This window comes from Sinorhizobium terangae (assembly GCF_029714365.1).
GTDB classification, from domain to species: Bacteria; Pseudomonadota; Alphaproteobacteria; order Rhizobiales; family Rhizobiaceae; genus Sinorhizobium; species Sinorhizobium terangae.
Genome location: NZ_CP121659.1, coordinates 514,924 through 572,068, shown reverse-complemented (window position 1 = coordinate 572,068; position 57,145 = coordinate 514,924). Strand labels below are relative to the sequence as shown.

Genomic DNA, 57,145 nt, shown 5'->3' with positions numbered 1-57,145 from the left:
GAGCGGAATTGCCCCCTCACCCTCTCCCCGCATGCGGGGCGAGGGAACTTGAGAGGGCGCCGCTGATCTCCTTCGCCCCGCTTGCGGGGAGAAGGTGCCGGCAGGCGGATAAGGGGCTGATACGGGCCGCGCGGGCCTGTTTCATTTCACCGCATCGGCGCGGCGCGATTTCTTGAATGGTTCCATACCCTTGCGCGCGAGTTCGTCGGCACGCTCGTTCTCGGGGTGGCCGGCATGGCCCTTGACCCAGTGCCAGGTCACGTTGTGGCGCCCCCTCGCCTCATCGAGCGCCTGCCAAAGCTCGCCGTTCTTCACCGGCTTCTTGTCTCCGGTCCTCCAGCCGTTGCGCTTCCAGCCGTGAATCCACTTTGAGATGCCGTCCATGACGTATTTGCTGTCGGTATGAAGATCGACCTCGCAAGGCTGTTTCAGCGCATTCAAAGCCGAAATCGCGGCAAGCAGTTCCATGCGGTTGTTGGTGGTCTCCGCCTCTCCACCGGACATTTCCTTCTCGACATCGCCATAGCGTAGCACTGCGCCCCAGCCCCCTGGGCCGGGATTTCCCGAACAGGCGCCATCCGTAAAGATGTCGACGTGCTTCATGCCGATGCCTCTTGACGTGTGAGACCGTATTCGGCGCTCGACAGGATAGCGCGATGAAAGCGGATCTTCGTCAGGTATTCGAGCGGATCTTTCTTCACGACGAGCGCGCCGGGCGGCGTCATCAGCCAGTCATAGAGCCGGGTTAGGAAGAAGCGCAGGGCCGAGCCCCGTGCAAGCAACGGCAGGGCCGCCACTTCTTCCGCCGTCAGCCTTCGCACACTCTGGTAACCCGACAGCAGCGCCATGCCTTTGGTGATGTTGTAGGAGCCGTTCTTCTCGAAGCACCAGGAATTCAGGCAGACCGCGATATCATAGGCGAGGAAATCGTTGCAGGCGAAATAGAAATCGATGAGCCCCGACAGGCGATCGCCAAGGAAGAAGACGTTGTCGGGGAAGAGATCCGCGTGAATGACACCTTCGGGCAGGTTCTTCGGCCAACGTGCCTCCAGATAGCTCAGCTCCGCCGCGATCTCATCCTTCAAGCCGGCCTGCACCTCATCGGCGCGGGCCTCCGAGTTCTGCCAGAGCGGACGCCAGCCGGAAACCGAGAGCGCGTTGGCGCGCTTCAAGGGAAAGTCCTGGCCGGCGACATGCATGGCCGCGAGTGCGCAACCGACCTCGCGGCAATGCTGCGCCTCGGGCTTTCTCAGCCACATGCCTTCGAGGAAGGAGATCACGGCGGCCGGACGGCCGGACAGTTCTCCGAGAAGCTTGCCGTCCGCGCGCGGCAGCGGCAGCGGGCACGACAGCCCCCGTTCGGCCAGATGGTGCATCAGGCCAAGGAAGAACGGCAGATCGTCCGCGTTTACACGCTTTTCGTAAAGCGTGAGGATGTAGGAGCCTTTGGTCGTGTGGAGAAGGAAGTTCGAATTTTCGACCCCTTCCGCAATGCCCTTGTAGGAGGTCAGGGCACCCACGTCATAAGCTGCCAGAAAACGGATCAGATCGTCTTCCGTAATGTCGGTATAAACTGCCAAGGTTCGCCACTTTCAGAAATGCAAGTCGAGTAGTCGGAGCAGGCCGGGGGCGGAAGACCGCACCTTGATTATTCGCCGTTGACGAAGGCCATGTCGGCAGCGGTCAATTCGACGTGGCGGAGCTCCCGGTTGACAAGGAAGTTCTCATTTTCCTCGACCGTATCGGCAAGCTCCACCGCCGCATCGTAACGTTCGCGGAACGCCTCGATGATTTCGTTGACGATGACTTCCGGCGCAGATGCGCCGGCCGACAGGCCGACCGTAGAGATGTCCCCGATCGCGTCCCAGTCGATTTCCGACGCGCGCTGGACCAGAACCGATTTCTTTGCGCCGGCTCTCAGCGCCACTTCGACGAGGCGCTTGGAATTGGATGAATTCGGCGCGCCGACGATCAGGAACAGGTCGCAGCCGGGCGCCGCCTGCTTTACCGCTTCCTGGCGGTTCGTGGTCGCGTAGCAGATCGAATCGGCCGCCGGCGCCGTCAGATTCGGGAAGCGCTCGTGCAGCCTCTTGATGACGCCGGCGGTGTCGTCGACCGACAGCGTCGTCTGGGTCACGAATCCGAGATTGTCGGGGTCCGGCGGGACGTAGACGTCCGCGTCTTCGACGGTTTCGACAAGCGACACGGCGCCTTCGGGCAGTTGCCCCATCGTGCCGATGACCTCCGGGTGCCCGGCATGGCCGATGAGCACGACATGGCGTCCCAGCCGATGATGGCGCATCGCCTGCTTGTGCACTTTCGACACAAGCGGGCAGGTCGCATCGAGATAGAAGAGATTGCGCGCGTCCGCGTCCGCCGGCACGGACTTCGGCACGCCATGGGCCGAAAAGACCACCGGCTGCTTACGATGCTCCGGCGGGATCTCGTCCAATTCCTCGACGAAGATCGCGCCCTTGGCTTCGAGGCCCTCGACAACATAGCGGTTGTGCACGATTTCATGGCGAACGTAGACCGGGGCGCCAAACTCTTTCAACGCCAGAACGACGATCTGGATCGCCCGATCGACGCCGGCGCAGAAGCCGCGCGGGCCGCAGAGGCGAATGGTAACCGGAGATTTTGCTGCCGCGGATGAGGCCATGAGTCACAAAACGGTAGAACAAACAGGGGCGAACATAGCCGGGCTACCCCGGCCATGCGCCATATATAGCGGCAACGGCAACGCACACAAGAAAGAACACCTCAACCGGGCAAATGCGGTGTCGGGGATCGCCTGACCGGATCGCATGCGCCTCATCTCCGGATCAGACCTCCGAGGCCGGATTTTCCTGGTCGGGCTGCCGCCTGCGGCGATAGAAGTAGACGCCACTCACCACCACCAGCGCCGCCGCAAGACCGTACCACGTAAGAGCATATTGCAGATGGTTGTTCGGGAGGTCGAATTGCGTGACGCCGCCGATCGGCAGTCCGCCGGGGTTCGCGGTGGCATCGGCGTCCACGAAGAAAGAAACCACCCGATCGGCCGGAAGGCTGGCCGCGCCAGCCATCGCATCGAGGTCCTTCCAGTAGAAGATGTTCTTGGCGATGTCGTTATCGGGAACGAGAGAGGAAGGCTTTTCCGAAAGTCTCGGACGGGCAAGGCCGTTCACCGTTACCGTTCCGGCAACCTGCCCTTCGGGACGAGTCGATTCATCCTTCTTCTCGAACGGCACGAAGCCGCGGTTGACGAAAAGGGCGCGGCCATCATCGAGCATCAGCGGGGTGAAGACATAGTAGCCGGTGCGGCCTTCGTGGGTGGCGAAGAAATGGCGCTCCTTGCCGTGATCGTAGGTGCCCGACACGCTAACGGTGCGGTAATCGATGTCGTCGCCCGCGGCAGCCATCGCCTCGATCTCCTTGAGCGAGACCGGGGGCGCCGTGCGCCGCTCTGCGATTGCAGCCAGCAGCCCTTCCTTCCACTGAAGCCGCTGCACCTGCCAAGTGCCGAGCGACACGAGCACGCCAAAAGCCGCAACGACCAGGATGAGGCCGGCAATCCTGCCGAGGCGGCCACGCCCCGCCGGCTTGCGCTCTTCAACCACGATCGATCTCACCCGGACGCGCGCTGTTGCGGTATTGCAGATTGATCAGCACGCCCTTCAGCATCCGCGTCAGAGCGAGGCTAAGGATCGTCGCGAGCGGTATCCAGAGCAGGAAGTGCAGCCACAGCGGCGGATTGACGTTGACCTCCATCCACAGCGCCGCGCCGACGACGATGAAGCCGACGATCAGAATGACGAAGACAACAGGTCCGTCGCCGGAATCGGCGAAGCGACAGTCGAGTTCGCAATTGCTGCAAGCCGGGCGCAGCTTCAGAAACCCCTCGAAGAGTTGACCCTGGCCGCAACGCGGGCAGTGCCCCCTGATGCCGGTCAAGATCGGGTCGACTGGCGGATAGAGCCCCTTGTCGTCAGTCATTGCTCAACCTCCAAATGCGAGGGGCGGCCGCGTTTCCGCAGGCCGCCCCGAATTCAGTACACCGTCGCCGGCCTCTTAGCCGTGGGCGACCGGCGCACCCCAGCTGCCCCAGATGTAGATGGAGAAGAAGAGGAACAGCCAGACCACGTCAACGAAGTGCCAGTACCAGGCAGCCGCCTCGAGGCCGAAATGGTGCTTCGGCGTGAAGTCACCACGAATTGCGCGCAACAGGCAGACCAGCAGGAAGATCGTGCCGATCAGAACGTGGAAACCGTGGAAGCCCGTCGCCATGAAGAAGGTTGCACCATAGATCGAGTCCCTGAAGGCGAACGGCGCGTGCGCATATTCGTAGGCCTGTACGCTCGAGAACAGGACGCCGAGCAGGACCGTCAGCGTCAGGCCGGAAACCAGACCCTTGCGGTCATTGTGCAGCAGGGCATGGTGCGCCCAGGTAACGGTCGTGCCGGACAGCAGCAGGATGACGGTGTTGTAGAGCGGCAGGTGCCAGGGATCGAGGACCTCGATGCCCTTCGGCGGCCAGACGCCGCCAGTGTAGGTCGCGCGCGCGGCTTGGATCGCTTCGCCTGGAAAGAGGCTCGCGTCGAAGAAGGCCCAGAACCAGGCCACGAAGAACATCACCTCCGAGGCGATGAACATGATCATGCCGTAGCGCAGGTGCAGCGACACGACGCGGGTGTGATGCCCCTCATGCGCTTCCTTGATCGTGTCCGACCACCAACCGAACATGGTGTAGAGTACGACCGCCAGGCCGATGAAGAAAACCCAGGGGGTGGCAAGCTCTGCACCGAACAGCTTGAACGAACCACCGGCGACAAAGCGCATGAAGCCAACGCCGCCCAAAGCCATGACGAAGGCGCCGATGGAGGCGAGCAGCGGCCATGGGCTCGGGTCTATGATGTGGTAGTCGTGATTCTTCTGATGCGCATCGGCCATGTCAGTAATCCCCGATAGGTCTTTCTCGTGTCGCCCGCCCGACATAGCCGAAACGGGCCCTGTGTCAAAGTTTGTTCTGAGCTTCCCCTGCCTTAGCCTTCACTTCGGCGAGCGGCTTGGACGGCTCGCGCGGGTAGAAGGTGTAGGACAGCGTAAGTGTCTTGATACCCTTGGTCTCGACCGCCTTGACGATCTCCGGATCGACGAAGAAGACGACCGGCATCTCCAGCTCTTCGCCCGGCTGAAGGGTCGTTTCCGTGAAGCAGAAGCATTGCACCTTATTGAAATAGGCGCCTGCTGCCATTGGCGTTACGTTGAAGGTTGCCTGGCCGGTCGTCGGTTTCGATGACAGGTTCTTCGCCCGGTAGCTGACCTGTACCGTCTCCCCGATCCTGACGTCGATGTCGCGCTGCACAGGCTTGAATTCCCACGGCAGGCCCGACGTATTGGCGTCGAAGGTAACCTTGACCTTCTCGTCGAGGATGACGTCCGAGGCCTGCTCGACCCGCTGCGTCGTGCCGTTATAGCCCGTCACCCGGCAGAACATGTCGTAGAGCGGCACGGCGGCATAGGCCATGCCCACCATGCCTACCACGAAGGCAATGCACGCGCCGACGATCACGCCATTTGCGCGCTCTTTCCGGCTCGATTGCGATTGCGGAGTGTTGGTCATGCGCGGCATTCTCAATGGACCATGCCGTTGCCGAATTTAATCAGCGTGACGACGTAGAAAAGTGCCACAAGGCCGGCGAGTACGAGACCAAGAGCGATGTTGCGGCTGCGCCGTGACTTACGCTGCGCCTCGCTGAGTTTAACGGTTTCCATCAGGCGATACCTCCGGCGTTGAGCCAGATCTGCGCGATCACGTAGTCGACCACCAGGGCCGAGAAGATCGCGAAAAGATAGGCAATCGAAAAGGCGAAGAGTTTCTTGGCCGGAACCATTTTCTCGTCTCCCTCCGGCATGCGCAGGACACCGATCGAATACCAGACGAAGCCCAGGCCCATGACGGTCGCGAACGCCCCATAGCCGAGGCTCGCGAAGCCGAGCAAGGTGGGACAGATGCCGATGAGAGCGGTCAGGATGGCGTAGATGACGATCTGCTTCTTCGTCGTCGCCTCGCCGCAGACATTGGGCATCATCGGCACGCCGACGGCACCATAGTCCCGCATCTTGAACAGGGCGAGCGCCCAGAAATGGGCCGGCGTCCAGAGGAAGGTGATGAGAAAGAGCACGATACTTTCGATCGACACACCGCCGGTCACACAGGCCCAGCCGATCATCGGCGGGAAGGCCCCTGCAGCACCGCCGATAACGATGTTCTGCGGCGTCGAGCGCTTCAGCCACATGGTGTAGATCACGGCGTAGAAGAAAATCGTGAAGGCGAGCAACCCGGCTGCGAGCCAATTGACGGCGAGCCCGAGGATGATCACGGAAAAGGCTGACAGCGTCAGGCCGAAGGCGAGCGCCTCCTCAGGCAGGATCTTGCCAGCGGGAATCGGACGCTTGGCGGTACGGCTCATCACCGCATCGATATCGGCGTCGTACCACATGTTCAGCGCGCCGGAGGCTCCGGCACCGACGGCGATGCACAGGATGGCGATGAAGCCGATAAACGGATTGATTTGTCCTGGCGCAAGGACGAGCCCGGCAAAGGCGGTAAAGACGACAAGCGACATGACGCGCGGCTTCAAGAGCTCGAAATAATCGCGCGCAGAGGCCTCGGACAGGCGCGGTGCGCCTTCCATGCCGACTGCTTCGTGATTGTCGATGAGCGTCATGTCTGGTCCTTGAAATTGCTGCGGCCATGGCAGCCGCATTCTGCCGGCAGGCCGGCGGGGTGAAGTCGCCGGAACCGGCGGCTTCTGTTCGTTCCCCGTCACTTGATCCGCGGGAGCTGTTCCCACTGGTGGAACGGCGGCGGCGACGAGAGCTGCCATTCGAGCGTGTTCGCACCCTCACCCCACGGGTTGTCGCCGGCAACGCGCTTGCGCGCAAAGGCTTCAGCGACGCCGAAGAGGAAGATGAGCACGCCGACTGCGGCGATGTAGGAGCCGTAGGACGACACCATGTTCCAGCCGGCATAGGCATCCGGATAGTCGATGTAGCGGCGCGGCATGCCAGCGAGGCCGAGGAAGTGCTGCGGGAAGAAGATCAGGTTCACGCCGATGAACATGACCCAGAAATGCAGCTTGCCGATGAATTCCGAGTACATGTAGCCGGTCATCTTCGGGAACCAGTAGTACCAGGCAGCGAAGATCGCGAAGACGGCGCCGAGCGACAGCACGTAGTGGAAGTGCGCAACCACGTAGTAGGTGTCGTGCAGCGCGCGATCGAGACCGGCATTGGCGAGCTGAACGCCCGTAACGCCGCCGACCGTGAAGAGGAAGATGAAGCCGATCGCCCAGACCATCGGGGTCGTGAAGCGGATCGAGCCGCCCCACATCGTCGCGATCCAGGAGAAGATCTTCACGCCGGTCGGAACCGCAATGACCATCGTCGCGAAGACGAAGTAACGCTGCGTGTCGAGCGACATGCCGACCGTGTACATGTGGTGCGCCCACACGATGAAGCCGACCGCGCCGATCGCGACCATGGCGTAGGCCATGCCGAGATAACCGAAGATCGGCTTGCGCGAGAAGGTCGAGACGATGTGGCTGATGATGCCGAAGCCCGGCAGAATAAGGATGTACACTTCCGGATGACCGAAGAACCAGAACAGGTGCTGGAACAGGATCGGATCACCGCCGCCTTCCGGCGCGAAGAAGGCCGTGCCGAAGTTGCGGTCGGTGAGCAGCATGGTGATGCCGCCTGCGAGCACCGGCAGCGAGAGCAGGAGCAGGAAGGCGGTGATCAGCACCGACCAGGCAAAGAGCGGCATCTTGTGCAGCGTCATGCCCGGAGCGCGCATGTTGAGGATCGTCGTGATGAAGTTGATCGCACCGAGGATCGACGACGCGCCGGCGATATGAAGGCCAAGAATCGCGAGGTCCATCGCCGGCCCGGGCATGCCGGCGGTCGAGAACGGCGGATAGATCGTCCAGCCGCCGCCAGCACCATAGGCACCCGCCGGACCCTCGACAAACATCGAAAGGAAGACGAGCAGGAACGCCGGCACGAGCAGCCAGAAAGAGATGTTGTTCATGCGCGGGAAAGCCATGTCCGGTGCGCCGATCATGATCGGCACCATCCAGTTGGCAAAACCGCCGATGAGCGCCGGCATGACCATGAAGAAGATCATGATCAGGGCGTGCGCGGTCGTGAACACGTTGAACATGTGCTTGCCGCCGTCGATGGCAGCATCGCCCTCGAAGCCGTAGACCATCTGGGCCAGACCATGGAAGATCTGGATGCCCGGCTCCTGCAGCTCGGCGCGCATGAAGACAGACAGGGTGCCGCCGATGAGGCCCGCGCAGATCGCGAACAGCAGGTAGAGCGTACCGATGTCCTTGTGGTTGGTCGACAGGAACCAGCGCTGGAAGAAGCTCAACGGCTTGTGCGCATGGTCCGCATGGGCATGATCGGAATGATCATGCCGGTGATCGTGATGAACGGCTGTTCCAGCCATGGGTCAAGCTCCCCTTCCGATTACTTTGCGGCGTTGGCAGCGACGTCAACGGCCTTGGCCGCGCCGTCGATGGACGCCATGAGCGCCTTGTTCGCTTCGCCGATATTGGTTGCGGCGGCAGCGAGCCAGGCGTCGTATTTATCCTGCGCGACTACGCGAATGGCGATCGGCATAAAGGCGTGATCCTTGCCGCAGAGCTCGGAACACTGGCCATAATAGAGCCCTTCACGGTCCGCCTTGAACCAGGTTTCGTTGAGGCGGCCCGGGACGGCGTCGATCTTTACACCGAAAGCCGGCATGGCGAAGGCATGGATAACGTCCGCAGCCGTCACGAGCATGCGCACGGTCTTGCCGACGGGCACGACCACTTCGTTGTCGACGGCGAGAAGACGCGGATACTGGGTCTTGTCTTCCTTGCCGAGGCTTGCGCGATCCTCTTCCTTCATCAGCAGGCTGTCGAACGAAAGCGGGTTTTCCCCAACCTCATACTCGTAGGACCAATACCACTGGTTGCCAGTCGCCTTGACGGTCAGGTCAGGGTTCTGCGGCGGCGTCAGCTGCGCCGTCAGAAGCTGGAACGACGGGATGGCAAGGAAAAGCAGAACGATAACCGGACCGACGGTCCAGATGACTTCGATCAGAGTGTTGTGGCTGGTCCTGGACGGAATCGGGTTGGCACCCTCGCGGAACCTGACCACGATGACAATCAGCAGGAGGAGAACCAGGAGTGTGATCGGAATGATGAACCACAGGGTATATTGTTCAAACCACGTGATTTCTTCCATGATGCCCGTAGCGGCCGATTGAAGACGCGTCTGCCATTCGACAGGCTTGTCAGCAAAGGCGCTCGAAGCAAAAAGCAGACAGGCAAGCGCTGCCAGAACTGCATAAGCCTTGTTTTTCACAATGTGTCTCCCCAATGCGCTTTGATCAGGATCAAACCGAAATCGCAGAATCCCTGCGATACTGCAGCGCTTCAAACCACAGTTTGACCAGCGCCGCAACATCTGTCCAATCGACGCCGTGCGGCATTTTTGCACAAAGGCCGCTTTTCGCACAGGCGACCCTCGCCCCGGTCCGCGAATTGGGTTAGGCCTGTCGCGGCCCGGGCGACGGACAGTCTCGGATTTGCATTCCAGAGCTTCCCGAGGGGCCCAATTTCCGCCATATGGCGCTGGAATGTAGCCCGCAGGGCTTTTCATTTATCTTCGCGCGCATCAAGAATAGCCCTGATGATTCGACGTTTTGAGGTTTACATGGGCCTGTCCCTCTTCTCCCGGCTGCCGGTTCTGGCCGCGCTCGGAATTGCCACCCTCGCCTTCCCCACCGCAAGCATGGCCCAGCAATCCGGCGGCACGCCCGGAACGGTGAAGTCAAACCACGGTGCCTGGTCGATCGTCTGCGATCAGCCGGCGGGTGCGTCGGCTGAGCAATGCGCGCTGATGCAGAACGTCATCGCCGAGGACAGGCCGGAAGTCGGGCTTTCGGTCGTCGTTCTGAAGACCGCCGATCGCAAGGCAAAGATCCTTCGCGTTCTGGCGCCGCTCGGCGTGCTCCTGCCGAACGGCCTTGGTCTCAATGTCGACGGCAAAGATATTGGTCGCGCCTATTTCGTGCGCTGCTTCTCTGACGGATGCTATGCTGAAGTGGTGCTCGAAGACGAGCTCCTGAAGACGTTCCGCGCTGGGGCGACCGCGACCTTCATCGTCTTCCAGTCGCCGGAAGAAGGTATCGGCATCCCGGTCGACCTCAAGGGTTTCGGCGAGGGCTACGACGCCCTCCCCTGATTTGGGAAGTGATGCTGCATTAGAGCGTTTCAGGTTTTGACAGAAGCATATCCGGCGTTGGCGAAGTAGTTGCTGCATTCGTCGGGCTGGAGTGAGGGGACAAGGCTGCCGAGGTATTTCCATGTCTCCTCGACGGTTCGCTTCTGAGCCGCCCGCATCCAGTGTTTGATTTTGGCGAAGGCCTGCTCGATCGGATTGAGATCGGGCGAGTATGGCGGGAGATACCAGAGCCGCGCGCCGGCGGCTCGGATCATCTGCCGGATGGCCGCCGACTTGTGCGAGCCGAGATTGTCCATGATGACGATGTCGCCGGGTTCGAGCACGGGCACGAGCTGTTGTTCGACATAGGCGCGGAAACACCGACCGTTGATCGGTCCGTCGAAGACGCAAGGCGCTGCCAGCCGGTCGTGGCGCAAAGCGCCGACAAAGGTCAGCGTGCGCCAGTGGCCGTGCGGGGCAAAGCCGCGCAGGCGCTTGCCTCGTGGCCCCCAGCCATAGAGCGGCGCCATGTTGGTCTTGATCCAGGTTTCGTCAATGAACACCAGCCGTCTCGGATCGAGACCGGACTGCCAGGAGCGCCAGCGTTGCCGCCGGCGGGCAATATCGGCACGGGCCTGCTCAAGGGCGAACAGCGTTTTTTTTAAACCGCAACCCCTCGCGGCGCAGGAACCGCCAGACCGTATCGTGCGACACCTTCACCCCACGCGCCGCCAGCTCTTCCTTCAGCCTGTGCAGCGACAAATGCGGCGTCTGGTTGATCCGCTCCGCGATGAACGCACGGTGCGGCTCCAGCACATGCTTGCGGTGGCCGCCCATCTTGCCGGGCGCCACGGACCCGTTCGAACGATAGCGCTGAGACCACTTCACCGCCGACGATACGGCAATGCCGAAACGAGCCGCCACCGATCGGCAGCTTTCCCCCGCCGAAATGGCGCCAACAACACGTTCACGAAGATCGTTCGAAAGAGGTCGCGTCATCGGATGCTGGCCTCCGCTCCAGCCAGCATCTTGAATCACAAAACGGACTAAAACGGAATCCCCTCCGATTCAGTCAAAACCGGAACCGCTCTAGAGGCGCTGATATCAAAAAGCCGCTCAGAGCGCGGCTTTTTCTTGCGGTGCGCAAAGACAGGTCCCTACAGGATCTCGGTCGCTGCAATCTTGATGCCGAAACCTTCAAGGCCGACATAGTGGCGCTCGCGCGAGGAAATGAGGCGGATCGAGGAGATGCCGAGGTCTTTCAGGATCTGTGCTCCGAGACCGATTTCCAGCCATTCGCTTTCGCGCGCCTGGGCTTCCGAATGGACCTCGCGGTCATGCTTGCCCTTGCGCGCCGTTTGCGAAACGCCGACGCCGACGGAACCCTCGCGCAGGTAGACGATGACCCCCCTGCCCTCGCCGGCGATGCGTTTCATGATGGCGTCGATGTGACGATCCCCGCCGAAGACATCCGCACCGACATTCTCAAGGTGCAGACGGACGGGGATGTCGACGCCGTCGCGAATGTCGCCGAAGACGACGGCAAGATGCTGCATCGGATCCCAGGGCAGCGAATAGGTGTGGCCCTTCGCCTTGCCGTATGGCGTATCGATCTCGAAGCAACTGCCCTGCTCGATCAGCGTTTCCTTGCGCTGGCGATAGGCGATCAGATCCGCGACCGAGACCTGTTTCAGGCCATGGGCCTCGGCGAAGCTCTCGACCTGTGGGCCGCGCATCACGGTGCCGTCGTCGTTGACGAGTTCGCAGATGACGCCGACCGGCGGGAGGCTCGCGAGCTTGCAGAGATCCACGGCAGCCTCGGTATGGCCCGAACGCATCAGCACGCCGCCCTCGCGCGCCACCAGCGGGAAGATATGGCCCGGGCGGACGAAATCGGCCGGCCCGATGTTCGGATTGGCAAGGTTACGAACGGTCAACGTCCGGTCGTCGGCCGAGATGCCGGTGGTGGTTCCGTGCCTGAAATCGACCGAAACGGTGAATGCCGTCGTATGCGCGGAATCGTTCTCCGCCACCATCGCATTCAGATTGAGCCGCTTTGCCTCCTCGCGCGGCATCGGCGCACAGACGATGCCGGAGGTGTGGCGCACGATGAAGGCCATCTTTTCGGGCGTGCAATGCACGGCTGCGACGATCAGGTCGCCCTCGTTCTCGCGGCCGCCGTCATCGGTGACGACGACGATCTCGCCGGCCTCGAAGGCGCGAATGGCGTCGACGACGCGCTTCTGGTCATAAGACATCAAAATTCTCCCGCAAACTACTTCAGACGCCCGGTCTGACCCCGGTCGCGCAGGTAATGGTCAGCGATCGTGCAGGCGAGCATTGCCTCGCCGATCGGCACGGCCCGAATTCCGACACAAGGATCGTGGCGACCCTTGGTGCGCACATCAACTTCCTTGCCGTCGCTGTCGATCGAGCGCCGTTCGGTCAGGATGGATGACGTCGGCTTGATCGCGAAGCGTGCAACGACCGGCTGACCCGTGGCGATGCCGCCCAGGATGCCGCCCGCATTGTTGGAAAGGAAAACCGGCTCGCCGCCGGGCCCGATGCGCATCTCGTCGGCGTTTTCCTCGCCACTGATCTCGGCCGCGGCAAAACCGTTGCCGATCTCGACACCCTTGACCGCGTTGATCGACATGAGGTTCGAGGCGATGTCCTGGTCGAGCTTGCCGTAGATCGGCGCGCCGATCCCCGCGGGTACCCCCTCGGCAACCACCTCGACGACCGCCCCGATCGATGACCCGGCCTTGCGGATGCCATCGAGATATTCCTCCCAAACCGGGACGATCGCCGGGTCCGGAGCGAAGAACGGGTTGTTGTTCACCTCGGCCCAGTCCCAGTTGGCGCGATTAATTCTGTGCTTGCCAATCTGCACGAGCGCGCCGCGCACGACCAAGCCGGGCACCACTTTGCGGGCGATGCCGCCGGCTGCGACGCGCGCTGCCGTTTCGCGCGCCGAAGAGCGGCCGCCGCCACGATAATCGCGAATGCCGTACTTGACGTCGTAGGTGTAATCCGCGTGGCCGGGCCGGTAACGCTTGGCGATCTCGGAATAGTCCTTCGAGCGCTGGTCGGTGTTCTCGATCATCATCGAGATCGGCGTACCGGTCGAGATCATCGTCTCGCCGTCCTCGTCGAACATCACGCCGGACAGGACCTTGACCAGGTCGTCCTCGCGGCGCTGGGTCACGAAGCGGGATTGCCCGGGCTTGCGCTTGTCGAGCCAAGCCTGGATTTCGGCAAGCGTGAAGCGAATGCCGGGCGGGCATCCGTCGACAACGCAGCCGAGCGCCGGCCCATGGCTTTCGCCCCAGGTGGTGACGCGGAAGAGGTGACCGAAGCTATTGTGCGACATGACGACAACCAAGTGCTGACAACCGCGCGCAAAAAACAGGCGCGCGCCCTCTCTTAGTGGAAAGCCGTCAAAGGGAAAAGACTTTCTGCGGCACCGGCTGGCTTTGTCGCCAAATCGATCAGGAAGCGAGGCGGAATCCGCGGTCCATGGCGAAGGCGATGAAACTTTCGCTGCTCAACGGCTTGGAAAAGGCGTAGCCCTGCAGAAGGTCGCAACCAAGGATGCCGAGCATTTCCGCATGCGCCATGGTTTCCACGCCTTCGGCAACGGTTTCGATGCCGAGCGAGCGGCCGATGTCGATGATCGAGCGCACGAGCGCCTGCTCGGTTCGGGCGCCAAGCACCGGCGCCACCAGCTGGCGATCGATCTTCAAGCGCTTCGGCTTGATCCTCAAGAGGCTGACGATCGAGGTGTGCCCGGTGCCGAAGTCATCGATCTCGATGTCGATGCCGAGCTTCTTGATCCCGTCGATATTGGCGGTGACGACGTCGTCGCTTTCGTCGAGGAAGATTGACTCCACCAGTTCGAACGAAATCTGCCCGGGCACGATGCTCAGTCCCTTGAGCGAGGCGAGCAGATCCTTTTCCTGCAGGCGTTTGGCAGAGACGTTCACGGAAATCTTCGGTACCTGGAGACCGGCCGCGGCCCAGCGCATCCGGTCGGCAAGAGCCTTTTGCAGAACCAGCCGATCGAGCGTCGCCGTCACGTTCAGCTCTTCGGCAATGCTCAGGAACCGGTCCGGCGTCAGGATTCCCTCGCGGGGGTGCTGCCAACGGATCAGCGCCTCGACACCGGACAGTGCCAGCGTCGAGGCGTCGAACTGCGGCTGGTACCACGGCACGAACTCGTCGCGCTCGATCCCTTCCAGGATTTCATCGGCGATGCGCTTGTTGGTGACCACTTCGGCTTCCAACGCCTGCGTAAAGAACTGGTAGCGGTTGCGTCCACTTTCCTTGGCTCGATAGAGGGCGATGTCGGCATTGACGAGCAGCTTGCGCGCGTCCGCCGTGGAACGATGCGCCACCGCAACGCCGATGCTGACGCCGAAGCGGCAAGGAAAGCCGTCATAGTCCACCGGTTGCCGCATCTGTGCGATTATTTGGTCGCATAGCGCGGCCAAGGCCGTATCGTCCGGCGCTCCGGAGATCACGACGACGAACTCGTCTCCGCCGATGCGGGCGACGATGTCATCTGCCGAGACGCTCGACCGCAGGATCTCGGAAGCATGAACAAGCATGGCGTCGCCGGCGGCATGTCCAAGCGTGTCGTTGATCTGCTTGAAGCGATCGAGATCGATATGGAGGATGGCGATGCTCTCCGACTTTACGGCGCTCGCCGCGAAGAGCCGATCCAGTGCCTTGTCGAGCATCCGCCGATTGCCGAGTCCCGTCAGCGGATCATGCAGGGCATTGTGCTCGATGCGATCCTTCGCATCCGCGAGCTCGGCATTCTTCATGTCAGCGATCGCCTTGGCCGCCCTAAGTTGCTCGGTCATCAGCACGTCGTCGGTGACGTCCCAGCTTATGCCGGTGATTTTCGCCCGGCCGTCCGGCCCGTCGTGGGCCGAGCCCACATGGCGGACGTGACGGATGGAGCCATCCGCCATCACGACGCGGTACTGCGAGCGATGTTCAAGCCCTTCGTCCAGGCTGCGGAACAAGGCGTTGGAGGCAGCGGCGGTGTCATCAGGGTGCACCGTCGCGCGCCATTCCGCATGGGTGGGATCGCGGCCGGTGCGGACAAGCCCATGCAGGTGGAACATCCGGTCATCCCAGGACCGTTCCTGCGTGGCGATGTCGATTTCCCAGATCCCGATCTTCGAAGCGTCGAGAGCCAGGTTGAGCCGATGGGACAGGGCCATCACCTCGCCTTCGCGCGCCTTCAGCTTGGCGATGTTGCGCTGCCGCTCATTGACGAGACCACCGGCAAGAAGAATAGGTACGACAACGATCACGACAGCGGCGATGGTCGCAAGCATGATGTCGCGGCTATCTACCGGTTCCTGCGCCCAGCCAGCGACGGGAGTCGCGGCCAATTCCCACACGCCACCGGGCAAAGGGAGCTCCCGGACGATCGGCGAGTTCAGGAACACGCCCGTTTCGTCGAGAAACGGTTCCAGAACGTTGTCGCTGACCGAAACGTCGCGAATGGCGAGATGAATAGGCACATGCCGAGGGTCGCGGCCGTCAGCCTCGTGAATTTCCATGCTTTCCTCGTTGAGGCGTGCCGACCGATAGAGCGCCTTTTCATCAAGGACGGCCTCAACGAAGCCCCAGAACGCATTTCGTCCCCCGACATTGGAGGTGACCGGCACAAAGATTTCGAAGCCATCGTAGCCACTTGGCAGGCGTACCGGTCCGACCACTACGGGCTTTGTCGTTGAAGCAGCACGATCGAGCGCCGCTCGCATTGCTCGGAATCTGCCCAGATCCGTGCCGACAAAGGATTGTTGGCGCGCTTGCGAAAGTGTCATCGTGACGACGCCCGCCGGTGCCGCGGAAACACGAATGAGCTGAGGATTTTGCAGGAGCAGCTTCGAAGCCAGCTTGCTGAAATCGCCTTCCGTCATCGCCGGTTGGACGGCAATCGCATTCGCCAGCCCATTGAGTGCAGCGATATTGGTTTTGAATACCCCGCGGAAACGCCCCGCAATCAGGCTTAATTCGTTTTCGACATCGACCTTGAGGTCTTTGCGGAAGTTCTCGCGGTGTTGGCGCTCATAGATATTGCCACCGATGAAGACCACGGCACCTGCGATCAACGCCGGAATGAACGACGGCTTCGCAAAATCGGCAATCGCACGAACGCGGCGGCACAGAGCGACGATGATACTCAATTGATTTCCCCAATCCCCGCGGCGCACGGTAGCCTTGGAGTCTTAAAATAGGCTTTCGCAAAAATTTCACTGGAAAACGTGGCGACAACGTCCATCCGCCGGGCAGCCGATCAGCCTCGTTGGCTTGAAATTCGCCGCGGCGGCGTCCACTCTCCGATCGTCGGCTGCACTGTCCTAAACCAGCCGACAGTTGCGCTAAAGCAACGGTTTAAGGCAACTTTTGCCACAATCAGGGATCAAATGGTGATGACAAAAATATTCGCGGAATCATTGAGGAGGGCAAGAAAGATGCGATTTGTCATTGCCGCACTCATGGCCACTGCAGGTTTGCTCTCTCCGCTTTCCGCGCATGCCGAAAGCGCCGATGTGGAGGCGGTGATCACCAGCGTGGACACCGAGCGCCTGAGCCTCTCGCTCGATGACGGCAAGAGCTATCAGGCTCCCGAGGAATTCAACTTTGAAGGCCTTGAGGCAGGCGTCAAGGTTCTCGTCTTCTATACCGAAATCGATGGCAAACGCGTCATCAACGACCTGGAGATCGTCCAGTAGCCGTGATCAGGCCCGTCTTTTAGCGCCGCGCGTCTCAAAAGATGCACCAAGGACGCTGCTGTAGCACCTTTGCAAGAAGCGCGCGTCGCATGTCCGATTGAACGCGACGCGCTTTAGACCCAGCCGATCGACCCGTCAGCTATCTTCAGCAGCCGGTCTTGCGGAATGGCGGAAGCCGCCGCTTCGTCGGCGCTCATTTCTCCGAGAAGCTTGAACAGCACGCGAATGACGCCGCCATGCGTGACGCAGACCGTCGGCCGCATCACGCCCTTCAACCAGGCGCCGACGCGCCATGAGAGAATTTCGTAGCTTTCCGCGTCTTGGCCGGGCGGGATGAAATCCCATTTGGCAACGCGCCGTTCGGCGATGCGCTGTGGTACCTGGCGCTTCAATTCGGGCAGGGTGTAACCTTCCCAGTCGCCGAAGGAGACTTCCTTCAGCCTGTCGTCGGTCCGGTAGGAGAGCGGGTCGAGCCCCATGGCGTGCCGCAGGCGCTCCATCGTCTCGCGTGTGCGGCCGAGCGGACTGGCAACGAAATCGAAGTTGTTGGCTTCGCGCCCTAGGATCTCTGCCAGGGCGAGGCCGTTCCCGGTCGCCTGCCGGCGACCGGTTTCGTTGAGGGGGATGTCCTTTTGTCCCTGCAGACGGCTTTCGGCATTCCAATCCGTTTGTCCATGCCGAACCATGTAGACGAGCACAGCGTTCACTCCGGGCGAGCTGTCACCACCGCCGTCGCATCAAAAAAGGAAATCAGTCCTTCAGAACGGAAATGTCCGGTGCATCGACAGCCTTCATGCCGACCGTATGATAACCGGAATCGACGTGGTGCACTTCGCCGGTGACGCCGCTCGAAAGATCGGAGAGCAGATAGAGCGCCGAATTGCCGACTTCCTCGATCGAGACGGTACGCTTCAACGGCGCATTGTACTCGTTCCATTTGAGTATGTAGCGGAAGTCGCCGATGCCGGATGCGGCAAGCGTCTTGATCGGACCGGCCGAGATCGCGTTGACGCGGATACCGCGGTTGCCCACATCGACTGCAAGATAGCGCACGCTCGCCTCGAGCGCCGCCTTGGCAACGCCCATGACATTGTAATGCGGCATCACCTTCTCAGCACCGTAGTAGGTCAGCGTCAGCATCGAGCCGCCGTCGTTCATGATGCGCTCGGCACGTGCGGCAACAGCCGTGAAGGAATAGACGGAAATATCCATCGTACGCGCGAAGTTGTCGCGGCTCGTTTCGAGGTAGCGCCCTGTCAGTTCATCCTTGTCGGAGAAGGCGATGGCATGCACGACGAAGTCGATCTTGCCCCACTTCTCTTCGAGGGTTGAGAAAACGGCGTCTATTGTTGCAAGGTCGGTCACATCGCAGTGACCCGCCATGAAGGCGCCCAGTTCCTGCGCCAATGGTTCGACACGCTTCTTCAGTGCGTCGCCCTGCCAGGTCAGTGCGATTTCAGCGCCCGCTTCCGAGCAAGCCTTTGCGATGCCCCATGCAATCGAGCGGTTGTTTGCGACGCCCATGATGACGCCGCGCTTGCCATTCATCAGACCCGATGCCTGAGCCATGGAATGTCCCCAATACTGTCTGCTGCACCGGCCGCCGCCGATGCGAGAGTTCATGAATGTCAACGCCGCCGCACAAGCGTCTGTGCAGTGCGGCAAATTGTCGAGCATTTGCCTATGGCATAGCCGTTAAAACGGTTCAAGCGCGGCGCAGATCAGGAACTGTTAGTCCCCGTAATATTGGTTCAGCTTGTCAGAAAACCGTCACAGATAAAGGCCATGGCGCAAGGACCGCATCAGGTCCGTTACCTTGTCGTCCGGCTTTTCGCGAAGCATCAGTCGCAGTTCGACAAGCAGATCCCCGGCTTCTCCATCCGCACCGCGCAAGCCCGCGCCGGCAATTCGGATCACCTTGTCGGATCCGGACCACGCCGGGACGGTAACCGTAACCGACCCGCTTGGCGTTTCTAAGACAGTGTCACAGCCGAGCACCGCATCTTCAAGATCGAGCGGCAGGGTGGTCACCAGGTCGAGACCTTGCGTTCGAAACGGCCCCTCCTGGTTGATCCGCAATGTCGCCAGGACATCGCCGCGCGCCATGCCCGTCACCCGGTATCCCTGCTCCTTGAGCCGGATGGCCTGGCCGTCGGTTGTGCCGGGCGGGATCGAGAGCTTCACGGTTTCGCCGTCCGGAAGCTCGACGGATAGCCGGGCGCGATTGACGACTTGCTCGATGCTCACATTCACGTCGACCGCCAGATCCGGCACCTTCTCGGCAGGCTTTGCAATGCGACCGCGAATTCGCCGTACGATCGCGGCGACCAAATCCGCCGCCGGTGCAGCGGAGCGCCGGAGGGCCGTTGCTTCGAGCCTGGACGCTTCCTCGCGTTTCGAATCCGCGACCGCCTCGGTCCTGGTGTCCGCCGGCGCCTCGCCCTTGTCGACTGGCCGCTGAGGCGCTGCTTTTGGTTTTGAGGGAGATGGCTGAGCCTGCGGTTCGACACCGAAGATGCGCGAGATCGCCTCTTCCGCCGTTTCGGCATCGACCGGTTCCTCGGCAGGTTCCGGCCCACGCATCTTCTGCTTCATCGCTTCCATGCGGCGCAGCTCGGCTTCACGCCGAACGCGATCGTAACGGCTCCTCAGCACCGGATCGCGCAGCAGTTCGTAAGCCTTTCCCGCCTCGGCAAAGCGCTGTGTTGCCAAGGGATCGTCCTGGTTGTGGTCCGGGTGCACGGCTTTGGCCACGGATCGCCAAGCGGCCTTGATCTCATCCTGCCCGGCATTGCGGCGCACGCCGAGAATTGCATAGGGATCACGCATGGTTCGTCACCATCTTCTCCGACCGGCGGCCTCTCCCTGATGCTCGCCTTGTGCTGACCATTGGAAGAACGCCGGGCTTGCCGTTTTCTTCTCTCGGCGATGATCTGGAGAAGTTGCTAAATATCGGTTAGTCGACGCATGCGGCGTCGGAGCGAGCGTTTCGGTCGCGACGCTTTTCCGCGGCTTTGAAACAACGTGGTTAATCGAGGATTTTCAGTCCTGGGGGCCGAAGCTCGTCAGGTACCACTCGCCATTGCCGAGCTGGCAAGCGCTGCCATCAAACTTCGCTATGCCTTCAAAGGAGTGACGGGTCGTGGTGAAGCGCCGGCAGAGCATTCCGCTTGCACGGTCTTCCTGGATGGCACTGATCACGCCTGCGCTGCCGGACCTCGCGTTCGCCCACGGAATCGGGCTGTCGCCACCCTGACTGATATCGGCGGAGGAAACGGCGTTGCGCACGGCGACGGCGTCCGAGAGACCATCCGCGGTTTTCGCGACCGGTACGGTTCCCGTCGATACACGGTCGACGCTTGGACCGCCAAAGAGGTCGAGGCCCGCGCCCATGCACCCCGGCAGGGCGAGAAGTGTCATGCAAAGCATTCCACTGCGCAGCAAGGCGAAGGAAAATCCCTTCTTGCCATCGATCGACTTTGCTATGTCTTGCACGGCAATCCTGTCAGACTCGCAAGAGCTGCACGTTTTCCGAGGAAGTCCACAGGCAGGCTCTGACACTTTTCGATGCGGAAACACCGACCGGGCTCATCCCGAGGCGTCCCGCGCCAGATATCACGGCATTGGAAGGCACTATGACCGCGAATGAGTTAATAACCGGTGACTTCACCGAAGCAAACGAACCTTTTTCCCTTTTTGGCACATGGTTGAAAGACGCCGAAGAGAACGAGATCAACGATCCGAACGCCGTGGCGCTTGCGACCGTCGATCCGGATGGGCTGCCCAACGTCCGCATGGTGCTGCTCAAGGGATTCGATGAACGCGGTTTCGTCTTCTACACGAATTTCGAAAGTCAGAAAGGCCGTGAAATTCTTTCCGCCCGGAAAGCCGCCATGTGCTTCCACTGGAAATCGTTGCGCCGGCAGGTGCGAATTCGCGGTCCGGTCGAAATCGTCTCCGACGAAGAAGCGGACGAGTATTTCAGGAGCCGGCCGCGCGGGAGCCGCATCGGCGCCTGGGCTTCGAAGCAATCGCGTCCGCTGGAAAGCCGTTTCGCTCTGGAAAAGGCGGTCGCCGAATACACGGCACGCCACGCCATCGGCGAAATCCCGCGCCCGGAATACTGGTCCGGCTTCCGCATCTGCCCAACCTCGATCGAATTCTGGCACGACCGGCCCTTCCGGCTGCATGACCGCGTGGAGTTCCGTCGCCAAACACCGGAGGGCGGCTGGGCAAAGGTTCGGATGTATCCGTGAAGATGTATTCGTGATGCGCCGACGGATTATCCCGCCATCAGCCGAAAGGGAATTCCGGAGGCAAGCGCCGTGACGTGGCGGCGGCTCTGGAAATGCCCATTGAGCGAGATTCGCGGCAGCGTATGGAGATTTGAAACGGTGTCGGCTGAAAGCGTGGCGGGCTGTGTCGTCACCGCCACCGTGAAGCCGAGCCGTTCGGCCAGACGACAGTCGCGTTCCGAGACGGCATGCCTGTCCCCATAGGGATAGGCGAAGGTCGCCGGCCAACGGCCGGCGATGGCCTCGACACGCGCGGCGGATTCCGACATCTCCCGCTGCGCCTCCGCGTCGCTCAGCGGCGCCAGTGCGCGATGGCTGATCGTATGCGCGCCGAGGTTTGCCAGCGGGTTCTGCAGCAGGCAACGCAGCCCTGCGGCATCGAGCGTCAGACGTGTGGTGATCGCAAGGGGATCAATGCCTTGGGCACACGCCAGCTCATTCAGTTTGCCGACGGCGCCCTCCTCGTCGTGACCTCGAACATAGGCGGAGATGCGGTCGAACACGGCCTGCTTTTCGGCATTGCTTACGGCTCTCATGGCCTCGATACCGGAGCCGAAGTCGAAACGGAAATCCCTTACGGGTGAGAGCATGTCGGCAAGCGTTTCCCACCAGAGCGTGTGGGTGCGATCGACATAGCCGCCGGAGACGAAGACGGTGAATGGCACGCCGTGTTGCTCGAAAACCGGCAGTGCATATTCGAGATTGTTGCGGTAGCCGTCATCGAGCGTGAAGCAAGCGACGGGCCGTGGGTCGCCGAGCACCAGGCTTTCCGGCAGATCCTGCAACGCGACGAAGCGATAACCGTCGCGTTTCAGTGTGAGGATTGCCTCCTCGAGAAACGTGGGCGTAATTTCCAGGTGGGCGTTCGGGTCAAAGGCCCGCGGGGCCCTGGGGCGAACATGATGCAGGGTGAAGATCGCGCCGCTTCCACGCGCACCCGTCATCAATCCGGAGCGCGCCAGGAGTTGCGCGATTTCGAGCCCGCCGCCAATGGCGACGCGCCTCACTCGGTTTCTGACCACCCGCGCGATGCCCTGCTTCATCCGGTTACCCTGCCCTGCGGAGCGAAACTAGCGCCGGCCGGTTAAGCCTTGCTGAATCTGGCTGACTTCGCTGCATTTGCCGCCAAAGTTCTGCATTTTGGGGAGCAGTTATAAGCCTCGATATTGCAACAGAGCGGCTACCCTGTCACAAAGCGAAACACCGTTCCTAACGAGCGTGCTTTGGAGAGGGAAATCCGATGAAAAGCTTTCGATTTGCCCTGGCGGCGATCGCCGCTTTCGTGTTCGGTGCCGCGCATGCGCTGGCAGGTAGCGCATCCCTCGTTCTTGATGCGCGGACAGGCAAGGTTCTTTCTGCCGAGAATGCCGACACGCTCAATCATCCGGCGTCGCTGACGAAGATGATGACGCTCTACTTGACCTTCGAGGCGTTGCATCAGGGCAAGATCGGCTGGAGCACCCGGGTGGTGATGTCGCCGACAGCCGCGCGCAAACCGCCGACCAAGCTCGGAGTTAAGCCCGGCGATACGATCACAGTTCAGGAGGCCGTCTACGGCATGATCGTTCGCTCCGCCAACGATGCGGCGGCGGCGGTCGCCGAAGCGCTCGGGGGCTCGGAGGCCGGCTTTGCGCAGATGATGAACGCAAGAGCGCGACGTCTCGGCATGAGCCGCACGTATTTCGTCAACGCTTCCGGATTGCCGGCACGCGAGCAGGTAACGACTGCGCGCGACATGGCGCGGCTTGCAATTGCACTCATGAGGGATTTTCCTGGCGAGTACCGCATGTTCGCGGCCCAGGGATTCACCTTTCGCGGCCGCACGATTCGCGGTCACAACAACCTGATGTATCGATACGCGGGCATGGACGGCATCAAGACCGGCTACACCAATGCATCGGGCTACAACATTGTGAGCGCTGTCAGAGATGGCAACCGCCGCATCGTCGGCGTGGTTCTTGGTGGTCGGTCGGCGAAGGGCCGGGATGACAAGATGGCTTCCCTGCTCGACCAGCATTTGGGCAGGGCGGCGGCGCCCGCCGGCAACCGGCTGGTCGCGGCACCGAGTTCGCAAGGCGCGGTTGAAGTGGCTGGGCTGCCGGGCGTCCGGCTATCCTATACCGATACCGATCGGACGAGTGAAAGCGGCCTCGCCATTGCCGCATCCACCGCACCCGCGATGCCGGCGGATCGCCCCACGGCCGTCGACGGCACCGCAGGCGTAACACCGGCCGCTAACGGCCACTGGCAAATTCAGATCTCCACGGCAGCAACGGCGGAAGGTGCCAAGAAGATTCTGGTCGAAGCGCAATCGGCCGGTGGCGCGGTCCTGCTCGGCGCCTCCCCTCATACGGAAGTGTCCGGCACCGGCAGCGCCAAGCAATATCGGGCGCGTTTCATCGGCTTCGCCAGCCGGGAGGCCGCCAATTCGGCCTGCGCCATTCTCAGGAAGCGATCCTACGATTGCACGTTGCTGCCCGACCGCGGTTAGCTGCCGAAAGAGGATCTTGCGGCGGTTAGCTGCCGAAAGAGGATCTTGCGCGCCGCAAACTATGCGGCGGGCGAGAGCCGGCGAACGTAGAATTTCGTGTCGACGCTCATGACGGGAAAGCCAGCCGGCAGATCATCCTTCGCGATCTCGGCAAAGCCGTTCTTCTCATAGAAACGATGCGCGGCGAGGAACTTGTCCGTGGTGCCGAGAAAGAGGGCTGCGATCTTGCGGTGCTCTGCGTGAGCCAGCAGGCTTTCGAGCAGGCGCGCCGCCACGCCATGGCTGCGGCCACGAAAATCGGGAGCGACGAACATCTTGCGGATTGCCGCTTGAGAACCGCCGATATCCTTGAGTCCAAGGGTGCCGACGATCCGGTCGTCCATGGTGGCAACCCAGAAATCTCCGGTCCCGCTCTGATAGAAATCGGCGATCGAGCGCAGATCCGGTTGGTCGTCGATGGTAATCTCGATGCCGAATTCTTCGCGCTGGATCGGCAGAATGACGTCGATGACGCCCTGTTCGTCCGCAGCTGCAAAGCGGCGGATCTCCACCGCTCCAGGTGCCTCATCGGTCATGGCGTCATCCCTCATCCCTCAACCGGCGCTTCGCTCACGCCTGCGTGCCGCCGACGGTGATCTGATCCATCCTGAGATGCGGCTGGCCGACGCCGACCGGCACCCATTGGCCGGCCTTGCCGCAATTGCCGACGCCGGTATCGAGTTTCGTGTCGTTGCCGACCATCGTCACCCGCTTCATCGCATCCGGCCCATTGCCGATCAGCATCGCCCCCTTGACGGGCGCGCCGACCTTGCCGTTCTCGATCAAATAGGCCTCGGTGCAGCCGAACACGAACTTGCCGGAGGTGATGTCCACCTGACCGCCGCCAAAGGAGACGGCGTAGATGCCCTTCTTGACCGAAGCGATGATTTCCTCGGGCGTGCGATCGCCGGAAAGCATGTAGGTGTTGGTCATGCGGGGCATCGGCACGTGCGCATAGCCCTGTCGGCGGCCATTGCCGGTAGCCTTCATGCCCATCAGCCGTGCATTCTGCCGGTCCTGCATATAGCCGACCAATTTGCCGTCCTCGATCAGGACGTTGTAGCCTGACGGGGTGCCCTCATCATCGACCGAGATCGAGCCGCGCCGCGCCTCGATCGTGCCGTCGTCGACGACGGTGACCCCCTTGGCCGCCACCTGCTCACCCAGGAGGCCGGCGAAGGCCGACGTTTTCTTGCGATTGAAATCGCCCTCGAGCCCGTGGCCGACCGCTTCATGCAACATGACGCCGGGCCAGCCGGAGGCGAGCACCACGTCCATCGTGCCCGCGGGGGCATCGATGGCTTCGAGGTTGACGAGCGCCTGCCGCAACGCTTCGTCGGCACCGCGCTTCCAGTTCTCCTCCGTGACGAAGTCACCGAACCCACGGCGCCCGCCAGTCCCGAACGACCCCGTTTCCTGCCGATCGCCGTCGCCAACGACGACCGAGAAGTTGATACGGGTCATCGGCCTCACATCGTGGACGCGATGACCGTCAGCCCGCAGAATGTCGACCACCTGCCAACTTGCGGAGATCGAAGCGGTCACCTGCCTGACTTTCGGATCCTTGGCACGCAGATAGGCGTCAACCTCCTGGAGCAACGCGACCTTGGACTCGAAGCTCGGCTCACCGATCGGGTTTTCGTCGCCATAGAGTTTCTTGTTGGTGCGCTGAGGGGCTGCGGCATAGGAGCCGGCATAGCCGCGCGTCACCTGGCCAACGGCGTCTGCTGCCCTGCGCAAGGCGGCCAGCGACAATTCGCCGGCATGCGCGTAGCCGACCGATTCACCGGCGACGGCGCGCAAGCCGAAACCCTGGTCGGTGTTGAAGCTGCCACCCTTGAGGCGTCCGTTGTCGAAGGAGAGGACCTCGGCCTGCGCGTGTTCCAGAAAGAGCTCGCCATCATCTGCGCCGGAAAGCGTGTCGGACAGAACCTTGCGGACCGTAGCCTCGTCCGCATCGAAGAGGCTTATCAGATCGGTGTTCATGGTCGTCCGCTCCCGCTGGTTCGAGGTCTCACTGCATGTTTCCTTAAACCGTAGTCGATTTAAGGAAAGAAACATGCAGCAAATCAAAGTGCTACAGCGACCTTTGCACGTCTGATGAGACGCGCGGCGCTGTATGCCCTCCATTTAGGAAGCAAGGGACCGCAAGCCAAGGAAATTCTCAGGAAAAGGACGCATTCCAGCCGTCGAGAAGGTTGACCTCTTCGACGCCGGTGAACCGGGCGATGCGGTCGAGTTCTGCAGCCAGCTTTTCCATGCGGCCGGACGAAGCCCTGACGCCCGGCTCCAGCCAGAGGCGGCGAACATCGAGGCGCCCGAGCTTTCGGTCTGCTTTCATGTCGATGCGGCCGATCAAGCGGTCGCCTTCGATTAACGGGAAGACGTAATAGCCGTATTCCCGCTTCGGCTCCGGCACAAAAACCTCGATACGATAGAAGAAGCCGAAAAGACGCTCCGTTCGATTGCGATCGCGCAGCAACGGATCGAACGGGCTGAGCACGCGGATGCGCGCCGGCGGCTCGGCAATGTCGCCAAGATTGTCGGGGAATCCGGAAAACGCATAGGACGGGCGTGGCTTGCCGCCGTTGGCGGATTCGATCAGGACGTCTGAAAGCTCGTCCCGATGCGCGGCAACCCAGGCTTTCGCCTCATCCGGCGACACCAGATCCCAGAAGGCGGCGATCTCTCCATGGGTGGCGAAGCCCAGTCGATCGAGAGCGCTGCGGCAGGCCCAGTCGATGAACTCCGTGTGGCTCACCTCGCCCTCGTAGTGGTGCGCAGGTATGACGCGCTCCGTAAGATCGTAGACCTTCTGGAAGTTCTCCCGCCGTGCGATCGCCAGCCTGCCCTGGCGCCACAACACTTCAAGCGCAGTCTTCGACGGATGCCAGTTCCACCAGCCGCCGGATGCGTGGCCGTCCACCTTGAGATCACGCGCCATCACCGCACCATTGCTGACGATGCGTTCGTAGGTTTCCTCGCAACCGTCGTCGAACCCCTCGCCCCGCCATTTGATCCAGCGCTCGCGCAGCGTCTCGCTTTCCCATTTGAAGCGATGTTTCCAATAGATGAAAAAGGCGCTCGGAATGATCGAGGCGTCATGGGTCCAGTGTTCGAAAAGCTCGCCGTCCTTCTCCAACAATTCGGTGAGGTGTTCGGGACGATAGGTCTGGTTGCGGGAAAAGAGGATCTGGTGATGGGCCCGCTCGACCGTCTGGATGCTGTCGACCTGGATGAAACCGAGCTCGCGGATGAGCTTCAACAGCCCGTCCTTGCCGAGCGCGCGTTGCGGCGCGGCGGAAAGGCCCTGTTTTGCAAGGAAGATGCGCCGGGCATCGCGATTGGAGAGGCGAATCGTCATGGTTTGAAAGAGTAGGCTTTTATTCCCAATTTTGAAATGCGTGATGCAAAGGCTTGGCTGCATTGCCCTTCCTGAGCGACTTGCCTATAGAGCCACCACGCAAACCGCGAGGAACAAGGCTTGGATATTCGCTTTACCGATTGCTCGGTCAGCTTCGGCGAACGAGTCGCGCTCCATCCCCTGACACTCGCCCTTGACGAACGCCGCATCGGCATCATCGGCCTCAACGGCTCCGGCAAGACGACCTTCGCGCGGCTGATCAACGGGCTCGTCAAGCCGACCAGGGGCCGGGTGATGGTCAATGGCCTCGATACGGTCAAGGACGAGAAGGCCGTGCTCGCCGAGGCAGGCTTCATTTTTCAGAACCCGCAGCACCAGTTGATCATGCCGATCGTCTGCGACGATATCGCATTCGGACTGAAAAATCGCGGCTTGCCTCAGCACGAAGTCGCCGCACGCACCGAGGCGGCGCTGACGCGCTTCGGCGTCACGCATCTTGCCCGGCGCCGTGTGCATGAGCTTTCGGGTGGCGAAACGCAACTCGTCGCCATGGCGAGCGTCGTCGTTACCGGGCCGAAGATCCTGATTCTCGATGAGCCGACCAACCAGCTCGACCTCCGCAACCGCCGCATGGTCGCGGATACGATCGACACGCTCGACGAAGATACCATCGTCATCACCCACGACCTTGCGCTTGTCGAAGGCGTCGAAAGGCTGTTGCTCTTCCACGAGGGTCGGCTGCTCGCCGATGGCAAACCCGCCGAAACGATCCGGCGGTATCACGAGGTGGCCGGATGCTGACGAGCCTCTACGTGGAGGGCAATAGCTGGTTTCACCGTCTGCCGGTGCGCGTGAAACTCATTGCCCTCCTGCTCCTCAGCCTCTCGCTCTTCGCGACGCAATCGCTCTACCTGCTCGTGCCCGCATTCCTGCTCTGCGGATGGCTCTACTTTTCGCTTGGCATGACGTTGCGCCAGGCACTCGCGCGGATCGGTCTCGTTTTTTTCACCATCCTCGTCCTTGCTGCCGTCAACTTTTTCCTTCTGCCCCTCCCCGAAGTCGCCGCGCTGGTGCTGCGGCTGATGGCGCTGGTGTTCTTCGCCGCCGCGGTGACAGCGACGACGACAATCAGCGCCTTCATGGACGAGATCACGATCCTTCTGAAGCCGCTCGAGCGCATCGGCTTGCTCAATGCCGCCGATGTCAGCCTGGCGCTCGGCCTCGTGCTACGCTTCGTTCCGGACATCTTCGCCCGCTATGAGGCTATCCGCGAGGCGCATCGCGCGCGGGGCCTGCCGATACGGCCGCTGACGATCATCGGGCCGCTTATCGTCCTGACGCTCAAAGATGCGGATACGATTGCCGCGGCCATTGACGCTCGCGGATTTCGGCGGCAATAAATTCGCGCTTTCTAATAAAAGGGTAGGACCACATGAACACCAGAGATCTCGTCCTCGTCGCGCTTTTTGCCGCGATCGTCGTCGTACTTGGCCTCATCCCGCCGATCACGCTCGGTTTCATCCCTGTTCCGATCACGGCGCAGTCGATGGGCGTGATGCTCGCCGGCTGCATCATCGGCGCTAAACGCGGGGCGCTCGCCTTCCTGCTGTTCGTCCTCCTGGTCGCCATCGGCCTGCCCGTGCTTTCCGGCGGACGCGGCGGTCTCGCTGTTCTGGCTGGCCCTTCGGGCGGCTTCATCCTCGGCTGGGCGGTCGCAGCCTACGTCACGGGCCTTATCGCCGAGCGCTTCATTCATGAGGGCCAGCCGGAGAGCCGTCAGTTCGGCGGGTTCTTCCTGGCCTCGGTCGTCGGCGGCATCGTCGTGCTCTACGGGATCGGCGTGCCATGGCTGTCCGCCGTCACCGGCACGCCGCTGCTCGCGGCCGCGACAGGTTCGCTCGCCTTCATCCCCGGCGACCTTTTGAAGGCGGCGATCGCGACCCTTGCCGCCCGCGCCGTCTACGCCGGCTATCCGCTGCTGCCGGTCCGCGCCTGAACCAATGCCGCTCGCCGAAGCAATCATGCGTCATGCGGGTGAGCGCCCGCATGACCCGGCTTTCCGCTTCGAAGACCGGGTCTTCTCTTTCGGAGACCTTGCCGCCGACGCGGGCCGCATCCTCCGCGAGATCGAGCACCGCTCATCAGCCGAGACGGATAGCAGCATTCTGTCCGGCCGCGCCCGGCTGATCGCGCTCCAGACCGGAAATCACCCGCTCTTCGCTGCTGCCTTCATCGCCGCGACCGCCGGCGGCAATTGCGCCGCGCTCATCGATCCGCATCTGCCTGAGCCGACGCGCCGGCGGATGATCGAGCAGCTGCGGCCCGACATCGTCGTCCATCCGGAGGGCGATGGGCTGCGGCTCGAACAGCCGGCGACGGGTGAAAACTCTCTCATCGACACCGCCCCCGATCGCGTTGGTACCATCCCTGTCGGCGAGGGCCGTGAACCTTTCCTTATCGTATTCACGTCCGGCACGACGGGAGAACCGAAAGCGATCATCCGCGATCGCCGGTCCTGGCGTCTCAGCCTCGAAACCGGCCAGCGTTTTTTCGGCATCGGGGTCGAAACGACAACCTGTGCTCCGGGGCCGCTTGCCCACGGCCTGACGCTCTACGCGCTCGCCGAAAGCCTGAAGGCAGGCGCCGAATTTATCGGCGCCCGGCATTTCGACCCCCGACAAGCCGTGGCGACGATCACGGCCAGGAAGGCCAAGCGGCTCGTCCTGGTGCCGACGATGCTGCGGCGGCTGTGCGAACAGGTGCGGGGCTCCAGCATCCTGCCCTCGGTCGAAGCAATCACCGTCGCCGGCGCGAAGCTCACGCCCGCGGACCGGAAGGCCGCGCGCCTTCCTTTTCCGGAGGCGTGTGTCCTCGAGTATTACGGTGCGTCCGAACTCGGCTTCATTACCGTCGCCGGTGCAGCGGACAAACACGCGCCCACAGCCGTCGGCAAGGCCTTCCCCGGCGTCCGACTCCAGATTCTCGACGAGGCGGGAAACAGCCTCCCGGCGGGCGAGACCGGCACAATCTTCGTCGAAAGCGCGCTCATTTCCGATGGCTATGTTGCGGCCGGCGATGGCGCAGGGTTTCGTCGGCACGGCGATCTCGCGACGGTCGGCGATCTCGGCTTCCTCGACCCCGACGGCACACTGCATCTGATCGGCCGTGCCGGAGGGATGGTGCTCTCGGGCGGCAACAACATTTATCCATCCGAGATCGAGGCCGTCATCATGGCCGCCGACGATGTGACCGCCGTCCAGGTCCTCGGCTTCGACCACCCCGACCTCGGCAGCGAGCTCGTTGCCATCATCCAGCCGCACGGCGAGGCTTTCGACCATCTTGCATTCGAACGTCATCTTGCCGCCGCCCTGCCGCGCTACAAGCATCCGCGCAAGATCTGGCTCTGCCGTGAAATGCCGATGACGGCCTCCGGCAAGATCGCCACCAAGGAGCTCCGGCAATGGATCGCGGAGGGAAACGGTGCCCTTGAACGCCTCATCTGACCCGGCCGGCACACCCGTCATCATCGCCGCATTGCGCACGCCGATCGGCCGTGTGAATAGCAGCCTGGCCAAGGTTGAACCGGCGACGCTTGCCGCCCCGCTGATTGACCGGATCATCGCCGACATCGGCATCGACCGCGATGAAATCGACGACGTGCTGCTCGGCAACGCCGCTAACAGTGCCGGCAACCTCGCACGGCTTGCCGCACTTGAAGCCGGCCTGCCTGTCGCGATCCCCGGCGTCACCGTCGACCGGCAATGCGGCTCTGGCCTCGAGGCCGTCATACTCGCGGCGCGGCAGATCCAGGCAGGAGCGGGCCGGTTCTATCTCGCCGGCGGCAGCGAAAGCGCCAGCCGCGCCCATATCCGGCTTCGCCCGCCGCTTCAGCGCGACGAGGAACTTCAGCCGGTCCGGCGGGCACGGATGGCGCCCGATTCGATCGGCGATCCGGACATGGGCGTTGCCGCCGAGAACGTCGCTGCTGCCTGCGGCATTTCCCGCGAACGGCAAGACCGGTTCGCGCTGGAAAGCCACCGACGCGCTGTTGCGGCCGCGGCGGCCGGCAGGTTCCAGCGCGAGATCGTGCCGGTTTCGACGCCAACTGGTCTCGTCTCCAGCGATGAATGCCCTCGGGCAAACGCGGCGCCGGAGACGCTTGCGCGGCTGAAGCCGGTTTTCGTCAAGGATGGCACCGTGACAGCCGGCAATGCCTGTCCGATCAATGACGGGGCCGCCATGGTGTTGGTGACGAGCCTCGCCGAGGCGCGCCGGCTCGGCGTTCCCTTTGCCCTGGAGTTCGTCGACGCGGCGACGGCGGGTGTTGACCCGAACCTCCTCGGGCTCGGTCCGGTTCCGGCGATGGCGAGGCTTCGCGCACGCAATCCGGCGCTCGATATCGCCGCAGTCGAGTTCATCGAGTTCAACGAGGCATTCGCCTCGCAGGTTCTCGGCAGCCTCGATCAACTCGATATTGCGCCGGCGCGCGTCAATCTCGACGGCGGGGCGATTGCGCTTGGTCACCCCTACGGCGCGTCGGGGACAATACTCGTCGTCAGGCTGTTTTCACAGATGCTTGCGGCTCCATCCGACACAGAGGGCCTGGCGATGATCGGGATCGGCGGCGGCATGGGCGCGGTCGCTCACTTCCGCAGCCTTCGGCCCGGTCACGCAAGATAGGTGGTCAGCCATTCGCGTGTGGCGACAGGCAGCGGTACCGGGGCATGACGGGCGGGATCGACCGCCACCCAGACAATCTCGACCTCGGCGACAAGCTGGCCGGCAGCCTCCACGCGCACCGCAAAGCTCACCGAACTGCCGCCGATCTTCGAGACATTGACGATGAAACGGGCCGGCTCGTCGTAACGCAGACCGCGATGGAAGACGCAGGCCGATCGGCGCACGAGATAGCTAGGCTCGTTCCTGACGGTCGGCCGGTGGCGCCACAGGCCGGACAAGGCGGCCTCGGCATGGGCGTAGTAGGCCGCATTGTGCATATGGCCGTGCATGTCTATATCGCGAAACGGAATGCGGATTTCCGTGACATTTTCCCGTTGCGTGCCGTCCATGCGAGGCCCTCACGATGCGTTCTTCTCTGGTTAGACAGTTTGGCGATCCCGGACAAGTGATCGAGCTCGTCGATATCGATCGCGCCGCGCCGGGGGCCGGGGAAGTCGAGATCGCCATCTCGCTTTCGGCCATCAATCCATCGGACCTGATCCCCGTCACGGGAGCCTACAGCGCACGTACCGTGCTGCCCTTCGTTCCCGGTTTCGAGGGCGTCGGGGTCGTCACCCGGATCGGGGCGGGCGTAAGGGATCTGAAGCCCGGAGATCGGGTCGTTCCGATCGGCGCGAGCGGCCTGTGGCAGCAGTTTCTCGTCCGCCCGGCCGAATGGTGTTTTGCCGTTCCTGACGACATCGACGACCAGCAGGCTGCCACCAGCTACGTCAACCCGCTGACGGCTTTGAGGCTCGTCGAGCAACTGCGGGAGCATTTCGGGTCGCTGAAGGGCCGCAGGGTCGGCGTGACTGCGGCCGGCTCTGCAATTGGCGGCATGTTGCTGCGCCTGCTCGCAATGGAGGACGTGACGACCACCGCCATCGTTCGAAGCGAAAAGAGCGTGCGCCACCTCGGCGATGCGGACCGGGTCATTGTCGCGGATGGCGTCAACCTTCCGCCGCGGCTCACTTTCGACGCCGCGCTCGATGCCGTCGGCGGGAATTTGGCCGGCGAGTTGATCGCACGCTGCGTTCAACCTGGTGGGATCTTCATCCAGTACGGTGCCTTGAGCGGTGTGCCGGTGCCGCAGGCGGCAATCAGCGGCCGGCCCGATGTGCGTTTCACCTTCTTTTGGCTTAGGACCTGGGTGCATTCGGCCGGCCGCAATCCGCTCGAAGTCGCCTTCGAGCGGAGCTTTGCGGGTCTGCGTGATGGGCTGTTTGCGAGTCCGATCGCAGCCATTTATCCGTTGAGCCGTCTCGCCGAAGCCCTGGCGCATCAGGAGGACCCGCGCCGCGATGGCAAGATTCTGCTCGATCCGCGCTGTTGAAAATCGGCACTTTCACCGCGTGTACCATGGACCTCTGGCAGTCTGCGCACTAGTTTTCCGCCATGGCTACGTTCCTCTACGAAAATCCAGTCTTCCTGGAGCACCAGGTTCCCGAGGGGCATCCCGAGCGGCCGGACCGGCTGAGGGCGCTGAACCTGGCGCTTGAGCACCCGAATTTCGCCGAACTCAAACGGATCAGGGCGCCAAGGGGCAGCGAGGATCTTGTTCTGCTCGCCCATCCGGAAGAACATCTGAGGTCGATCGTCCGGGAGATTCCCGAAGAAGATATAAACCAGTTCGAGGCGGATACCTGTGCCAGTCCGCAGAGCCTTGTCGCGGCGCTGACGGGTATCGGCGGCGCCGTCGCGGCGGTGGACGCCGTCTTCGCCGGAGAGGCACACAACGCCTTCGTCGCAGCACGTCCGCCGGGACACCATGCTGAAAAAAAGAGGGCGATGGGTTTCTGCTTCTTCAATACGATCGCGATTGCCGCGCGCCATGCGCAAAAGGCGCACGGAGCCGAGCGCGTCGCGATCGTCGACTGGGACGTCCATCACGGCAACGGCACGCAGGACATTTTCTGGGACGACCCGTCGGTGCTCTTCTGCTCGACCCACCAGATGCCGCTCTATCCCGGCACAGGCGCCAAGGACGAGACGGGTGCCGATGGCAATATCGTCAATGCTCCGCTTTCGCCGAACAGCGGCAGCGAGCATTTCCGCGACGCTTTCCGCACGCGGGTGCTCACGGCGCTTGATGATTTCCGTCCCGACTTCGTGCTGATCTCCGCCGGTTTCGATGCCCACCACCGCGATCCGCTGGCGCAGATCAACCTCGTGGCCGAGGATTTCGACTGGGCAACGGGCCGCCTCATGGAAGTTGCCGACAGGACTGCCGGCGACCGTATCGTCAGCCTGCTCGAGGGCGGCTATGACCTGCAGGGACTCGCCGAGTCGGCGGGCATGCATATTCTGAGATTGATGAGAGGGTAATTGATGAACACCACCACGCAACAGGACGTTTCCGCCCTCTCCTTCGAGCAGGCCGTCGAAGAATTGGAGCGCATCGTCTCGGCGCTCGAACGCGGCGACGTCGCACTTGACAAGTCGATCGAGATCTACGAGCGCGGTGAGGCGCTGAAGAAGCATTGCGAGATGCTTTTGAAGGCCGCCGAGGACCGCATCGAGAAGATCCGGCTCGACCGCGCCGGCAAGCCGCAGGGCGTGGAACCGCTCGACGCGGATCAGTGAGTTGGCGGGAGGGGTTGAGCCGATCTTCGCCCCTCATCCGGCCTGCCGGCCACCTTCTCCCCGCTAGCGGGGAGAAGGGAACTCGCGGCGGCTCTCTGCCCCGAGGTCTCCTTCCCAGCCCGCGGGGTAAGGGGCGAAGCGCGCCTTCATGTTTTCTGCCTTTGCGAATGACCGCGATCGTTGACGCGGAACGATAAACACAGTGTCTTCCGACGCCCGCTACCGCCCCGGCGGGATTGGCGCTACTCTCCCGCGAGGACGCGCACCAACGGAGTGATTGCCATGTCGTTTTTTCCTGGTCCCGATCCGCTCGCCGGTGACAAGCCGGCCTGCGATGCCATCGAACATCTCATCATTCCGCGCACCAGCGACATCGGCGGCCTCGAGGTTCGCCGGGCACTGCCGACCGCCAAGCGCCGCCTGGTCGGACCCTTCATTTTCTTCGATCGGATGGGGCCGGCGCTGCTTCGGGCCGGCCAGGCGATCGATGTTCGCCCGCATCCGCATATCGGCCTTTCGACCGTCACCTACCTCTTCGACGGCGAGATTAAGCATCGCGACAGCCTCGGCACCGAAATGGTGATCCGTCCCGGAGACGTGAACCTGATGACCGCCGGCCGCGGCATCGTGCATTCCGAACGCTCTCCGGAAAATCAGCGTGACCACGAACGTTCGGTGTCCGGCCTGCAAACCTGGCTGGCGCTCCCTGACCACAAGGAAGAAATCGACCCGCTCTTCGATCACACGGAAAAGCATATGCTGCCGGTTCTTTCCGATGGCGGCGTTCAGGCACGCGTCGTCATCGGCGGCTTCGAGGGTGCAACCTCGCCGGTCTCCACCTTTACCGATACGATCTATGTCGACCTGATGGTCGAACCGGGCAAGAGCGCCCCCTTTGCCGCCAATTGGGAAGAACGGGCGCTCTACATCCTTTCCGGGGAAGCGATCATCGCCGGCGATCACTTCGCCGACAACCAGCTGCTCGTCTTCCGCCCCGGCGATCAAATTACGGTGACCGCCGGACCCGCTGGCTGTCACGTCATGCTGTTCGGTGGCGCCGCTCTCGGCTCGCCGCGTCACATCTGGTGGAACTTCGTTTCCTCGTCCAAGGAACGGATCGACAAGGCAAAGGAAGAGTGGCGCAGCGGTCGCTTCGACATCGTGCCGGGGGACGAGGAAGAGTTCATACCTTTGCCCGAAAGCTAATTTTCGTTAAGCTCTTGGTTGAAGTCGCAGGAAAGCCTAATTTTGCATTCAACCGCGATTGCGTCTAAAGAGCCACTTCGACGAACACCATCAACAGTTCGCGCGCCGTCCTCGGCGCGCATGAGGCATGCAGCGTGACACAACTGCCAACCAATCCTATGCCGGCGACGCCCTTGCTTGATCAGGTTAAGTTCCCCGACGATCTCAAGAAGATCGAGGACAAGGATCTGCCGCAGCTGGCAAGTGAATTGCGCGCGGAAATGATCGATGCAGTGTCGCGCACAGGTGGCCATCTCGGCGCCGGCCTTGGCGTCGTCGAACTGACGATCGCGATTCACAAGATTTTCGACACGCCGCATGACCGACTAATCTTCGACGTCGGCCATCAGTGCTATCCACACAAGATCCTGACTGGGCGGCGTGACCGCATCCGCACCCTGCGCCAGGAAGGCGGCCTTTCCGGCTTCACGCGGCGCGCCGAAAGCGAATACGACCCCTTCGGCGCGGCGCATTCCTCGACTTCGATCTCCGCCGGTCTCGGCATGGCGGTCGCCGCCGATCTCGACGGCAAGTCCCGCAACGTGATTGCCGTGATCGGTGACGGCGCGCTCTCGGCCGGCATGGCCTACGAAGCGTTGAACAACGCCGGTGCGCTCGACGCACGCCTCATCGTCATCCTCAACGACAACGACATGTCGATCGCGCCGCCTACCGGCGCGATGAGCGCGTATCTCGCGCGCCTTGCTTCGGGCCGCACCTATATGGGCATCCGCGAGGTCGGCAAGAAGCTGACGGCCTATCTCGGCAAGAGCGTCGATCGGGCGATCACGCGTGCCGTGGAGCATGCCCGCGGCTACGTCACCGGCGGCACGCTCTTCGAGGAGATGGGCTTTTATCACATCGGTCCGATCGATGGTCACTCGTTCGATCACCTGCTGCCCGTGCTGCGCAATGTCCGGGACAACGCCAAAGGACCAGTCCTGATCCACGTCGTGACGCAGAAGGGCAAGGGCTATCCGCCGGCGGAAGCGGCTGCTGACAAGTACCACGGCGTCAACAAGTTCGACGTGATCACGGGTGCCCAGGCGAAGGCGAAGCCGAATGCGCCGGCCTACACGTCGGTGTTCGCGGAAACGCTCGTCCAGGAGGCGAGCCTTGACGACAAGATCGTCGCCATCACGGCTGCGATGCCCTCGGGCACTGGTCTCGATAGGTTTGCGTCGGTCCATCCATCGCGGTGCTTCGATGTCGGCATCGCGGAGCAGCACGCAGTGACTTTCGCGGCAGGGCTCGCGGCCGAGGGCTACAAGCCATTCGCGGCGCTCTATTCCACTTTCCTGCAGCGCGCCTACGACCAGGTCGTTCATGACGTGGCGATCCAGGGGCTGCCGGTCCGCTTCCCGATCGACCGCGCCGGCTTCGTCGGCGCCGACGGGCCGACGCATGCCGGTTCCTTCGACACGACCTATCTCGCGACACTACCCGGCTTCGTGGTGATGGCCGCCGCCGACGAGGCGGAACTGAAACACATGGTGCGCACCGCAGCCGCCTATGACGAAGGCCCGATTTCCTTCCGCTACCCCCGCGGCGAGGGCGTCGGCGTCGACCTGCCGGAACGCGGGCAGATCCTGCAGATCGGCAAGGGGCGCATCGTCAAGGAAGGCTCGAAGATCGCACTGCTTTCGTTCGGCACGCGGCTCGCCGACTGTCTGATGGCGGCCGAGGATCTGGACGCCGCCGGTCTCTCGACGACGGTTGCTGACGCGCGCTTTGCAAAGCCTCTCGACCACGATCTCATCCGCCAGCTTACCCGTCACCATGAAGTGCTGATCACCATCGAAGAAGGCGCTGTCGGCGGCTTTGGAAGCCACGTGCTGCAGTTCCTTGCGATGGACGGCCTGCTCGATGGCGGGCTCAAGGTGCGGCCGATGGTGATGCCGGACACCTGGATGGAACAGGCGAGACCTGAAGCCATGTATGCGGCGGCCGGACTCGATCGGGCCGGAATTGTCTCGACCGTCTTCAAGGCGCTTGGCCAGAAGCACGCGGTCGGCCTCGGCGCGGCTGGCTGAGCCCTTTCGATTATACGCTTCAACGAAGAGACAACGCCAAGGCGCGATGAGACTGCATGTCCGAAGAAGCAAAGATATCCATCCGTCTTGATCAGTTGCTGCTGAACAGCGGGCTCGTTGCCAGCCGCGCCCGTGCGCGCGACGCCATCCAGCGCGGAACCGTCAAGGTCGATGGCCGCACGGTGACCAAGCCCGCCGCCAGCTTCGTCGAAGGTGTCGCCATCACGATCGACGATCCGGCGCAGGCCTATGTTTCCCGTGCCGCGCTGAAGCTCGTCGCCGCCCTCGACCATTTCGGCTTGGACCCATCCGGGCAGACCTGCATCGATATCGGCGCCTCGACCGGCGGCTTCACCGAGGTTCTGCTCACGCGCGGTGCCCGCCATGTCGTAGCTGTCGACGTCGGCCACGGGCAGATGCATCCCAGGATCGCGGAAGATCCTCGCGTCACCAATATCGAAGGGCTGAACGCCCGGGCGATGACAATGGAGGACGTCGGCAACCACGCGATCACCTTCGTCGTCTCCGACGTCTCCTTCATCTCGTTGAAACTCGCGCTACCACCCGCGCTCGGCATGGCCGAGACCGGCGCGCATTGCGTGCTGCTCGTCAAGCCGCAATTCGAGGCAGGGCGCGAGGCGATCAGCAAGGCCGGGCTGCTCAAGGACCCGGAGAGCGCCCCTGCCGTTGCCGCCGAACTCGAGCGCTGGCTGGTGGCGGACATGGGCTGGCGAAGCCTCGGTCTCATCCCCTCCCCCATTGCCGGTGGCGATGGCAACACAGAATTCCTCCTTGCCGGTGTGAAGCCATGAGCACGCAAACCGTCACGATCACCCGCCTTGGGGCACAGGGCGACGGCATCGCGCAGACCGAAGCAGGCCCGGTCTATGCGCCGTTCACGCTCCCCAGCGAAACCGTCGCCCTTGCCGTCAACAAGGCGCACGGCACGCTCATCTCGCTGAAAGAGGCTTCCCCCGACCGTGTCGAGCCGAAATGTCGGCACTTCGGCCCGGACGGCGTCAACGGCGCCTGCGGCGGCTGCACGCTGCAGCATGCCTCGGACGATCTCTATCACACCTTCAAGCGCAATCTCGTCATCGACGCCCTGAAGTCGAAGGGGCTGACGCCGGACGTGGCCCCGCTGGTGATCGCACACGCGGGCGAGCGGCGGCGTGCCGTGTTCACCGCGCGGCGCACCGAAAAGGAAATGCTGCTTGGCTACAACCAGGCAGAGAGCCATCACATCGTGTCGATCAGCGAATGTCCCATCACGAGCCCGGGCATCGTTTCCCGGCTCGCAACCATACGCAAGATCGCGGCCGCAATGGCGACGAATGCCGAGCCGTTCCGCATCACGGTGCTCGAAACCACCTCCGGTCTCGATCTTGCCTTCGAAGGCATCAAGCTCGCCGACCGGCAACGGCGCCTCGCCGTCGAGGCTGTACTCGGGGAACGCGGCATTGCCCGCGTCAGCCTCAACGGCGAGATCATTGTCGAACCCGTAAAACCGGCGATCGACTTTAGCGGCGTGACCGTGTCACCGCCGCCCGGAAGTTTCACCCAGGCAACGCGGCCTGCCGAAGAGGCGATGGCAAAGCTCGTGCTTGAGCATGTCGGCAAGGCCAAACACGTCGCCGACCTCTTCTCCGGCATCGGCACCTTCGCTCTCAGGATCGCGCAAAGGGCGCGCGTGCATGCCGTCGAGGGCGACGACAAGGCATTGAAGGCGCTGGACTTTACCGCGCGCAACACGCAAGGCCTGAAGCCGGTGACGATCGAAAAGCGTGATCTTTTCCGCCGGCCGTTGATGGCGCAGGAGTTGAAATCCTACGACGCCGTCGTATTCGATCCGCCGCGCGCCGGTGCCGAGGCTCAATGCCACGAGCTCGCCCGCTCGGGCGTCAAGAAGATTGCGGCCGTTTCGTGCAATCCGGTGACGCTTGCCCGCGATCTCGCAATTCTGACCGGCGCGGGATATCGGATCACGTCGGTGACGCCGATCGACCAGTTTCTCTGGTCAGCGCATGTCGAGGCAGTGGCGACGCTGGAAAAACCCCAGAAATGACGAAGGCCCGGCAAAATGCCGGACCCCCAAATGTTGCCAGTCGCCTCTGATCAGGCCGCACGGCGCCGGTAGCTTGCGGCGCTTGTGTGGGCGGACGCCTGCGTCTCGCCGAGGTTGAACTGCGCGAGCAGGGCGTTGAGCGCTGCCGCCTCCTGGGCAAGGCCGTGGCTTGCCGCCGTCTGCTCCTCGACCATCGCTGCGTTCTGCTGCGTGCCCTGATCCATGGTGTTGACGGCGGTGTTTATCTCCTGCAGGCCCGTGGACTGCTCGCGCGTTGCAATAACGATCGCGCTCACATGCTTGTTGATCTCCTGGACCTCCGCGACGATCGCTTCCAGCGCCCGGCCGGTGTCGCCGACCAGCGTCACGCCGGAGCGCACCTGGTCGCCAGAGGTCGTGATCAGCGCCTTGATCTCCTTCGCTGCGTTGGCCGAGCGCTGGGCAAGCTCGCGCACCTCCTGGGCGACGACGGCAAAGCCCTTGCCGGCTTCGCCCGCGCGGGCCGCCTCGACGCCGGCATTGAGCGCCAGAAGGTTGGTCTGGAAGGCGATGTCGTCGATGACGCCGATGATGTTGGAGATCTCGCCGGAGGACTTCTCGATCGCGTGCATCGCCTGCACGGCGTTCTGGACGACTTCACCGGACTTCTCGGCGCCGGCGCGGGTACGGGCGACGAGTGCTCCCACCTCTTCCGCCCGATGAGCCGAGTCCTTCACCGTCGTGGTGATCTCCTCGAGCGCTGCAGCGGTCTCTTCGACCGAGGCTGCCTGCTGCTCCGTGCGACGGGCAAGGTCGTCGGCGGCCGAACGGATCTCGCTTGCGCCGGCGTCGATCGCACGGGCGTTAACGCCGACCGCACGGAGCGTGTCGTGCAGCTTGGCGACTGAGTTGTTGAAATCGGCCCTCAGACGGTCGAGGCGATCGGCAAAGGGGCTGTCGATGCGGAAGGCGAGATCGCCGTTGGCGAGCCGGCCAAGGCCGGTCGCAAGCGCGTCGACGGCGTGCTGTACTTCCGCCGCATCGCGCGCCTTCTGGGCCTCTCGGTCCAGACGCTCGCGCTCGGAGAGCGACCGGTTCGCATCCGCTTCGTCCTCGAGCCGTGCACGCTCGACGGCGTTGGCGCGGAACACGGCAACCGCTGCCGCCATCGAGCCGATCTGATCGCGACGACCCTCGCAGGGAATTTCGACCTCGATATTACCGGCTGCCAGCTTTTCCATCGTGCCGGTCATTTCGGTGATCGGCCGGACGACCAGGCGGCTGAGCAGCGTCGCGAGGAAAGCGATCATGACACCGACGGCAAGGATCGTCGCAACGGTAGCAGCGACGCGAAACTCACCGATCGTAGAATAGGCGACGTCCGCGTCCACGACAAAGCCGACATACCACTCGACCGAGGGGAGCCCCTTCACCGGAACAAAGCTGACCAGCATCGGCTTGCCGTCGAGTTCGGTGTTGACGATGCCGCTGCCGATCTTCGGCGTGCTGACCGGAAAGGCGTCGGCAAGCGTCTTCGTCACCAGCTTGGCATCCGGGTGGACTAGAATCTGACCGTCCTTGCTGGCAAGGAACGCAAAGCCTTCGCCGCCGACGTCGATCGCCTTGACCATGGAGACCAGGGTCTTCAGCGAGAAGTCGCTGCCGGCCACGCCATAGAGCTTGCCATCGTGCTTGACCGGCACGGCCGCGCTGATGATCAGATCGCCGCTGGAGGCGTCGATATAGGGTTCGGTGAGGACGCGCGCATCGGCCTTGACGGCCTGCTGATACCACGGGCGCTGCCGCGGATCGTAGCCTTCCGGCATCGGCGTTTCGGGCCAGGTGATGAACTTGCCGCTTTCGTTGCCGACATAGGTGGAGATGAACTCGGAGGTGAGAATATCGTTCTTCAAGACACTCTGAATGGCGGCTTCGTCGGCGACGCGGCCGGCGGCATCCGCCGCCATGGCCGTCAGCGTCACGCGGCCGTTCAGCCAGTTGGCGACGCTCTGGGCCGCTTGGTTGCCGGACGAGGCGATATTTTCCTCGACAGCTTTTGTCGTCGCGCTGTTCTGCAGCGTATCGATATAGACGGAAAAGCCTGCAAAGGCGGCGACGACAACGCAGGACGCAGCAACGAGAATGCGCGTCATGAGATTCGATCGTTTAGACAAGGAAGGGCTCCCTCTGGAGTGGCCGGCATTCTTCGCCGGACATGAGCTCGTGAGATTTCCCGCGCATAGCGGATCGATCGCTGCAGGCGACGGACGAAGTTGCGGGAAATGATGGACATGCCGCGAAGGCAAGACCGGCCATGCTTCATGCGGCCGGGGCCGCCCGCACCACTGGCGCCCGCCTATCAAAGGGACGCCCGGCGCTCTTCTTCAGAACATCTTCTCCGCTTTTTCGTGTTTCCACTTTGAGGGCGGGATGTTCAGGGGAAGGCCTACTGTGGCTGCACGCTAGCGGCTGCTATTTAAGAACCAATTAAAATTGACGTATGCAAATTCAGGATGTCCGCGGCAATCGGAGGCGGCTCTAAATCGCCGCGGAACTACTGCATGATTCCTCAAATCGGAATCGATTTAAGGACAAAATCATGCAGCGATTCAAAGTGCTACAGCGACCTTTGCGCGTCCGATTGAACGCGACGCGCTTTAGCGGCGCATGAAGGCTTCGAAGGCCGCGCGCGCTTCCGCACTCTTCAACTGCGCTGCAAAGTGCTGAGCCTCCTCGTCGATACGGGCGAGCACATCACTTCGATCCCCACGAATGAGATCACGCGCAATGCGCAGCGCTTCCGGCGGCTTCCTGGCAAGGCGCGCCGCGAGCGAGAGCGTCTCTTCCTCCACCGCTTCCGGGCCAACGACCTTCCAGATCAGCCCGGCCTGCAAGGCATCGGTGGCCGCTAGAGGTTCTCCAGCGGCGAGAAGCCCGAAGGCACGCTGGTGCCCCATGATGCGCGGCGCGATCAGGCTGGATGCGGCCTCAGGCACGAGCGCAAGGTCGACGAAGGGGGTCTTGAAGACCGAACGTGCCGAAGCAACAGTCAAGTCGCAATGGAGATGGATGGTCGTGCCGATGCCGATCGCCAGACCGTCGACGCCGGATACAACCGGCTTTTTCGCGCCCGCGAGCGCCAGCAGGAAATCGAGTACCTCGGTCCCCATTGTCCCGCCCATGGCAAAGGCGAGAAAATCGGCCATGTCGTTTCCGGCGGAGAAGCATCCTTCGGAGCCGAGGAATGCCGTGACCCGGACAGCCGGATCGGTTCCTGCGACCGTCAACGCCTTGGTCATCTTGGCGTACATCTCGCGCGTGATGGCGTTCTTCTTTTCCGGGCGGTTGAAACGGATGACCTGGACGCCGGGCAAGGCCTCCGGGCGTTCGACAAGCACATGATCGGTCATGAGTTCCCCCTCAAACGAGAGCGGCGCGCGCGGCTGCAAGGCTTTCCGCGCCACTGACGACGCGGTCCTTGAGCGCGCCTGTTTCTGCGAGCAGGTTCTCCGCCGCGAACCGGCAGAGCGCGATGCGCGCATCTTGTTTTCCGTCGCCTGCCTCCGCCAGGCCACCCTTGGCGAGATAGGCACCGGTCAGCACCAGCCCGAAGAGGCGCTGATAGGCGGTGGCACCGGACAGCGCGTCGGTGAGCCTTCCGCCGTCCAGCGCAGCAAGCAGCCATTCGCTCGCGTCGGCGAGATCGCCGATCGCAGCATCGAGCCGCACCGCCGTCTCGCCGAAACCCTTCCTGTTGGTGGATCCGACGGCGGCGGCGATCTCGCTCAGTTCGGCAATGAGTCCGCGCACATGGGCGCCATCGGACAAACGCAGTTTGCGGGTGACGAGATCGAGCGCCTGGATACCGTTGGTGCCTTCATAGATTGTCGCGATGCGCGCATCGCGGAGGTAGCGGGCGGCGCCTGTCTCCTCGATGAAGCCCATGCCGCCATGCACCTGGATGCCCAAGGAGGCGACGTCAACACCGGCATCGGTGGCGAAGGACTTTGCGATCGGTGTCAGCAGACTCGAACGCTCCTGCCAATGACGGGCTTGGTCGCCTTTGCTGGCATGTGCCATGTCGACTGCGTGGGCGCAGGCATAGGCGATCGCGCGCGACCCCTGTGTCAGCGCCTTCATCGTCAGAAGCATCCGGGCGACATCCGGATGCTCAATGATCGGACTCATGCCCTCTCCGCTCCAGCCGGGCGCCCGGCCCTGCGTGCGTTCCTTGGCATAGGTGATCGCCTTCTGGGTGGCGGCATCGGCGATCGCGACCCCCTGCATGCCGACGGCCAACCGGGCGTTGTTCATCATCGTGAACATGCAGGCGAGCCCACGGTTCTCCTCGCCGATCAGATAGCCGATCGCACCTTTTTCATCGCCGAACTTGCCGTCACCATAGATCATCGTGCAGGTGGGCGAACCGTGAATGCCGAGCTTGTGCTCGAGCGAATGGCAGAAGAGGTCGTTACGGGCACCGAGCGAGCCGTCGGCGTTGACAAGGAATTTCGGCACGAGAAACAGCGAAATGCCCTTCGTGCCGGCGGGCGCGTCCGGCAGGCGCGCCAACACCAGATGGACGATGTTGTCGGTAAAGTCGTGCTCGCCCCAGGTGATGAAAATCTTCTGGCCGAAGATGCGATAACTGCCGTCGTCGCGACGCTCGGCCCGAGTCTTGAGCACGCCGAGATCCGAACCGGCATGCGGCTCCGTCAGGTTCATCGTGGCGGTCCACTCGCCCGAGACCATTTTCGCGAGATATGTCGCCTTCAGGGCTTCCGAGCCGTGCTTCTCCAAGGCTTCGATGGCGCCCATGGTCAGCGTCGGGCCAAGCGCGAACGCCATCGAGCCGGCGTTCCACATCTCCATCGCGGCGACGTGCAGCATGTGCGGCAGGTTTTGCCCGCCGAAGGCTTCCGGCGCCGTCAGTCCGTTCCAGCCGCCGCCGATCCAGTTGTGATAGAGATCGCGCCAGCCTTCCGGCGTCTTGACCGCACCGTCGACGAGCCGTGCGCCCTGCCGATCACCGATATCGCCAAGAGGGGCCACCTCTTCCGTCGCAAAGCGCCCGGCTTCCGCGAGGATTGCATCGACCAGATCCTCGCCCAGTTCACCGAAAACACCGGCATCCAAGGCCTCGGCCATGCCGGCTACGTGCTTCAGTGTGAATGCGATCTCGTCGACCGGTGCTTTGTACATGATGGTCCTCCCCGTGCAGCCATTGCCATCGTCGACCGCGCGTCCTTCTTCGAACCGACACTATTGATTTTTACGTATACGTCAACGTCAATTGCGTTCGGCTCGCATTGCGCAGGCGTGTAACAAAACTGTCATCGACGGCGATTAGAAGCCGAGTCCGGATTGCCCGCTCACACTTTACCTCATTTCGGTCAGGCCAAGGCGCTGAGATGAACTTGATTTCTCCCGAGATACCGGGCCTTGTCTGGGCCTACCGCTTCATACCGGGGGAGAGCCGATGCCAGCGCATCGCGGCCGACTCTTCGATCGACAACCTGTCTGGCGGCGACGGCTGGGTCTGGCTGCATCTGGCGCTCAGCGATGCGCGCACGCCCGGGTTGATCGAACGCATCAGCAACCTACCGCAGGCAGCGATTGCCACGCTGACGAGTCACGACACACAGGCCGCAATTACCGTTTCCGAGGACGTCGTCCACGGGACGCTGGTGGATTTCGAGCGCACGTTCGACGAGGTCACGAAAACGATCGGCTGGCTGCATTTCGCGGTCAGTGACAAGATCATCATCACGACGCGGCTGCATCCGTTACGCAGCATCGACCGGGTGAAGGCGGCCGTCGAGAAGAGCACCAAATGCAACCGGCCGATCGACCTCTTCGAAATGCTGGTTGTCGAGTTCCAGAGAACGTTGATCACCCTCGTCCTGGAACTGACCGAAGAGTTGAATGTCATCGAGGATCACGTCTACGGAGAGGCTGGCCACAGGCAGCAGCCAGGGCTGGCACCGCTGCGCAGGACCGTGGTGCGGCTGCATCGGCACCTGCGGACCATTCTCGCCCTGTTGCGGCGGGCCGGAGCATCGGAGGAGGATGAGGTGCCGCCGGGTTTCATCGACGCGGCCGAGCGGCTCTCCGATCGGCTGGAGGCGGTTGACCGGGATGTCTTCGCGCTCCAGGAGCGCGCGAGGCTTCTCCATGAGGAAATCGACAGCAAGATTCCCTCGGAGACAAACCGGCATCTCTACATCCTGTCGCTGATGACAGCGTTCCTTTTGCCGCCGACACTGGTGACCGGCTTCTTCGGCATGAATACGGGAGCCCTGCCCTTCGCCGATGGAAGCGGGACACTCTACGCGGCGTTGATCATCGCCTTTTCAATGGGCCTTGCCTGGCTCATTCTCCGTCGCATCGGCATTCTGTAGCACGCCGTTGCGGAAGGATGCGGACCGGTCTTCCAGCCTCATCCAAAGGCCGGAATCACTTCCGACCTGCCTTCTCGTCGGCCTGCAAGCCGATTTTAGCTGTAGGGCGAGTAGCACTGCCGACGCGGGCCGCCATAGGGTTGATAGGTGTTGTCATAGGCCCTGTAGGACCGATAGCGCGCGTAGCACCATTCGACGTGCCTGTTGCCGTAGCGAGCAACCGGCGGGCGGGCGATCGGTGGACGGACGATCGGCCCACCGATAATCACGCCAGTGCCGAAGGCCCCTCCCGGGTACCACCAGCCATCGTGATAGCGATAGCCGGGACGATAGTAACGATAGCCGCGATAGCCGTTGTAATAATAGCGGTCACCGTAGCGATAATATCCGCGCGGCCGATATTGAACGTCGGTTACATTGCTCTCAGCTTCGATCCTTGAAGGCGTGGGTGTGAACGCCTGCGACGGTGCGGCGGACGTCCCCAGCAACAAGGCTGCGAACGCCGCCGAGAGCCACTTGCCAGTCATTGTCTTCATGGTTTCCTCCATGACCGAAAGCCGGAAATCAACGGCGTGTTGAACGCATAAGTAGCGGGTCTTGTTCCCTATTTCTGGAACATGCAGCCGGCGATTGCGCCTTTGCCACTGGAGCAAGGGTCGAAAGATGAACCGTGCCGGCCACCTGCAACATCACAATCCTGAGCCGAACTTACGCATGACGCTTCTGCCGCAGGTCTGTGTACAGGAGCGATCGTTTCGCGCAGGATCGACACGGGGCTGAGATTTACGACCTTTTAACGCTAGTGTCGGCAATCTCAGTGGATGGAAAAGCGGGGACTCTCGATCTCGGGGACGATCTTGCGCCTGGCGGCCCTTCTGGGTCTGACCTTCGCGGCGGCGAATGTTCACGCGCGTGATCTCGAACCCTGGAAGCAGCGGCAGAACGCCATCATCGTCGATGCCTATGAGATGAACAGCATCGACTGGGAAGCGCTGCTGAAGGACAAGCGCATCGCCGGGTTCATCGCCAAAGCCTCCGACGGCCTGCCCGAGAGCTTCTCCTGCACCGGAGACCATGGCGGCGACACGGTCGCCCATTGCAAGACGATGTGGCGGAAGTACGCCGTCAGCCGCGAGCTCTACCAGACGCGCCGAATGATCGCGCGCGCGTACGGCCTGCTCTGGGGCGCCTATCATTTGGCCCGGCCCGGCAATCCTGTCGATCAGGCCAATCATTTCCTCGACTACGCCAATCCGCGCGACGACGAGGTGATGGTCCTCGACATAGAGGGGATCGACCCGGAAAAATACATGTCGCTGGAAGACGCGGCCATCTTCGCCGGGCATATCAAGGCCCGCACCGGCCGCTATCCGATCCTTTACACCAATCACATCACCGCGAAATACATCGCCGCCAACCGCTACAAGCACCGGCTGCTGTCGCGTCTTCCGCTCTGGTACGCCCGCTACAAGCCGGACATCCGCAAGGTTTTTCCGATGGGGAACTGGGACGGCTATGCCCTCTGGCAATTCTCCTCGTCGCACAATTGCGGCAAGCGGCGCTGCCCCTACCGTGTGCCCGGCACGCTTGACGACATCGACGTGAATGTCGCGGCGATGCCGGCGTCCGCGCTGAGGGCCGTCTGGCCGCAAGGCGCCCTTCTGCCCGAGAAACCGCCGGTGTTGACCGTGGTCGCGGCGGCGACGCGCGGGACAGCGCCGACGGCCAGCGCCAGGGCGGTAGCTTCCCTCGAGCGGCCTGCCTTGCTCGTCAGCCGCGCGACGGCCGAGAGCAAGTCGGGCAGCGGCGTCGACAGGACCGTTACCGGCTCGATCGCGGTCAGAGCTGCCGAAGTGCACCTGCCCGATCAGACCGAGCGGCGCTGACAGACCCGCCCGTCACGCCTCGATCTGGACGTCACCAATCGGCCGAGAGCAGCAGGCAAGGATGTAGCCCTCTTCGATCTCGTCATCGAGAATGCCGCCATTGTGGTTCATCTCGACATCGCCGGCGACCTTCATCACGCGACATGTGCCGCAGATGCCGCCCTCGCAGGCCGCACCGATCCGGACGCCGTTGGCGCGGGCGGCCTGCAGGATCGTCTGGCCAGGCACCACCGTCACGTCCTTGCCGCTCATGGTAAAGGTCACCCGAGCCGCCTCCGCCGAAACCCCCGCCCCGGCGCGCACCGCAAGCTCCTCTGCCGCGGGTGCGGCGGCTGGCTGGAAGCTCTCCTCGTGATAGCGCGCCATATCGAAGCCAGCACCCTTCAGCATCTCCCTGACGCCGCGCATGAAGGGCTCAGGCCCGCAGCAAAACACCGTCCTCTCCAGGAAGTCCGGCGCGAGCAGAGGCAATTTTGTCGCATCTATGCGACCGCGTAGCCCATGCCAGCCATGGCGCGCCTCATGGCCTTCGACGAGAAAACCAAGATTGAACCGCCGCATCTGGCGGGCGAGAACCTCCAGCTCGGAACGAAACAGGAGGTCCTCCGGCCTACGCGCGCAGGAAATGAAGGTGATGTCCGTGTCCGGCGCGCAGTCCGCCATCCAGCGCGTCATCGACATCATCGGCGTGACACCCGAGCCGGCCGAGATAAACAGGTATTTATCCCCCGGATGGCGAACGAAGCTGAAATCGCCGAGCGGCCCGAGCGCCTTCAGCCTCGTGCCCGGCTTCAGATTGTCGAACATCCAGCGCGTGCCGGTGCTGTCCGGCTGCGCCTTGACGGTGACGGCAACCGAGAGCGGGCGGGACGGAGAGGATGACAGCGTGTAGGTGCGCATCACCGGTTCCTCGCCGACGGGCAGTTCCAGCGTGACGAACTGCCCCGGCAGGTAGCGGAACCAGGCCGGCTTGTCCGAGCGGAAGGTGAAGGTCATCACGTCCGCAGTCTCGACCACGGCCGATATGCATTCGAGCAGATGCTGCCGATCGATCCACGGATGAAGCTCATCGAAATGGCGGAAGGAAGAGCCCATTTCCATGGTCATGCCACCCGCGAAAGAGGAGCGACGTCGCCTTGCAGGCGGTTCTGCATGAAATTGCAGTACCATTCGACGAACTGCATGACGCCGCCCTCGTGCTCGGCCGAATAGGGGCCGGGCTCATAGGCCGGCGAGCGGATGCCGAAGGCGTTTTCCTCGACGATCTGGCGATCCTGGTCGTTGGTCTCGGTCCAAACGTGGGTAAGGTCCTCGATGGTGTAATCGACGCCCTCGACGGCGTCCTTGCTGACAAGCCATTTGGTGGTGACCTGCGTCAGTTCCGGTCCAAGCGGCAGCACGCGGAAGGTGATCGCGTGATCGCCGAGCACATGGTTCCAGGTCGTCGGGTAGTGGAAGAGCAAGAGCGTGCCGATCCCGCGCTCGTTGACGCCGGTCGAAAGCGGTTTGCGAACGGCCGCTTGTCCGGACATGGTGTAGCTCTCCGCCCCGTTGATCAGCGGCATCCGCGTCATCCGGAATTGGCCGGTTGGTGCAATCCTGAAGCTGCTCGGAAGGCCTGCCGCCTCGCACCTTTCCCAATGGGCGCCGATCTCCGGGTCGTTCATGGCACCCTGGACGCCCGTCACCGTCGGGGCCTCCGGGTAGGTACGGCAAAGCTCCGGATGGTTGGCGGCGCAATGATAGCACTCGCGGTTGTTCTCCCAGACAAGCTTCCAATTGCCCTTCTCGACGATCGTGCTCTCATAGGCGACCTTGGTCTCCCCGAGTCTATGCGGCGCGAGATAGCCGGCAACCGTCTCCCGGAACGGCTGGAAATCCATCGGCTCGTCGGCGAGGCTGATGAAGATATAGCCGCCAACCGTTTCGCAATGGACCGGCTTCAGGCTGTGCTGAGCCGGATCGAACCCTTCGGGCATCTGCCGCGCGAAAAGCAGCTTGCCGTCCAATTCGTAGGTCCACTGGTGATAGGGACAGACGAGCTTGGCCGATGAACCCTTGTGCTGCGTGCACACGCGCGAGCCGCGGTGGCGGCAGGAATTGTGAAGCGCCCGGATCGTTCCCTGCCGGTCGCGGACGATGACGATCGGATAGTCGCCGACCTGAACGGTAAAGTAGTTGCCGGCTTTCGGAATTTCACAGTCGTGACCGATGAAGAGCCAGTCCTTGTACCAGATGTGCTCGAGGTCCTGCCGGTAATATTCCGGGTCGGTGTAGAAGGCCCGGTCGAGGCTATAGCCCTCACGACGGTTTATGAGCCGGCGCAGCATATCGTTCTGAATGTCCATGTCCTGTCCTCGTTCATCAGTTCGCAGAGGCAGGACAGGAACCAACGCCGACAATGATGCCGGCGCGTCAAAGGCTCCGATCCGGCTGCCCGCCGCAACCAGTTACGGTCGATTTTTCGTCCCAAGGCTGGTTTCCGGGCTCTGGAGTGGCCCCTAAAGGGACCCGCCCGGCGCCTTCCCGGACACACCGTCCAGTGGCCTTTTGCCGTGGCTTTCGCTCCACCACCGTTGCGGGGGCAGCGCCGGGATCTGACCGGCTTCCCAATTCTCCGCCCTCCCTGGAGCGGCACCTTGAGTGTCCATATCTAAGCGCGCCCAGCATCTTTTCATTTGCCGATTGACGACATCGGCTCCCGGAAAGACGACACGATATCCGCTCATCGATCCTAAATTTGGGGATTGATATTATTTATTATAAACAATGTGATAGCGGAAAATGTAAGCAACTGATGATTTTTTCGGCAGCGTCATCCCGGGCACGAATTTGACTGGCCATTTTACGACACACCTTCGAAGCGGATACCATCGACAAAATGTGTTGAAAAATCATCTGTTAACCCTGAAGGACTAGCATTCGGGGAGATCAACTCGCTTCGCGGACAAGGATGGCGCCGGCGCGGATGGCTAGACTGAGATATTATGATACCGGCACGAGAGCCGTGATCCCCGCACCAAAGGCCACACCCCACGCGGAGTTCCTGCGGACCGGACGGATCGACCGCCGACGGCACTGGATGGCCGAGCAGCGGCGTTACCTGACGCATGAGGAGGTTGCGGAGCAAACCGGGCGGAAGCTTTCGGCGGCCGGGGAGACTACCCACAAGCGGATCAACGCTTTCCATTCTTCGATCCAATTCCCGAAGATGGTCTTTCACCGCACCCTGCCGAACAGTCCGCATCTCGGCTACTGCCATGTGACCGCCGCGAAAACGCACCTCGAGCGTTCGCACGACGTCACCTGGGCCTTCTATTTCGCGAACTTCTTCTCCGATCTCGGTGACGAGACGCATTTTTTCGATCGGATACAGAGGGGTTATTCGCGCATGTACTTCGCCGTCGCCATCGAGCCCGGCGGTGACGAAGGGCAGATGGTCATCAACCGCAATGTGCGGGGCAACGGATTGATCTTCCGAACGCAGGATCCGAAGATAGCACTGAAGAACGTCCTGATGCTGGGCGCACGGGACGACGCACTGCGCAAGATCATTCGCAGCCTTTGACCGACACGGTCGGCATTGCTCTTATGCATGTCGCTGTCCCAAAACCGCTGCACATTTTTGGGCGACGTGCGCTTCTTGTTTTCATACATGTCGTCATCCCAAAACCGCTGCGCACTTTTGGGTGACGTGCCTTGGCGAAGAAAATCGTTCTGTTTTTCCGGCACGTCCGTTAAAGGAGGCGACGGAAAGGCAAACGGAACCGTCATGGCCGAAATCATCGATACACGCACAGAACCGGCCCGGGCGATCGAGCACGCCTGCGTCGTTCTTTCCGAGGGCGAGCCGGTCGCGATCCCGACGGAGACGGTCTATGGGCTTGCGGCGGACGCGACAAACCCCGAAGCGATCAGCCGCATTTACGAGATGAAGGGCCGGCCCCGTTTCAATCCATTGATCTGCCACGTCTCGGATATGGCGATGGCCGAGGCGCATGTGACGTTCGACCCGATTTCGCGCCAGCTTGCGGACGCCTTCTGGCCGGGTCCTCTAACCCTTATCCTGCCGCAACGGCCGGAGAGCACCGTCCACGCGCTCGCTTCCGCCGGGCTCAATACGCTCGGCATCCGCATGCCTGCTGGCTTTTCACGGCAGGTGATCGCTCGCTTCGGACGCCCGCTTGCGGCGCCGAGTGCCAACACCTCCGGCAAGATCAGCCCCACCAGCGCAGCCCATGTTCAGGCCGACCTCGGTTCCAAGCTGAAGCTCATCCTCGATGCCGGCCCGGCTGGAATCGGGCTTGAGTCCACAATCATCAAGGTTGAAGGCGGCACACTGCGGCTCCTGAGACCCGGCGGGTTGGACGCCGGCGAGATCGAGAAGCTCACAGGGTGCGAGGTCGTGCGGCCGGACAGCGCCGGCGCGACGATCGAGGCGCCCGGCATGCTTGCGTCACATTACGCTCCGGGAGCGACCGTAAGATTGAATGCCGAGGATGTCCGGGCGGGAGAGGCGTTGATCCGCTTCGGCGGCAGGCCGCTTCCCGGCGAGGGCGAAGCGACGATCGTGCTGGACTTGAGCCCCGGCGGCAATCTTCGCGAGGCGGCCGCCAACCTTTTCGACTACATGAAGCAGGCGGATGCGAGCGGTGCTCGAACGATCGCCTTCGGCCGCGTGCCGGAAGAAGGCCTCGGAGAGGCAATCATCGACCGCCTGCAGCGGGCAGCGGCGCCCAGGGGCTGAACAATTCGCCGAAAAACGAAGGAGCGATCATGACGACCATACTTTCTCCCGAACTGATCGCCTCTTTCATCGACATCGTCGGCAGCGGCCACGCGCTCAGCAGTCCGGCGGAGACCGCGCCTTATCTCGTCGAATCACGCGGGCTCCATCACGGCACCACGCCGCTCGTGCTCAGGCCAGGCTCCGTCGAGGAGGTCTCGCGCATCATGCGCCTGGCAAGCCAGACCCGTACCGCGATTGTCCCGCAGGGCGGCAATACCGGACATGTGGCCGGCCAGATCCCGCGCGAAGGAAAAGCCGACATGGTTCTTTCGCTCGAGCGGCTGAACCGCATCCGCGACGTCGATCCCGTCGGCAATGTCATCGTGGCCGATGCCGGCTGTATCCTTGCCGATGTCCAGAAGGCGGCGGACGATGCCGGACGCCTCTTCCCGCTGTCGCTCGGCTCCGAAGGCTCCGCCCGGATCGGCGGCAATCTCTCGACCAATGCCGGCGGCACGGCCGTGCTCGCCTACGGCAATATGCGCCAGCTCTGCCTGGGGCTGGAGGTCGTGCTGCCGACCGGCGAAATCTGGGACGGATTACGCCGATTGAAGAAGGACAACACGGGCTACGACCTTCGAGACCTGTTCATCGGCGCGGAAGGAACGCTTGGCGTCATCACCGGTGCGGTACTGAAGCTGTTCCCGAAGCCGCTTGGCCATCAGGTGGCATTCGCGGGCCTTAGGAGCGTCGAGGATGCGCTTGCCCTCTTCGATCGTGCTTCGACCCTCTGCGGACCGGCGTTGACGGGCTTCGAACTCATGCCGAGGATCGGCATAGAGTTCACCTCCCGGCATATTCCGGGCGTGCGCGATCCGATGCCGACAGTCCATCCCTGGTACGCGCTGATCGATATTTCGACCTCGGATTCCGCGGAGAGCGCCGAGCGCATGATAGAGGGTGTGCTCGAGACGGGCGTCAGCAATGGTCTCGTCGAAAATGCGATCATCGCGACGAGCGAGACGCAGCGCAAGGCGCTGTGGCACATGCGCGAAAGCATGTCGCCGGCACAGAAGCCGGAAGGCGGCTCGATCAAGCACGATGTATCAGTGCCCGTATCGAACATCCCCGCCTTCATGGCCGAGGCCGACACCGCCGTCATGAAAGCGATACCCGGCGCCCGTATTTGCGCCTTCGGCCACATGGGCGACGGCAACATCCATTACAATATTTCGCAGCCGGTCGGCGCCGACAAACAGGTCTTCCTTGACCGCTGGCGCGAGATGAACGCCATCGTCCACGGCATCGTGCTGAAGTATCGCGGATCGATCTCGGCCGAGCACGGCATCGGTCAATTGAAGCGCGATGAGCTCGCGGAAATCCGCCCGGAAATCGAGATCGAACTGATGCAGCGGATCAAGCATGCGTTCGACCCCGCAGGCATCATGAATCCAGACAAGGTGTTGCGCACAAGGTCTATGTGATCTAACCGCCCAGCCTGAGCTGCGTCAGCTGCATCAGCGTATCGGCGCTGATGCCGAAACCGCCACCGCCTGACAGGATCGTGGCGGCGGGAGAGACATCGGTGTTGTTCTCGACGTCATAAAGCGCTGTGAACCGCTGCAGGAGCTTATCGAGCTTCTCGGGATCGTGGAGATCCTCGATGTTCATCACGCGCTTGATGTATTCGGCTTGAACATCGATGTCGCTGCTTGCCATCTCCTGCGGGATGCTGAAGGCGGTTCTGACGACCTGCATCAAGGCGCTGTCGGCAAGAAGGTCGTAAACCGTGTTGACGTCGGTAGCCATGCGCTTGAAATAGAGCGCCAAGCGCACACCGGCATTGTCCTCGCCGGCGTTTTCTTCCAGCGTCTGATTGAGGTAAAGATCCATCGTGGCAATGATGCCGCGCCGGGTCTGGATCTGGCCTGCGGCTCCGCGCGCAAGCTTTCCTTCGCCGTCGAAATTGAAAGAGGCCACGATCTCGCGATAGCGGGTGTCGTCCACCGTGTTGATGAAGCTTTCCGGGTCATCGAGATCGGAAACAAACATCTCCCTGAGATAGCTGGTCTCGATGGTCTCGGGATCAATGCCTGCGGCGACAAGGACGAAATCGACCAGGCGCCGGTTACCGAGCAAATCGTCGAGCGTTTCGATCTTCTGCATCTCGGCACTGTAGTATTTCGCCTCTTCCTGCGCCTTGGCCTTATCTTCGTCCGTGCCAAAGCGGCTCTTTTCGATGACATAGGCCTTCGATGTATTGAGGATTTCGGCCTCGGATTGTGCAAGCTTGGGCGCGCCGAGCGAGCCGTCAGGCTCAAAGTTGAACGCCTTGGCGAGCGTCACGTAACGCTCGTCCTTGAGAGAATTGGCGTAGCTGTCGGGGTCGCTGAGATCGCTCGTCAGGACTTTTCTCAGCTTGCGTACGCTGTCCCCCTCCTCCTCGAGACCGAATGCGCGCAGCGTAAGCGTCATCATGCTGGTGTCGTTCAGCAGATTGTCAACGCTCGTCAGCGTGTTGATCAGCATCTTGAAACGAGAGATCAAAGCCTCGTCCGCAGCATCGTCCTTGTCGTTGTAATGGATCATATAGCCATCGGACGTGGTGGCGATCTGCGCTGCCGTCTGCGCGCTGTCGCCGCTCGCGAGCGTGCCATCGGTCTGGAAATTGAAGGCGGCTGCCATGGCCTTGTAGGCCTTGTTGTACTCGCCGCCCATCGTGTTGGCGTAGCTGTTCGGGTCGTCGAGGTCACTGGTCAGAATGTTCTCGACGGTCGTCGTCAAGGTGCTCGGCGGCAATCCGAAAGCAGTCACCACGTAGTTGAACAGGCGGGTATCGGCCTTCAATGCGGCGACCGTCGTGATGCTGCCGATCTTCGACTCATAATAGCTCTTGTTGAGCAAAGCCTCGGCCGAGGTAACGCGGTCGCTGGCGTTGAGGATATAGCTTTCGTTGATGGCACTCTTTTGCGCCGCGTCCTGCGGCAAAGTGCTGGCGGGCAGGGTCCCGTCGGTCTGGAAATTGAATGCCTTTGCGAAATTCAGCGCCGCGTTGCTGCCGAGCTTGTTAACGTAACTGTTCGGATCGCTGACGTCGCTGGTCAGGATCTGTCTCAAATGGGTATAGGAGGTGTATTTGGGATCGAACCCGAAGGCCTTCATCGCATAGGTCCTGAGACGTTCATTGCCCAGGAACTGGTCGACATCCGTCACCGTATCGATCACCGCGTTGTAATAGCTCGTCTCGGCATTGAGCACATTCGACTGGTTGGCGATCGTTTCGCTGTAAAGCCCGATCAGCGCATCGGTCTGAGCGTCGGTCTGGGCAACGGCGGTCGACGAACCGAAACTGAACGCCTCGGCGAAGTTGCGATACCGCTCGTCCGTCAGGCGATTGGCAAAGCTGTTGTCGTCCTTGAGGTCGCTCTCGAGAACCTTTCGCATGAAGGCGACCGCATAGGTCATGTCCTCCAGGCCGTGGGCCTTCATCGCGTAGGAATAGAGGCGGTAGTCGTCGAGAAATTCGTCGACCGACGTCACCTTGCCGATATTCGTCTTGTAGTATTCGGCCTCGCGCGCAACCAGCGGCTGTATCGACACCCGGTTAAGACTGGCCCTCATGTCACGGGTAATGAGATTATAGTCGATATAGGTCGAAACCATGCCGCCGCCTTGTCGATTGCTTCTTGTCGATTGCTGGCGGGCCGCGCCCACCAAACAGAATTCTGACGCCACATCATCTTCCTACAGACTTGTGTGTGGCTTTTCCGGCATTCGTTCGCGGTTCAAAAAAATCCCGGCAATTTCGTTGACGAAGAAGAAACCTTGACGGGTCGGCTTTTGCTAACCATCGGGCCACGCAAAGTTTTTTTAACCGCGATTTTTAAGCCGTCCGGAAGAGCGGCTGCCTATTCTCCCGCCCTAGAGGACGAAAAGTCCCGACGAGAAGACCGGGAACCGGCTCTCAAGGAAAAACAAGGGCGATTGAAATGCGCAACACACTTTCTCAACCGGCCTGGGTTGAAAACAAACTGAGGCTCGATCCCAAGCGTTTTCCGCAGCAGGCAACCTACGCCTTGCGCGGACATGCCGGCAATGTCACCATCAGCCTCGACGAACGTGGCGCTGTTTTGCGCAAAGTGCTACCATCGAGCGGCCTGCCGCTTTCGATCGCGCTGCCTGCGCGAGCGTTCAAGGGTGTTGCAGCGCGGGCCATCGACCACGGCGACGGAGAGGTTACAGTGACGCTCGAACTCCATCACGACGATCCGGATCTTTGCATCCCGCTGCTCGTC

At 62.2% G+C, this 57,145-nt stretch carries 53 protein-coding genes and 1 riboswitch (1 of these 54 cut by a window edge); of the genes, 22 read left to right on the top strand and 31 right to left on the bottom strand.

The features are described 5' to 3' along the window. Positions 1–141: 141 nt before the first annotated feature. The 11 genes from rnhA to coxB form a co-directional block, all read right to left on the bottom strand. Entirely contained in the window at positions 142–603 is a 462-nt protein-coding gene (gene rnhA, locus QA637_RS02660) for a ribonuclease HI (protein WP_153442214.1), read from the bottom strand. Beyond that, the gene (locus QA637_RS02655; RefSeq protein ID WP_283063252.1) at positions 600–1,580 is read right to left on the bottom strand and encodes a homoserine kinase; all 981 of its coding nucleotides are present in this window, start codon (positions 1,578–1,580) and stop codon (positions 600–602) included. Before QA637_RS02655 ends, rnhA begins: the two co-directional genes overlap by 4 nt. Before the next feature lie 68 nt (positions 1,581–1,648). Then, a complete protein-coding gene (gene ispH / locus QA637_RS02650; RefSeq protein WP_153442216.1) occupies positions 1,649–2,659 on the bottom strand; it encodes a 4-hydroxy-3-methylbut-2-enyl diphosphate reductase in 1,011 nt (336 codons plus the stop codon). A gap of 163 nt (positions 2,660–2,822) precedes the next feature. Continuing rightward, positions 2,823–3,599, bottom strand: a complete 777-nt coding sequence (locus QA637_RS02645; RefSeq protein ID WP_283063249.1) for an SURF1 family protein — start codon at positions 3,597–3,599, stop codon at positions 2,823–2,825. After that, positions 3,592–3,975 carry a DUF983 domain-containing protein gene (locus QA637_RS02640; RefSeq protein ID WP_283063247.1) on the bottom strand — a complete coding sequence of 128 codons (384 nt, stop codon included), beginning with the start codon at positions 3,973–3,975 and terminating at the stop codon, positions 3,592–3,594. The genes QA637_RS02645 and QA637_RS02640 overlap by 8 nt, the downstream gene beginning before the upstream one ends. 75 nt (positions 3,976–4,050) lie before the next feature. Further along, entirely contained in the window at positions 4,051–4,929 is an 879-nt protein-coding gene (locus QA637_RS02635; protein ID WP_153442218.1) for a cytochrome c oxidase subunit 3, read from the bottom strand. A gap of 64 nt (positions 4,930–4,993) precedes the next feature. Further along, positions 4,994–5,602 (bottom strand): cytochrome c oxidase assembly protein, encoded by a 609-nt coding sequence (locus QA637_RS02630; RefSeq protein WP_283063244.1) that lies wholly within the window; start codon positions 5,600–5,602, stop codon positions 4,994–4,996. Positions 5,603–5,613: 11 nt separating this feature from the next. After that, positions 5,614–5,754 (bottom strand): hypothetical protein, encoded by a 141-nt coding sequence (locus tag QA637_RS02625; RefSeq protein ID WP_153442220.1) that lies wholly within the window; start codon positions 5,752–5,754, stop codon positions 5,614–5,616. Further along, positions 5,754–6,710, bottom strand: a complete 957-nt coding sequence (locus QA637_RS02620) for a heme o synthase (RefSeq protein WP_283063242.1) — start codon at positions 6,708–6,710, stop codon at positions 5,754–5,756. Before QA637_RS02620 ends, QA637_RS02625 begins: the two co-directional genes overlap by 1 nt. Before the next feature lie 98 nt (positions 6,711–6,808). Beyond that, entirely contained in the window at positions 6,809–8,497 is a 1,689-nt protein-coding gene (gene ctaD / locus QA637_RS02615; RefSeq protein ID WP_153442222.1) for a cytochrome c oxidase subunit I, read from the bottom strand. Between the two features lie 20 nt (positions 8,498–8,517). Then, on the bottom strand, positions 8,518–9,402 hold the full coding sequence (gene coxB / locus QA637_RS02610; RefSeq protein WP_184108501.1) for a cytochrome c oxidase subunit II: 885 nt from the start codon (positions 9,400–9,402) through the stop codon (positions 8,518–8,520). Positions 9,403–9,753: 351 nt separating this feature from the next. On the opposite strand from coxB, the gene QA637_RS02605 reads away from it, so the two are divergent. Next, positions 9,754–10,284: an invasion associated locus B family protein gene (locus tag QA637_RS02605; RefSeq protein WP_153442266.1), complete on the top strand. Its 531-nt coding sequence runs from the start codon at positions 9,754–9,756 to the stop codon at positions 10,282–10,284. Between the two features lie 29 nt (positions 10,285–10,313). On the opposite strand, the gene QA637_RS02600 is transcribed toward QA637_RS02605, so the two are convergent. From QA637_RS02600 to QA637_RS02585, 4 genes are all read right to left on the bottom strand, one after another. Continuing rightward, a protein-coding gene (locus tag QA637_RS02600) for an IS630 family transposase (RefSeq protein ID WP_153441515.1) occupies positions 10,314–11,262 on the bottom strand; the annotation gives its coding sequence in 2 pieces (ribosomal slippage) (positions 10,314–10,925 and positions 10,927–11,262; 948 coding nt in all). A 158-nt stretch (positions 11,263–11,420) separates the two neighbouring features. Further along, complete coding sequence (ribB, locus tag QA637_RS02595) at positions 11,421–12,521, bottom strand: 3,4-dihydroxy-2-butanone-4-phosphate synthase (RefSeq protein WP_283063240.1); 1,101 nt, start codon at positions 12,519–12,521, stop codon at positions 11,421–11,423. Positions 12,522–12,538: 17 nt separating this feature from the next. After that, a complete protein-coding gene (gene aroC, locus QA637_RS02590; RefSeq protein ID WP_283063238.1) occupies positions 12,539–13,636 on the bottom strand; it encodes a chorismate synthase in 1,098 nt (365 codons plus the stop codon). A 118-nt stretch (positions 13,637–13,754) separates the two neighbouring features. After that, the gene (locus tag QA637_RS02585; protein WP_283063236.1) at positions 13,755–16,472 is read right to left on the bottom strand and encodes a bifunctional diguanylate cyclase/phosphodiesterase; all 2,718 of its coding nucleotides are present in this window, start codon (positions 16,470–16,472) and stop codon (positions 13,755–13,757) included. A 288-nt stretch (positions 16,473–16,760) separates the two neighbouring features. On the opposite strand from QA637_RS02585, the gene QA637_RS02580 reads away from it, so the two are divergent. Next, positions 16,761–17,021: a DUF1344 domain-containing protein gene (locus QA637_RS02580; RefSeq protein ID WP_153442227.1), complete on the top strand. Its 261-nt coding sequence runs from the start codon at positions 16,761–16,763 to the stop codon at positions 17,019–17,021. 113 nt (positions 17,022–17,134) lie between these two features. On the opposite strand, the gene QA637_RS02575 is transcribed toward QA637_RS02580, so the two are convergent. From QA637_RS02575 to QA637_RS02560, 4 genes are all read right to left on the bottom strand, one after another. After that, positions 17,135–17,719, bottom strand: a complete 585-nt coding sequence (locus tag QA637_RS02575) for a histidine phosphatase family protein (protein ID WP_184108500.1) — start codon at positions 17,717–17,719, stop codon at positions 17,135–17,137. Between the two features lie 52 nt (positions 17,720–17,771). Beyond that, positions 17,772–18,590: an enoyl-ACP reductase FabI gene (fabI, locus tag QA637_RS02570; RefSeq protein WP_153442228.1), complete on the bottom strand. Its 819-nt coding sequence runs from the start codon at positions 18,588–18,590 to the stop codon at positions 17,772–17,774. A 201-nt stretch (positions 18,591–18,791) separates the two neighbouring features. Beyond that, complete coding sequence (locus QA637_RS02565) at positions 18,792–19,850, bottom strand: DnaJ C-terminal domain-containing protein (RefSeq protein WP_153442229.1); 1,059 nt, start codon at positions 19,848–19,850, stop codon at positions 18,792–18,794. Positions 19,851–20,063: 213 nt separating this feature from the next. After that, on the bottom strand, positions 20,064–20,516 hold the full coding sequence (locus tag QA637_RS02560) for an RT0821/Lpp0805 family surface protein (RefSeq protein WP_184108499.1): 453 nt from the start codon (positions 20,514–20,516) through the stop codon (positions 20,064–20,066). A gap of 140 nt (positions 20,517–20,656) precedes the next feature. Between QA637_RS02560 and pdxH the strand changes: the two genes are divergently transcribed. After that, complete coding sequence (gene pdxH, locus QA637_RS02555; protein ID WP_153442230.1) at positions 20,657–21,277, top strand: pyridoxamine 5'-phosphate oxidase; 621 nt, start codon at positions 20,657–20,659, stop codon at positions 21,275–21,277. Between the two features lie 26 nt (positions 21,278–21,303). On the opposite strand, the gene QA637_RS02550 is transcribed toward pdxH, so the two are convergent. Further along, positions 21,304–22,359 (bottom strand): polysaccharide deacetylase family protein, encoded by a 1,056-nt coding sequence (locus QA637_RS02550; protein WP_153442231.1) that lies wholly within the window; start codon positions 22,357–22,359, stop codon positions 21,304–21,306. 197 nt (positions 22,360–22,556) lie between these two features. Between QA637_RS02550 and QA637_RS02545 the strand changes: the two genes are divergently transcribed. Further along, a complete protein-coding gene (locus QA637_RS02545; protein ID WP_283063228.1) occupies positions 22,557–23,807 on the top strand; it encodes a D-alanyl-D-alanine carboxypeptidase family protein in 1,251 nt (416 codons plus the stop codon). 59 nt (positions 23,808–23,866) lie between these two features. Here QA637_RS02545 and QA637_RS02540 read toward each other — a convergent pair whose 3' ends face one another. From QA637_RS02540 to QA637_RS02530, 3 genes are all read right to left on the bottom strand, one after another. Then, positions 23,867–24,382, bottom strand: a complete 516-nt coding sequence (locus QA637_RS02540) for a GNAT family N-acetyltransferase (protein ID WP_283063227.1) — start codon at positions 24,380–24,382, stop codon at positions 23,867–23,869. Positions 24,383–24,416: 34 nt separating this feature from the next. Then, a complete protein-coding gene (tldD, locus tag QA637_RS02535) occupies positions 24,417–25,832 on the bottom strand; it encodes a metalloprotease TldD (protein WP_283063226.1) in 1,416 nt (471 codons plus the stop codon). Between the two features lie 178 nt (positions 25,833–26,010). Continuing rightward, positions 26,011–27,210 (bottom strand): winged helix-turn-helix domain-containing protein, encoded by a 1,200-nt coding sequence (locus QA637_RS02530; RefSeq protein ID WP_283063224.1) that lies wholly within the window; start codon positions 27,208–27,210, stop codon positions 26,011–26,013. A gap of 120 nt (positions 27,211–27,330) precedes the next feature. On the opposite strand from QA637_RS02530, the gene QA637_RS02525 reads away from it, so the two are divergent. From QA637_RS02525 to QA637_RS02505, 5 genes are read left to right on the top strand one after another with little or no spacing between them, the layout of a single operon-like run. Continuing rightward, positions 27,331–28,011: an energy-coupling factor ABC transporter ATP-binding protein gene (locus tag QA637_RS02525; RefSeq protein WP_283063223.1), complete on the top strand. Its 681-nt coding sequence runs from the start codon at positions 27,331–27,333 to the stop codon at positions 28,009–28,011. Then, entirely contained in the window at positions 28,005–28,610 is a 606-nt protein-coding gene (locus QA637_RS02520) for a CbiQ family ECF transporter T component (protein WP_283063222.1), read from the top strand. Before QA637_RS02525 ends, QA637_RS02520 begins: the two co-directional genes overlap by 7 nt. A 32-nt stretch (positions 28,611–28,642) precedes the next feature. Next, positions 28,643–29,206 (top strand): biotin transporter BioY, encoded by a 564-nt coding sequence (locus QA637_RS02515; RefSeq protein WP_283063220.1) that lies wholly within the window; start codon positions 28,643–28,645, stop codon positions 29,204–29,206. A gap of 4 nt (positions 29,207–29,210) precedes the next feature. Next, entirely contained in the window at positions 29,211–30,713 is a 1,503-nt protein-coding gene (locus tag QA637_RS02510; protein ID WP_283063218.1) for a class I adenylate-forming enzyme family protein, read from the top strand. Next, entirely contained in the window at positions 30,697–31,890 is a 1,194-nt protein-coding gene (locus QA637_RS02505) for a thiolase family protein (RefSeq protein WP_283063216.1), read from the top strand. Before QA637_RS02510 ends, QA637_RS02505 begins: the two co-directional genes overlap by 17 nt. Here the strand turns inward: QA637_RS02505 and QA637_RS02500 are convergent. Beyond that, entirely contained in the window at positions 31,878–32,279 is a 402-nt protein-coding gene (locus QA637_RS02500; protein WP_153442240.1) for an acyl-CoA thioesterase, read from the bottom strand. The two genes, QA637_RS02505 and QA637_RS02500, sit on opposite strands and share 13 nt — an antisense overlap. A 14-nt stretch (positions 32,280–32,293) precedes the next feature. Between QA637_RS02500 and QA637_RS02495 the strand changes: the two genes are divergently transcribed. The 7 genes from QA637_RS02495 (at position 32,294) to QA637_RS02465 (ending at position 39,855) form a co-directional block, all read left to right on the top strand. Next, the gene (locus QA637_RS02495; RefSeq protein ID WP_283063213.1) at positions 32,294–33,262 is read left to right on the top strand and encodes a zinc-dependent alcohol dehydrogenase family protein; all 969 of its coding nucleotides are present in this window, start codon (positions 32,294–32,296) and stop codon (positions 33,260–33,262) included. 62 nt (positions 33,263–33,324) lie between these two features. Then, positions 33,325–34,254 (top strand): histone deacetylase family protein, encoded by a 930-nt coding sequence (locus QA637_RS02490; RefSeq protein ID WP_283063211.1) that lies wholly within the window; start codon positions 33,325–33,327, stop codon positions 34,252–34,254. A gap of 3 nt (positions 34,255–34,257) precedes the next feature. Beyond that, complete coding sequence (locus tag QA637_RS02485; RefSeq protein WP_283063209.1) at positions 34,258–34,512, top strand: exodeoxyribonuclease VII small subunit; 255 nt, start codon at positions 34,258–34,260, stop codon at positions 34,510–34,512. Positions 34,513–34,794: 282 nt separating this feature from the next. Continuing rightward, positions 34,795–35,718, top strand: coding sequence for a pirin family protein (locus QA637_RS02480; protein ID WP_283063208.1), 924 nt, complete (start codon positions 34,795–34,797; stop codon positions 35,716–35,718). A 158-nt stretch (positions 35,719–35,876) separates the two neighbouring features. Further along, complete coding sequence (gene dxs / locus QA637_RS02475) at positions 35,877–37,790, top strand: 1-deoxy-D-xylulose-5-phosphate synthase (RefSeq protein ID WP_283064847.1); 1,914 nt, start codon at positions 35,877–35,879, stop codon at positions 37,788–37,790. Between the two features lie 56 nt (positions 37,791–37,846). Beyond that, entirely contained in the window at positions 37,847–38,602 is a 756-nt protein-coding gene (locus QA637_RS02470; protein WP_283063206.1) for a TlyA family RNA methyltransferase, read from the top strand. Continuing rightward, entirely contained in the window at positions 38,599–39,855 is a 1,257-nt protein-coding gene (locus QA637_RS02465) for a class I SAM-dependent RNA methyltransferase (RefSeq protein ID WP_283063204.1), read from the top strand. Before QA637_RS02470 ends, QA637_RS02465 begins: the two co-directional genes overlap by 4 nt. A 50-nt stretch (positions 39,856–39,905) precedes the next feature. On the opposite strand, the gene mcpU is transcribed toward QA637_RS02465, so the two are convergent. From mcpU to QA637_RS02450, 3 genes are all read right to left on the bottom strand, one after another. Then, positions 39,906–42,008, bottom strand: coding sequence for a methyl-accepting chemotaxis protein McpU (gene mcpU / locus QA637_RS02460; RefSeq protein WP_487247767.1), 2,103 nt, complete (start codon positions 42,006–42,008; stop codon positions 39,906–39,908). 483 nt (positions 42,009–42,491) lie between these two features. Then, entirely contained in the window at positions 42,492–43,244 is a 753-nt protein-coding gene (locus QA637_RS02455; RefSeq protein WP_283063202.1) for a crotonase/enoyl-CoA hydratase family protein, read from the bottom strand. A 10-nt stretch (positions 43,245–43,254) separates the two neighbouring features. Next, positions 43,255–45,036, bottom strand: a complete 1,782-nt coding sequence (locus QA637_RS02450; RefSeq protein WP_283063200.1) for an acyl-CoA dehydrogenase family protein — start codon at positions 45,034–45,036, stop codon at positions 43,255–43,257. A gap of 209 nt (positions 45,037–45,245) precedes the next feature. On the opposite strand from QA637_RS02450, the gene QA637_RS02445 reads away from it, so the two are divergent. Then, positions 45,246–46,235, top strand: coding sequence for a transporter (locus QA637_RS02445; RefSeq protein WP_283063198.1), 990 nt, complete (start codon positions 45,246–45,248; stop codon positions 46,233–46,235). Between the two features lie 95 nt (positions 46,236–46,330). On the opposite strand, the gene QA637_RS02440 is transcribed toward QA637_RS02445, so the two are convergent. Continuing rightward, positions 46,331–46,762 (bottom strand): BA14K family protein, encoded by a 432-nt coding sequence (locus QA637_RS02440; RefSeq protein WP_153438869.1) that lies wholly within the window; start codon positions 46,760–46,762, stop codon positions 46,331–46,333. Positions 46,763–47,056: 294 nt separating this feature from the next. Here QA637_RS02440 and QA637_RS02435 point away from each other — a divergent pair, with 294 nt between their 5' ends. Further along, positions 47,057–48,121 carry a glycoside hydrolase family 25 protein gene (locus QA637_RS02435; protein WP_167528195.1) on the top strand — a complete coding sequence of 355 codons (1,065 nt, stop codon included), beginning with the start codon at positions 47,057–47,059 and terminating at the stop codon, positions 48,119–48,121. Positions 48,122–48,133: 12 nt separating this feature from the next. On the opposite strand, the gene QA637_RS02430 is transcribed toward QA637_RS02435, so the two are convergent. After that, positions 48,134–49,228 carry an FAD-binding oxidoreductase gene (locus QA637_RS02430; protein WP_167528196.1) on the bottom strand — a complete coding sequence of 365 codons (1,095 nt, stop codon included), beginning with the start codon at positions 49,226–49,228 and terminating at the stop codon, positions 48,134–48,136. Next, positions 49,225–50,469 (bottom strand): aromatic ring-hydroxylating oxygenase subunit alpha, encoded by a 1,245-nt coding sequence (locus tag QA637_RS02425; protein WP_153438062.1) that lies wholly within the window; start codon positions 50,467–50,469, stop codon positions 49,225–49,227. Before QA637_RS02425 ends, QA637_RS02430 begins: the two co-directional genes overlap by 4 nt. A 108-nt stretch (positions 50,470–50,577) precedes the next feature. Beyond that, positions 50,578–50,778: riboswitch (cobalamin riboswitch) on the bottom strand. A 311-nt stretch (positions 50,779–51,089) separates the two neighbouring features. On the opposite strand from QA637_RS02425, the gene QA637_RS02420 reads away from it, so the two are divergent. The 3 genes from QA637_RS02420 to QA637_RS02410 all read left to right on the top strand — a co-directional run bounded on the left by QA637_RS02420 (position 51,090) and on the right by QA637_RS02410 (position 54,334). After that, the gene (locus QA637_RS02420; protein WP_153438063.1) at positions 51,090–51,689 is read left to right on the top strand and encodes a DUF6656 family protein; all 600 of its coding nucleotides are present in this window, start codon (positions 51,090–51,092) and stop codon (positions 51,687–51,689) included. 204 nt (positions 51,690–51,893) lie between these two features. After that, on the top strand, positions 51,894–52,868 hold the full coding sequence (locus QA637_RS02415) for an L-threonylcarbamoyladenylate synthase (RefSeq protein ID WP_153438065.1): 975 nt from the start codon (positions 51,894–51,896) through the stop codon (positions 52,866–52,868). A gap of 29 nt (positions 52,869–52,897) precedes the next feature. Continuing rightward, the gene (locus tag QA637_RS02410; RefSeq protein ID WP_283063195.1) at positions 52,898–54,334 is read left to right on the top strand and encodes an FAD-binding oxidoreductase; all 1,437 of its coding nucleotides are present in this window, start codon (positions 52,898–52,900) and stop codon (positions 54,332–54,334) included. A 1-nt stretch (position 54,335) separates the two neighbouring features. Here the strand turns inward: QA637_RS02410 and QA637_RS02405 are convergent, their stop codons facing one another. Next, positions 54,336–56,513, bottom strand: a complete 2,178-nt coding sequence (locus QA637_RS02405; RefSeq protein ID WP_283063193.1) for a DUF1217 domain-containing protein — start codon at positions 56,511–56,513, stop codon at positions 54,336–54,338. Positions 56,514–56,839: 326 nt separating this feature from the next. Between QA637_RS02405 and QA637_RS02400 the strand changes: the two genes are divergently transcribed. Beyond that, positions 56,840–57,145, top strand: partial view of a DUF6101 family protein gene (locus QA637_RS02400; RefSeq protein WP_153438071.1) — the 5' portion only. The gene runs 261 nt beyond the window's last position; the window shows 306 of its 567 coding nt (coding positions 1–306); it begins with the start codon at positions 56,840–56,842; its stop codon lies beyond the right edge, outside the window.

Bases quoted from the DNA above. Each gene is read 5' to 3' on its own strand.
- QA637_RS02520 (WP_283063222.1), top strand. From the start codon at position 28,005: ATGCTGACGAGCCTCTACGTGGAGGGCAATAGCTGGTTTCACCGTCTG.
- ctaD (WP_153442222.1), bottom strand. From the start codon at position 8,497: ATGGCTGGAACAGCCGTTCATCACGATCACCGGCATGATCATTCCGAT.
- QA637_RS02430 (WP_167528196.1), bottom strand. From the start codon at position 49,228: ATGACCATGGAAATGGGCTCTTCCTTCCGCCATTTCGATGAGCTTCAT.
- QA637_RS02540 (WP_283063227.1), bottom strand. From the start codon at position 24,382: ATGACCGATGAGGCACCTGGAGCGGTGGAGATCCGCCGCTTTGCAGCT.
- QA637_RS02440 (WP_153438869.1), bottom strand. From the start codon at position 46,762: ATGACTGGCAAGTGGCTCTCGGCGGCGTTCGCAGCCTTGTTGCTGGGG.
- QA637_RS02605 (WP_153442266.1), top strand. From the start codon at position 9,754: ATGGGCCTGTCCCTCTTCTCCCGGCTGCCGGTTCTGGCCGCGCTCGGA.
- pdxH (WP_153442230.1), top strand. From the start codon at position 20,657: ATGACCGCGAATGAGTTAATAACCGGTGACTTCACCGAAGCAAACGAA.
- QA637_RS02415 (WP_153438065.1), top strand. From the start codon at position 51,894: ATGGCCGAAATCATCGATACACGCACAGAACCGGCCCGGGCGATCGAG.
- tldD (WP_283063226.1), bottom strand. From the start codon at position 25,832: ATGAACACCGATCTGATAAGCCTCTTCGATGCGGACGAGGCTACGGTC.
- QA637_RS02500 (WP_153442240.1), bottom strand. From the start codon at position 32,279: ATGGACGGCACGCAACGGGAAAATGTCACGGAAATCCGCATTCCGTTT.
- fabI (WP_153442228.1), bottom strand. From the start codon at position 18,590: ATGGCTCAGGCATCGGGTCTGATGAATGGCAAGCGCGGCGTCATCATG.
- ispH (WP_153442216.1), bottom strand. From the start codon at position 2,659: ATGGCCTCATCCGCGGCAGCAAAATCTCCGGTTACCATTCGCCTCTGC.
- QA637_RS02515 (WP_283063220.1), top strand. From the start codon at position 28,643: ATGAACACCAGAGATCTCGTCCTCGTCGCGCTTTTTGCCGCGATCGTC.
- rnhA (WP_153442214.1), bottom strand. From the start codon at position 603: ATGAAGCACGTCGACATCTTTACGGATGGCGCCTGTTCGGGAAATCCC.
- dxs (WP_283064847.1), top strand. From the start codon at position 35,877: ATGCCGGCGACGCCCTTGCTTGATCAGGTTAAGTTCCCCGACGATCTC.
- QA637_RS02635 (WP_153442218.1), bottom strand. From the start codon at position 4,929: ATGGCCGATGCGCATCAGAAGAATCACGACTACCACATCATAGACCCG.
- QA637_RS02580 (WP_153442227.1), top strand. From the start codon at position 16,761: ATGCGATTTGTCATTGCCGCACTCATGGCCACTGCAGGTTTGCTCTCT.
- QA637_RS02455 (WP_283063202.1), bottom strand. From the start codon at position 43,244: ATGACCGATCATGTGCTTGTCGAACGCCCGGAGGCCTTGCCCGGCGTC.
- QA637_RS02630 (WP_283063244.1), bottom strand. From the start codon at position 5,602: ATGACCAACACTCCGCAATCGCAATCGAGCCGGAAAGAGCGCGCAAAT.
- QA637_RS02620 (WP_283063242.1), bottom strand. From the start codon at position 6,710: ATGACGCTCATCGACAATCACGAAGCAGTCGGCATGGAAGGCGCACCG.
- QA637_RS02445 (WP_283063198.1), top strand. From the start codon at position 45,246: ATGAACTTGATTTCTCCCGAGATACCGGGCCTTGTCTGGGCCTACCGC.
- QA637_RS02625 (WP_153442220.1), bottom strand. From the start codon at position 5,754: ATGGAAACCGTTAAACTCAGCGAGGCGCAGCGTAAGTCACGGCGCAGC.
- QA637_RS02490 (WP_283063211.1), top strand. From the start codon at position 33,325: ATGGCTACGTTCCTCTACGAAAATCCAGTCTTCCTGGAGCACCAGGTT.
- aroC (WP_283063238.1), bottom strand. From the start codon at position 13,636: ATGTCGCACAATAGCTTCGGTCACCTCTTCCGCGTCACCACCTGGGGC.
- QA637_RS02510 (WP_283063218.1), top strand. From the start codon at position 29,211: ATGCCGCTCGCCGAAGCAATCATGCGTCATGCGGGTGAGCGCCCGCAT.
- QA637_RS02405 (WP_283063193.1), bottom strand. From the start codon at position 56,513: ATGGTTTCGACCTATATCGACTATAATCTCATTACCCGTGACATGAGG.
- QA637_RS02465 (WP_283063204.1), top strand. From the start codon at position 38,599: ATGAGCACGCAAACCGTCACGATCACCCGCCTTGGGGCACAGGGCGAC.
- QA637_RS02425 (WP_153438062.1), bottom strand. From the start codon at position 50,469: ATGGACATTCAGAACGATATGCTGCGCCGGCTCATAAACCGTCGTGAG.
- QA637_RS02435 (WP_167528195.1), top strand. From the start codon at position 47,057: ATGGAAAAGCGGGGACTCTCGATCTCGGGGACGATCTTGCGCCTGGCG.
- QA637_RS02485 (WP_283063209.1), top strand. From the start codon at position 34,258: ATGAACACCACCACGCAACAGGACGTTTCCGCCCTCTCCTTCGAGCAG.
- QA637_RS02550 (WP_153442231.1), bottom strand. From the start codon at position 22,359: ATGAAGCAGGGCATCGCGCGGGTGGTCAGAAACCGAGTGAGGCGCGTC.
- QA637_RS02565 (WP_153442229.1), bottom strand. From the start codon at position 19,850: ATGCGTGATCCCTATGCAATTCTCGGCGTGCGCCGCAATGCCGGGCAG.
- QA637_RS02640 (WP_283063247.1), bottom strand. From the start codon at position 3,975: ATGACTGACGACAAGGGGCTCTATCCGCCAGTCGACCCGATCTTGACC.
- QA637_RS02495 (WP_283063213.1), top strand. From the start codon at position 32,294: ATGCGTTCTTCTCTGGTTAGACAGTTTGGCGATCCCGGACAAGTGATC.
- QA637_RS02470 (WP_283063206.1), top strand. From the start codon at position 37,847: ATGTCCGAAGAAGCAAAGATATCCATCCGTCTTGATCAGTTGCTGCTG.
- QA637_RS02420 (WP_153438063.1), top strand. From the start codon at position 51,090: ATGGCTAGACTGAGATATTATGATACCGGCACGAGAGCCGTGATCCCC.
- QA637_RS02480 (WP_283063208.1), top strand. From the start codon at position 34,795: ATGTCGTTTTTTCCTGGTCCCGATCCGCTCGCCGGTGACAAGCCGGCC.
- QA637_RS02410 (WP_283063195.1), top strand. From the start codon at position 52,898: ATGACGACCATACTTTCTCCCGAACTGATCGCCTCTTTCATCGACATC.
- QA637_RS02530 (WP_283063224.1), bottom strand. From the start codon at position 27,210: ATGACGATTCGCCTCTCCAATCGCGATGCCCGGCGCATCTTCCTTGCA.
- QA637_RS02450 (WP_283063200.1), bottom strand. From the start codon at position 45,036: ATGTACAAAGCACCGGTCGACGAGATCGCATTCACACTGAAGCACGTA.
- QA637_RS02545 (WP_283063228.1), top strand. From the start codon at position 22,557: ATGAAAAGCTTTCGATTTGCCCTGGCGGCGATCGCCGCTTTCGTGTTC.
- ribB (WP_283063240.1), bottom strand. From the start codon at position 12,521: ATGTCTTATGACCAGAAGCGCGTCGTCGACGCCATTCGCGCCTTCGAG.